The organism is Flavobacteriales bacterium TMED191 (assembly GCA_002171975.2).
Classification (GTDB): domain Bacteria; phylum Bacteroidota; class Bacteroidia; order Flavobacteriales; family TMED113.
The window spans coordinates 1-57671 of the sequence record NHIO02000022.1; the positions used below are offsets into that span (position 1 = coordinate 1).

Annotated in this window: 53 protein-coding genes (1 of these 53 running past the window's edge); 27 read left to right on the forward strand and 26 right to left on the reverse strand. The window is 28.3% G+C overall.

What is annotated here, in order from left to right:
- The 3 genes from CBD51_001740 to CBD51_001750 form a co-directional block, all read left to right on the forward strand.
- A partial coding sequence (locus CBD51_001740; GenBank protein ID RPG59977.1) for a gliding motility-associated C-terminal domain-containing protein occupies positions 1-899 on the forward strand: 899 nt, incomplete at its 5' end.
- 6 nt (positions 900-905) lie between these two features.
- On the forward strand, positions 906-1937 hold the full coding sequence (locus tag CBD51_001745; GenBank protein RPG59978.1) for a type IX secretion system membrane protein PorP/SprF: 1032 nt from the start codon (positions 906-908) through the stop codon (positions 1935-1937).
- Between the two features lie 13 nt (positions 1938-1950).
- Positions 1951-2649, forward strand: a complete 699-nt coding sequence (locus CBD51_001750) for a hypothetical protein (GenBank protein RPG59979.1) — start codon at positions 1951-1953, stop codon at positions 2647-2649.
- Here the strand turns inward: CBD51_001750 and CBD51_001755 are convergent.
- Positions 2646-3839, reverse strand: a complete 1194-nt coding sequence (locus CBD51_001755; GenBank protein RPG59980.1) for an ADP-forming succinate--CoA ligase subunit beta — start codon at positions 3837-3839, stop codon at positions 2646-2648. The genes CBD51_001750 and CBD51_001755 overlap by 4 nt on opposite strands.
- A gap of 73 nt (positions 3840-3912) precedes the next feature.
- Here CBD51_001755 and CBD51_001760 point away from each other — a divergent pair, with 73 nt between their 5' ends.
- The 4 genes from CBD51_001760 to CBD51_001775 all read left to right on the forward strand — a co-directional run bounded on the left by CBD51_001760 (position 3913) and on the right by CBD51_001775 (position 10397).
- A complete protein-coding gene (locus CBD51_001760) occupies positions 3913-6447 on the forward strand; it encodes a hypothetical protein (protein RPG59981.1) in 2535 nt (844 codons plus the stop codon).
- Complete coding sequence (locus CBD51_001765) at positions 6434-7087, forward strand: ABC transporter ATP-binding protein (protein ID RPG59982.1); 654 nt, start codon at positions 6434-6436, stop codon at positions 7085-7087. Before CBD51_001760 ends, CBD51_001765 begins: the two co-directional genes overlap by 14 nt.
- A 35-nt stretch (positions 7088-7122) precedes the next feature.
- Complete coding sequence (locus tag CBD51_001770) at positions 7123-9126, forward strand: hypothetical protein (GenBank protein RPG59983.1); 2004 nt, start codon at positions 7123-7125, stop codon at positions 9124-9126.
- Positions 9114-10397 (forward strand): dihydroorotase, encoded by a 1284-nt coding sequence (locus CBD51_001775; protein ID RPG59984.1) that lies wholly within the window; start codon positions 9114-9116, stop codon positions 10395-10397. Before CBD51_001770 ends, CBD51_001775 begins: the two co-directional genes overlap by 13 nt.
- On the opposite strand, the gene CBD51_001780 is transcribed toward CBD51_001775, so the two are convergent.
- Both CBD51_001780 and CBD51_001785 read right to left on the reverse strand, forming a co-directional pair.
- The gene (locus CBD51_001780; protein ID RPG59985.1) at positions 10394-11674 is read right to left on the reverse strand and encodes a hypothetical protein; all 1281 of its coding nucleotides are present in this window, start codon (positions 11672-11674) and stop codon (positions 10394-10396) included. The genes CBD51_001775 and CBD51_001780 overlap by 4 nt on opposite strands.
- 2 nt (positions 11675-11676) lie before the next feature.
- Complete coding sequence (locus CBD51_001785; GenBank protein RPG59986.1) at positions 11677-13224, reverse strand: hypothetical protein; 1548 nt, start codon at positions 13222-13224, stop codon at positions 11677-11679.
- Positions 13225-13330: 106 nt separating this feature from the next.
- Between CBD51_001785 and CBD51_001790 the strand changes: the two genes are divergently transcribed.
- Positions 13331-14137 (forward strand): 3-deoxy-8-phosphooctulonate synthase, encoded by an 807-nt coding sequence (locus tag CBD51_001790; protein ID RPG59987.1) that lies wholly within the window; start codon positions 13331-13333, stop codon positions 14135-14137.
- Here CBD51_001790 and CBD51_001795 read toward each other — a convergent pair.
- Positions 14134-14898: an MBL fold metallo-hydrolase gene (locus CBD51_001795; GenBank protein RPG60050.1), complete on the reverse strand. Its 765-nt coding sequence runs from the start codon at positions 14896-14898 to the stop codon at positions 14134-14136. The two genes, CBD51_001790 and CBD51_001795, sit on opposite strands and share 4 nt — an antisense overlap.
- Before the next feature lie 76 nt (positions 14899-14974).
- On the opposite strand from CBD51_001795, the gene CBD51_001800 reads away from it, so the two are divergent.
- Entirely contained in the window at positions 14975-16429 is a 1455-nt protein-coding gene (locus CBD51_001800; GenBank protein ID RPG59988.1) for a TonB-dependent receptor, read from the forward strand.
- On the opposite strand, the gene CBD51_001805 is transcribed toward CBD51_001800, so the two are convergent.
- Positions 16369-16851: a DoxX family protein gene (locus CBD51_001805; GenBank protein ID RPG59989.1), complete on the reverse strand. Its 483-nt coding sequence runs from the start codon at positions 16849-16851 to the stop codon at positions 16369-16371. The two genes, CBD51_001800 and CBD51_001805, sit on opposite strands and share 61 nt — an antisense overlap.
- Before the next feature lie 107 nt (positions 16852-16958).
- Between CBD51_001805 and CBD51_001810 the strand changes: the two genes are divergently transcribed.
- The 11 genes from CBD51_001810 (at position 16959) to CBD51_001860 (ending at position 26935) form a co-directional block, all read left to right on the forward strand.
- Complete coding sequence (locus tag CBD51_001810; protein ID RPG59990.1) at positions 16959-17753, forward strand: ParA family protein; 795 nt, start codon at positions 16959-16961, stop codon at positions 17751-17753.
- Entirely contained in the window at positions 17746-18594 is an 849-nt protein-coding gene (locus CBD51_001815) for a ParB/RepB/Spo0J family partition protein (GenBank protein ID RPG59991.1), read from the forward strand. The genes CBD51_001810 and CBD51_001815 overlap by 8 nt, the downstream gene beginning before the upstream one ends.
- Positions 18595-18604: 10 nt before the next feature.
- Positions 18605-19108 carry a hypothetical protein gene (locus tag CBD51_001820; protein RPG59992.1) on the forward strand — a complete coding sequence of 168 codons (504 nt, stop codon included), beginning with the start codon at positions 18605-18607 and terminating at the stop codon, positions 19106-19108.
- Positions 19109-19111: 3 nt separating this feature from the next.
- Complete coding sequence (dapB, locus tag CBD51_001825; protein ID RPG59993.1) at positions 19112-19792, forward strand: 4-hydroxy-tetrahydrodipicolinate reductase; 681 nt, start codon at positions 19112-19114, stop codon at positions 19790-19792.
- Between the two features lie 3 nt (positions 19793-19795).
- Entirely contained in the window at positions 19796-21475 is a 1680-nt protein-coding gene (lepB, locus tag CBD51_001830) for a signal peptidase I (protein ID RPG59994.1), read from the forward strand.
- Positions 21476-21478: 3 nt separating this feature from the next.
- A complete protein-coding gene (locus CBD51_001835; protein ID RPG59995.1) occupies positions 21479-22060 on the forward strand; it encodes a hypothetical protein in 582 nt (193 codons plus the stop codon).
- Positions 22061-22096: 36 nt separating this feature from the next.
- Entirely contained in the window at positions 22097-23722 is a 1626-nt protein-coding gene (locus tag CBD51_001840) for an acyl-CoA carboxylase subunit beta (protein ID RPG60051.1), read from the forward strand.
- Between the two features lie 58 nt (positions 23723-23780).
- A complete protein-coding gene (thrS, locus tag CBD51_001845; protein RPG59996.1) occupies positions 23781-25730 on the forward strand; it encodes a threonine--tRNA ligase in 1950 nt (649 codons plus the stop codon).
- A 63-nt stretch (positions 25731-25793) separates the two neighbouring features.
- Positions 25794-26312, forward strand: a complete 519-nt coding sequence (locus CBD51_001850; GenBank protein RPG59997.1) for a translation initiation factor IF-3 — start codon at positions 25794-25796, stop codon at positions 26310-26312.
- A gap of 11 nt (positions 26313-26323) precedes the next feature.
- Positions 26324-26521, forward strand: coding sequence for a 50S ribosomal protein L35 (locus tag CBD51_001855; GenBank protein RPG59998.1), 198 nt, complete (start codon positions 26324-26326; stop codon positions 26519-26521).
- Between the two features lie 66 nt (positions 26522-26587).
- On the forward strand, positions 26588-26935 hold the full coding sequence (locus tag CBD51_001860) for a 50S ribosomal protein L20 (protein ID RPG59999.1): 348 nt from the start codon (positions 26588-26590) through the stop codon (positions 26933-26935).
- Position 26936: 1 nt separating this feature from the next.
- Here CBD51_001860 and CBD51_001865 read toward each other — a convergent pair whose 3' ends face one another.
- The 6 genes from CBD51_001865 to CBD51_001890 are packed head-to-tail and all read right to left on the reverse strand — an operon-like array spanning position 26937 to position 30919.
- Entirely contained in the window at positions 26937-27914 is a 978-nt protein-coding gene (locus CBD51_001865) for a tetratricopeptide repeat protein (GenBank protein RPG60000.1), read from the reverse strand.
- Positions 27915-27920: 6 nt separating this feature from the next.
- Positions 27921-28913: a recombinase RecA gene (gene recA, locus CBD51_001870; protein RPG60001.1), complete on the reverse strand. Its 993-nt coding sequence runs from the start codon at positions 28911-28913 to the stop codon at positions 27921-27923.
- Positions 28906-29382, reverse strand: coding sequence for a thioredoxin-dependent thiol peroxidase (locus tag CBD51_001875; protein ID RPG60002.1), 477 nt, complete (start codon positions 29380-29382; stop codon positions 28906-28908). The genes recA and CBD51_001875 overlap by 8 nt, the downstream gene beginning before the upstream one ends.
- 50 nt (positions 29383-29432) lie before the next feature.
- On the reverse strand, positions 29433-30068 hold the full coding sequence (locus tag CBD51_001880; protein ID RPG60003.1) for an endonuclease III: 636 nt from the start codon (positions 30066-30068) through the stop codon (positions 29433-29435).
- A 25-nt stretch (positions 30069-30093) separates the two neighbouring features.
- A complete protein-coding gene (locus CBD51_001885) occupies positions 30094-30273 on the reverse strand; it encodes a hypothetical protein (protein ID RPG60004.1) in 180 nt (59 codons plus the stop codon).
- A 58-nt stretch (positions 30274-30331) separates the two neighbouring features.
- Positions 30332-30919 carry a sigma-70 family RNA polymerase sigma factor gene (locus CBD51_001890; protein RPG60005.1) on the reverse strand — a complete coding sequence of 196 codons (588 nt, stop codon included), beginning with the start codon at positions 30917-30919 and terminating at the stop codon, positions 30332-30334.
- A gap of 147 nt (positions 30920-31066) precedes the next feature.
- Here CBD51_001890 and CBD51_001895 point away from each other — a divergent pair, with 147 nt between their 5' ends.
- Positions 31067-31315, forward strand: a complete 249-nt coding sequence (locus CBD51_001895) for a hypothetical protein (GenBank protein ID RPG60006.1) — start codon at positions 31067-31069, stop codon at positions 31313-31315.
- 2 nt (positions 31316-31317) lie between these two features.
- A complete protein-coding gene (gene uvrA / locus CBD51_001900) occupies positions 31318-34050 on the forward strand; it encodes an excinuclease ABC subunit A (GenBank protein RPG60007.1) in 2733 nt (910 codons plus the stop codon).
- Here uvrA and CBD51_001905 read toward each other — a convergent pair.
- Both CBD51_001905 and truA read right to left on the reverse strand, forming a co-directional pair.
- Entirely contained in the window at positions 34040-35782 is a 1743-nt protein-coding gene (locus CBD51_001905) for an ABC transporter ATP-binding protein (protein ID RPG60008.1), read from the reverse strand. The genes uvrA and CBD51_001905 overlap by 11 nt on opposite strands.
- Entirely contained in the window at positions 35769-36527 is a 759-nt protein-coding gene (gene truA / locus CBD51_001910; GenBank protein RPG60009.1) for a tRNA pseudouridine(38-40) synthase TruA, read from the reverse strand. Before truA ends, CBD51_001905 begins: the two co-directional genes overlap by 14 nt.
- A gap of 59 nt (positions 36528-36586) precedes the next feature.
- Between truA and CBD51_001915 the strand changes: the two genes are divergently transcribed.
- Positions 36587-37093, forward strand: coding sequence for a metallophosphoesterase (locus CBD51_001915; protein RPG60010.1), 507 nt, complete (start codon positions 36587-36589; stop codon positions 37091-37093).
- Here CBD51_001915 and CBD51_001920 read toward each other — a convergent pair.
- Complete coding sequence (locus tag CBD51_001920; GenBank protein ID RPG60011.1) at positions 37085-37507, reverse strand: DUF4293 family protein; 423 nt, start codon at positions 37505-37507, stop codon at positions 37085-37087. The two genes, CBD51_001915 and CBD51_001920, sit on opposite strands and share 9 nt — an antisense overlap.
- 143 nt (positions 37508-37650) lie before the next feature.
- Between CBD51_001920 and CBD51_001925 the strand changes: the two genes are divergently transcribed.
- Positions 37651-39126: a transcription termination factor Rho gene (locus CBD51_001925; protein ID RPG60012.1), complete on the forward strand. Its 1476-nt coding sequence runs from the start codon at positions 37651-37653 to the stop codon at positions 39124-39126.
- On the opposite strand, the gene CBD51_001930 is transcribed toward CBD51_001925, so the two are convergent.
- The gene (locus CBD51_001930) at positions 39123-40466 is read right to left on the reverse strand and encodes a peptidoglycan synthetase (GenBank protein ID RPG60013.1); all 1344 of its coding nucleotides are present in this window, start codon (positions 40464-40466) and stop codon (positions 39123-39125) included. The two genes, CBD51_001925 and CBD51_001930, sit on opposite strands and share 4 nt — an antisense overlap.
- Before the next feature lie 45 nt (positions 40467-40511).
- Between CBD51_001930 and CBD51_001935 the strand changes: the two genes are divergently transcribed.
- Positions 40512-41348 carry an MBL fold metallo-hydrolase gene (locus CBD51_001935; protein ID RPG60014.1) on the forward strand — a complete coding sequence of 279 codons (837 nt, stop codon included), beginning with the start codon at positions 40512-40514 and terminating at the stop codon, positions 41346-41348.
- Here CBD51_001935 and CBD51_001940 read toward each other — a convergent pair whose 3' ends face one another.
- The 5 genes from CBD51_001940 to holA all read right to left on the reverse strand — a co-directional run bounded on the left by CBD51_001940 (position 41349) and on the right by holA (position 48577).
- Positions 41349-41708 carry a hypothetical protein gene (locus tag CBD51_001940; GenBank protein ID RPG60015.1) on the reverse strand — a complete coding sequence of 120 codons (360 nt, stop codon included), beginning with the start codon at positions 41706-41708 and terminating at the stop codon, positions 41349-41351. It lies immediately after the preceding gene.
- A 97-nt stretch (positions 41709-41805) separates the two neighbouring features.
- Positions 41806-43536 (reverse strand): membrane protein insertase YidC, encoded by a 1731-nt coding sequence (yidC, locus tag CBD51_001945; protein ID RPG60016.1) that lies wholly within the window; start codon positions 43534-43536, stop codon positions 41806-41808.
- 10 nt (positions 43537-43546) lie between these two features.
- Positions 43547-45142 (reverse strand): CTP synthase, encoded by a 1596-nt coding sequence (locus CBD51_001950; protein RPG60017.1) that lies wholly within the window; start codon positions 45140-45142, stop codon positions 43547-43549.
- 68 nt (positions 45143-45210) lie between these two features.
- A complete protein-coding gene (locus CBD51_001955) occupies positions 45211-47511 on the reverse strand; it encodes a TonB-dependent receptor (GenBank protein RPG60018.1) in 2301 nt (766 codons plus the stop codon).
- Between the two features lie 76 nt (positions 47512-47587).
- A complete protein-coding gene (gene holA / locus CBD51_001960) occupies positions 47588-48577 on the reverse strand; it encodes a DNA polymerase III subunit delta (protein ID RPG60019.1) in 990 nt (329 codons plus the stop codon).
- Positions 48578-48637: 60 nt separating this feature from the next.
- On the opposite strand from holA, the gene CBD51_001965 reads away from it, so the two are divergent.
- Complete coding sequence (locus tag CBD51_001965; protein ID RPG60020.1) at positions 48638-49051, forward strand: type I restriction enzyme HsdR N-terminal domain-containing protein; 414 nt, start codon at positions 48638-48640, stop codon at positions 49049-49051.
- Between the two features lie 50 nt (positions 49052-49101).
- On the opposite strand, the gene CBD51_001970 is transcribed toward CBD51_001965, so the two are convergent.
- Together CBD51_001970 and CBD51_001975 are read right to left on the reverse strand one after the other, a co-directional pair.
- Positions 49102-49704: a hypothetical protein gene (locus tag CBD51_001970; protein ID RPG60021.1), complete on the reverse strand. Its 603-nt coding sequence runs from the start codon at positions 49702-49704 to the stop codon at positions 49102-49104.
- 15 nt (positions 49705-49719) lie between these two features.
- Positions 49720-50205, reverse strand: a complete 486-nt coding sequence (locus CBD51_001975) for a DUF456 domain-containing protein (GenBank protein RPG60022.1) — start codon at positions 50203-50205, stop codon at positions 49720-49722.
- A 70-nt stretch (positions 50206-50275) separates the two neighbouring features.
- On the opposite strand from CBD51_001975, the gene CBD51_001980 reads away from it, so the two are divergent.
- Positions 50276-51616, forward strand: coding sequence for an adenylosuccinate lyase (locus CBD51_001980; GenBank protein ID RPG60023.1), 1341 nt, complete (start codon positions 50276-50278; stop codon positions 51614-51616).
- Here the strand turns inward: CBD51_001980 and CBD51_001985 are convergent.
- The 4 genes from CBD51_001985 to CBD51_002000 all read right to left on the reverse strand — a co-directional run.
- Positions 51613-52824: an L-2-hydroxyglutarate oxidase gene (locus CBD51_001985; protein RPG60024.1), complete on the reverse strand. Its 1212-nt coding sequence runs from the start codon at positions 52822-52824 to the stop codon at positions 51613-51615. The two genes, CBD51_001980 and CBD51_001985, sit on opposite strands and share 4 nt — an antisense overlap.
- 1 nt (position 52825) lies before the next feature.
- On the reverse strand, positions 52826-54112 hold the full coding sequence (locus tag CBD51_001990) for an MFS transporter (GenBank protein ID RPG60025.1): 1287 nt from the start codon (positions 54110-54112) through the stop codon (positions 52826-52828).
- Entirely contained in the window at positions 54105-54878 is a 774-nt protein-coding gene (locus tag CBD51_001995; protein ID RPG60026.1) for a hypothetical protein, read from the reverse strand. Before CBD51_001995 ends, CBD51_001990 begins: the two co-directional genes overlap by 8 nt.
- A gap of 85 nt (positions 54879-54963) precedes the next feature.
- On the reverse strand, positions 54964-57671 hold the 3' portion of the coding sequence (locus CBD51_002000; GenBank protein RPG60027.1) for a bifunctional aconitate hydratase 2/2-methylisocitrate dehydratase. The gene runs 91 nt beyond the window's last position; only the last 2708 of its 2799 coding nucleotides appear in the window; the start codon falls outside the window, past its right edge; the stop codon is at positions 54964-54966.

A 57671-nucleotide genomic window follows, 5' to 3' on the forward strand; every position in this document is an offset into this window, starting at 1 on the left:
TACCTCAAAACCTTACAATAACTAATATAGATAATAATTCAATTTACGCTTTAATTACAAATGTGTGCGGAGGTGAAAATGTAATTGATATCATTGCAGATTTTAACTGTATAGAAACAATAGAAGTTGAATTGTATCAACCAGAACTATTTGAATTAGAAATTGCATATAATGATGTAACTTGTCCTGAAGGCCAAGACGGCTCTATTGAAATCATTTTTAATGGAGGAACTGGAGAACCATCTTTTAATTGGACACTAAATAACACAACATATGCAACTACTGGAAATATTTCATCATTAAGTAGTGGAGAATACTACCTAAATATTACTGACCAAAATGAATGTATTTTTGATGCCATTGTTGACATTGAAGAACCACCACTATTTGATATTTCATGGGAAATTAATTCACCTGCATGTTCAAGCGAAAATGGTACAGTTAACTTTAATGTAGTAGGTGGACATATGGGCAATTATCAATTTTCATATCAAAATCAAATTTATGAATTCACCCAAACAGAATCTATAGATTTACCAAGCGGTGAACATATATTTACCTTTATTGATTCGGAAGGATGTGAATCCAATGATATAGTTATTAATATGAATCCGGTCTCTGAAGACTGTTTATTAATACCAAGTTTATTTACTCCTAATGGTGATGGTTTAAATGACATATGGGAAATTGGTGGAATTGAAAATTACCCTAATGCAATTATACATATTTATAATCGGTGGGGTCAGGTTATATTTAAATCAACTAGTAATTACAAGGGAAATGAGTGGGACGGCACCTATAATGAAACTCCCCTACCCTTTGCAGTTTATTATTACACTATAGATCCTATTAATGAAAATGGTAAAACATATAATGGAGGGGTTACAATCAAATATTAATTTTATATGAAAAAATATATTCCAATATTAGCAATTATTATCTGTCTAAGTTCTCAGACAATAACCAAAGGACAAACACTGCCTATATATAGTCAATATATGTTTAATGAGTATTTAATTAATGCTGCTTACGGAGGGACATATGCCTTTACTCCAATTATTATGAATCACCGAAATCAATGGACTGGATTTGGTGATGTCGCACCTAAAACATCATCTTTATCTGCGCATACAGCAATAGGACAAAAAAGTTCATTAGGAGGACTTATGATTTATGATCAAACTGGACCAATTACTAATACACAAGTACAAATGAGCTATGGATATCATGTGCTAATGAATAAAGAAAGTAATCTAATATTATCTATGGCCTTAAGTGGCACATTAAATATGATGCAATTTATTTATCAAGAAGGCATGACATATTCAGAATTAACTAGCGGAATAATAGATAATTCTAATCAAAATAATGAGTCTTCTAGTGCTGCTGATATGAATTTTGATTTAGTATTACTTCATGAGTACTTTGATTTTGGACTAAGTATTCGAAACCTATTAGCAGCAGAGCCAACAAGCAATACTTATCAAAATGAAATTTTACGAACAAAATATATCTTACTTCATGGTACATTTTTAGGAGTTAATAGTACAGAAAAATCCATAGGAATTATTCCCTCATTTGTCTTAAGAAAAATGGGTATTTTTCAATATAATTCACTATTTGAGATTGACTTAAATGTGAAAATAATTTATAGAAATAAGATTTGGAGCGGATTATCATACAGAACTCATGAAAATACTATAAGCACATCCTTAGGAATCAATACTGCAAAAGCATTTTTTGGATATACTTATGATATTGGTACGTCGACAAATTTAAGTGGATATCATAATGGAAGTCATAATATTGCAATAGGATTTAAAATATTTGGACAAAATAAAAGATCTGTCAGACAACAAAATCCTTTGCAATTAAATATAAATAGTAATTGGGAGCGTGTCAGACTTTCCGACATGAGAAATAAATCAGGAAAATAATCGTTTAAAAATTATGAATTATATTTTTGACATTGATGGTACATTAACTCCAAGCAGGTTGCCAATTGACCCTAATTTTTCTAATTTTTTCACAAACTGGATAAAACAAAAAAATGTTTATTTAGTAACTGGATCAGATAAAGAAAAAACAATTGAACAGATTGGTCTCAATATATGGAAAAATGTTAACAAAGTATATCAAAGCTGTGGCAATCAAGTTTGGAAAAAAGGACAACTAATTGAGGAACGATCATTTTCTCTAAATAAAAAAATGAAAAATAAATTAACATTTTTTTTAAATAACAGCAGATGGTTAGAGAAATTCGGAAATCACTTTGAACAAAGAGTTGGTTTAGTGAACTTTTCGATTATTGGAAGAAATTGCTCACAAAAAAAAAGAGAGGAATACTATTTTTGGGATGCTCAAAGTAAAGAAAGAGAAATGATATGTAACCAAATAATGGAACACTTTCCAAATATTGAAGCAGCTATTGGTGGACAAATCAGTATAGACATATATGAAAAAGGGAAAAATAAAGCGCAAGTACTTGATGAAATAAGTGGAGAAGTATTTTTTTTTGGTGACAAAATGGATGAAGGTGGAAATGATTATCCTATTGCTAAAAGACTTATANTAGAAAAAAGACCCCATAAATTATTTAAGGTTTCTGATCCCTTANAAACATGGAATATATTAAAGANTCTTAACTAANTNNTAATTACAGATTTCACTGCATCAGCTGCAGATTGTAATGAAATAGCTGAAATAAATTTTAAACCACTACTATCTATAATNTCCTTTGCTTCTATTGAGTTTGTGCCTTGTAGCCTAACAATAATTGGAACCTTAATTGANCCTATGTTATTNTATGCATCAACTACTCCCTGAGCTACTCGGTCGCATCGAACAATACCGCCAAAAATATTAACTAAAATAGCATCTACATTTTTATCTTCTAAAATAATTCTAAAGGCTGACTCTACTCTTTTAGCATCTGCAGTCCCACCTACATCCAAAAAGTTTGCAGGGTTGCCTCCAGATAATTTAATTATATCCATAGTAGCCATAGCTAAACCCGCTCCATTAACAACACACCCAACATTACCGTCTAATTTAACATAGCTTAAACCAAGAGAACTAGCTTTTAGTTCTGCAGGATCTTCTTCCATTTCGTCTCTATAAGTTGCAATATCTTTATGTCTAAAGAGAGCATTTTCATCAATAGTTACTTTTGCATCAACAGCTATAATTTGATTATCCGAAGCTTTAATCACTGGATTTATCTCGAAAAGAGAAGAATCTGATTCAACATATGCAGTATATAAATTTTCAAGAAACACACACATATTATCAAAGGCAGTATCTCTCATATTCAAATTAGTTGCTATTTTTTTACATTGTTCTAAAGTTAAACCCTTTTCAGGATTAACCTGTTCTGTAAATATTTTGTCTGGATGGTCTTCAGCAACTTTTTCAATCTCCATTCCTCCCTCAGTGGAATACATAATCATATTTTGACTCGTACTTCGATTCAATAGTACTGATATATATAGTTCCTCAATTTCATTTTCACCAGGGCTATAAACATCTTCACAAATTAAAACCTTATTAACAATTTTACCCTGTTTTGATGTTTGAGGCGTGATTAAATTCATACCAAGAATATCATTTGCATATTGTTCTACTTCTTGCATATTTTTAGCTAATTTAATACCACCCCCCTTGCCTCTACCTCCAGCGTGGATTTGGGCTTTAATTATAAAACAAGGTGTATTTGTTAGATTGTAAATTTTCTTTGCACTTGAAATAGATTCCTCAACAGTATGCGCTAAATAACCCCGTTGAACTCTAACAGAATGTTTAGATAAAATTTCTTTTCCTTGATATTCATGTAAATTCATAATTTATATTTTTTTGAATGTCAAAAATAATCTAATGTTTAAAAAAATAAAAACAAATCATTTACTAAAATGAATTATCTTTGAAAACGTGAGATATTTTTTAGCTTATATTCTTTTAATTCCTTGTTTTTTGTTTTCTCAAAAACAAAAAAAGGAATTATTTGCAAAAAGAATTAACTCCAATGTTATAATTGATGGGAAATTAAATGAATTTTTTTGGTCTGACATTCCTTTTGCTAGAAATTTTCAGATGATTGAACCTATTAATGGAAAACTTGAAAGATCAACACAAAAAACAGAAGTCAAATTTGCGTATGATGATTATGCTATATATATAGGAGCAGAACTACATGATAAAAATGCAGGATATGATGACCCTAATATCACTGGAATCATGCAAGAGTTAGGTCCTAGAGATCAAGAAGGTAAAAGTACTGATGTATTTGGTCTGTTTATAAATCCATTTAATGATGGAATTAATGAATTTGCATTTCTTGTTACTGCTGCTGGTGTCCAAATTGACAAAAGAATTATATTAACGACTAATGGATATATAGAAGATAAAAATTGGGATGCTGTTTGGGAAAGTGCCGTATCAATTCATAAAGATGGATGGCGTGTAGAAATCAAGATTCCATACTCAGCTATTAGATTTCCAAATATTGACAAACAAGTTTGGGGTCTTAATATTTATAGGGAACTGCGAAGATTGAGAGAAGAATACTCATGGAACTTTATTGATACAAGACAAGGGAAAATTGGTAATCAAAATGGTCTACTCAAAGGAATTGAATATATTAAGCCCCCCATTAGATTGTCATTTAACCCATATGTTTCATCTGTATTAGTACAAGAACCTATTACATCACTAAATAAAAATTATCAATATAATTTTAATTATAGTGGTGGGGTTGATTTAAAATATGGTTTTTCAATTCCAACATTTTCTAGAAAAAATATTAATCTCACATTAGATATGATATTGTTACCAGAATTTCAACAAGTAGAATTTGACCCCTTAGTTCTTAATATATCCCCCTATGAAATAAGATATGACGAGAAGAGGAATTTCTTTACTGAGGGTATAGACTTATTCCAAAAAGGTAATTTATTTTACTCTAGAAGAATAGGCGGAACCCCAATTACTAACCCAATTCTTGGTGACAATGAAATTATTTCTAGATTACCTGAAAACACAAGATTATTTAATGGAACAAAAATTTCAGGCAGATCAGAGGATGGATGGGGAATTGGTTTATTTAATGCAATTACAAGAAATACATATGCCCAAATTCAAGATACGTTATTAAATATTGAAAAAGAGCAATTAATCGAGCCAATAACAAATTATAATATGTTGGTATTGGATAAAAGCTTTAATCAAAGTTCATTTATATCTTTTATTAATACTAATGTCTCTCGTAAAATCCCATTTAGAAATGCCAATGTTTCCGCATTGGTAGGGTCTATAACTAATAAAAAACAAACACATACATATGATGCAAATATTAAAGGAAGCATTGTTGGACAAGCAGATGAAAAAAATACAGGATTTTCGACTCTATTAAATATTCAAAAAATAAACGGGAAAATTAAATACAATATTCGCAACTATATAGAAAGTGATGAGTATGACATTAATGACATGGGCTTTCTATATCAGAACAATGAAATAAATAACGAAGCTAACATTTCATATAATATATTTTCTCAGGATGAAAAAATTGCAAAAAAACTAAATATTAAAAAAGGCAACGTTGCTTTTGGTGTGGAACACAAAACACTATATAGGCCATATTTATATAATTCATTTATTATAAAAGCATCTTCTTTTGTGCTCAATAATAATCATTTTTTCATGTCTCTAAAGTCTAGATTTTTTCTCGAGGAACATGATTATTTTGAATCTAGAATTATCAATCAAGTATTTATTAAACCCCCAGCAATTAAAACAAGTTTCTCAACTTCTAGTAATTTTAATAAACCCATATCACTAAATAATAATTTTTCATTCAAATGGAGATTTAACAACAATTATAATATTTGGAAAGATTATAAAAATGCATTATTCTACTATAGAATTAATCCTAGATTTCGAATAAGTAATCATATATTTTTAGAATATATTTTAGCAATTGAAATAGAGCAAAATCAAATTGGCTGGATTGAAGAAGAAGATTCTAATCCAATATTTAGTCGAAGAAATCAAAATACGTATACAAATAAACTTGTTCTTAATTACACCCTCAACCCTCAAACCTACATAAAGTTAATTGCTAGACACTATTGGTCTACAATTGAAAATTTCTCATTTTATAGTATTAATGAGAGTGGATTATTATATCACAATGACTATAATAAAAATGAAGATATTAATTTTAACACATGGAACCTTGATCTTAATTTTTCATGGCAATACAAACCAGGATCCTTGTTGTCGATTGTTTGGCAGAACCAACTTACAAGTATAACGGATCAAAAAAATAGTATTTTTACACAAAATATTAATGATTTTTTTAAAACACCTACGACAAATATAGTTTCATTTAAACTTACTTATTATATAGATTACATTGAATTAATTAAACCAAGAAATGATAAAAATTAATAATTTATATAAATCTTTTGAAAAGAAGCCAGTATTGATTGACGTCAGTATAGAAATTCTTAAAAATGAAATTGTAGCAATACAAGGACCATCAGGAGCAGGTAAAACAACATTGCTAAAATCAATTGGGTTATTAGATAGTATTGACTCAGGAACTATACTATTTGAAAATCAAGAAATTCATCTTTTTAATGAAATACAACAATCTAAATTTCGAAACAAAGAAATTGGCTTTGTATTTCAATTTCATAATTTACTTCCAGAATTTTCATCTCTAGAAAATATTTGCATACCATATTTAATCCATAATAATAATTTCAAACATGCAGAACAAAAAGCAAAGAAATTAATGGAATCATTAAATATTTTACATAAAAAAAACTCAAAACCTAACGAACTCTCAGGAGGGGAACAACAACGAGTTGCAATTGCACGAGCCTTAATTAATTCACCAAACCTAATACTTGCAGATGAACCTACAGGTAATTTAGACTCAGCTCAATCTGAGGAGATGTTTAAATTATTTAAAAAGATCTCAAATAAATACTGTACAACTTTTTTGATTATTACTCATAATAATAAGTTAGCAAAAATGTGTGATCGTATTATAAACATAAAAGATGGACAGATTATCAAATAAAAATTCTAATTTAATTTTAACAAAATAATACAAAAATGGAATTTACTAAGCCAACTATTTTTTACTACCTAATTCTGTTGGCTATCCCAATTATTATTCATCTATTTAATTTCAGAAAACATAAAAAAATATTTTTCAGTAATAATTATTTTTTAAAACAAATTCAAACAAAAAGTCAATCAAAAAATAAAATTAAAAAATGGTTATTATTGCTTAATAGAATGGCAATTGTTTGCATGATAATCACTGCATTTTCTCTACCATTTTTAAAGCAAAATAGTAATCCACACGAAACAAAAAAGGTTGGACTATATGTCGACAACTCATTTAGCATGAATAAGGTAGATGAAAATAACAACAGTTTACTTGATTATGCTAAGAATAATGCCAAAAAAATAATTAATAATCTTATAGAGTCACAACAAGTACTAATTATTACAAATGATTTTGAAAAAAAACATCAAAAATGGTATTCAGCAAAAGAAGCACTTTCTCTGATTGATTCAATTAGTATTTCAGGAAATCCTAATAAATTAAATACTGTCATAAATAAATATGACCAAAATCTAGACTCTAGATTTAGCAACGAACTTTATTTATTATCCGATTTCCAGAAAAAAAAACAAATTCAAGCACCTGATTCCTTAAAAAATTTAACAATTAAAATTGGGTTACTTCAAAGCAACTTTAACGACTCAAATATCAGTATAGACTCTTGTTACTTCTCAACGCCATTTAGAAAAAATAATGAAATTGAAAACTTAAATGTAATATTTACAAATCATGGGAATGAAAATTTAATTACCAACGCACAATTATTCATTAATAAACAAAAAAAATCTACTCATAGTATTGATCTACCAGCAAAATCATCAATTACAAAAACCATCAACTATGTTAACCCTATAGATCAAAATAATATTCGTGGAAAAATTGTCATTGATGATCCCGTTATTCAATTTGATAATCAAATGTTCTTTTCATATTCTACAAATAATCAAATTCCTGTCCTAGCAATATTTGATGATAATATATCAAACTACTTAACCAATCTATTTTCTGACTCAATATTTAATTTTCAAAGCTATAATATCAATCAGATTGAATATAATTTACTTAATAATTTTAACTTAATAATTCTAGATGAATTAACAAATATCCCCTCTAGCTTAGCTTCAAGGCTACAACAATACATCAGTAATAAAAAAGCTATCTTCATTTTTCCTAATCAAAAAATTGATAAAAAATCCTATAATGATTTTTTTAAAAAAATAAATACTGATTTTCTTGACAAGTGGATTGAAAAAGAAAGATTAGTAGAGATAATTAATTATAATCATCCTCTTTTTCAATCAGTTTTTTNAAAAAATTCAAAAAATATTAACCTTCCAAAAATTCAAGGTTCATATTTAATGANAAAAAATAATTCCTCTCAAAAAAGAAGTATTCTGAATTTTAAAAAAGATTCACCTTTTCTTTCAGAGTATATATATAAATCAGGAAGAATCTTTCTGGNTGCAAGTGATTTGTCAAGCTACAATTCTAATTTCCCAGAACATGCATTATTTGTTCCTTGTTTGTATAATGCGTCAATAATAAATAATGAAAAAAATATATACAATACTATTAAAAATGAAAATATCATCGAAACTAATACTGTTAATACAAACAACACAATTAGACTAGAAAAAAATATGGAAATTGATTTGATTGGTAATATCATTAGCCCTAATCTTGTTCTTTTTTCTAATAAAATTAACACAGATGGATATTATAAATTAATAATTAATGATACAACCTACAAAACAATATCTTTTAATTACAATAGAAATGAAAGCACAACTAATTATTTTAATAAAAAAGAAATTAAAGAAACTTTCAAAGACCAATCTGTAGAATTCCTGAAAATGAAAAATAATCTCGTTCCTTTTAAGGACTTAGATAATAACAAAAAAAATACTACAAGTTTATTTTTTATAATATTAGCTATTATATTTTTAATAATTGAATTAATTTTGCTGAGGATATGGAAAATCTAAAACATATTGTNATTCGAAATGCAATTATTATTGATAAAAATTCCCCATATCATAAAAAGAAAAAAGATATTCTAATTGAAGATGGGGTCATTAAAAAAATTGATACTAAAATTTCNATTCAGAGCCCTTTTTTTGAGACAAAAATCAATAACTTACATATTTCTCCNGGCTGGTTCGATTTACACACAAGACTTGGTGAACCAGGTTACGAACAAAGAGAAACAATTGAAAGTGGGTTAAATGAAGCGGCAAAAGGTGGATTTACCGGAGTTTTAGTCATGCCTAGTACTAATCCGCCTATTCAAAGAAAAGCAGATATTCACTTCTTAACTAGAAAAGCACAAAATAATATAGTTGAACTATTTTCTTCAGNTTGTATTACAAAAGATTGCGCTCAACAAGAGATTACTGAAATGTTTGACATGCATAATAATGGAGCTCTTGCCTTTACTGATGATAAGAAAACTATTCAAAACTCTATGCTTATGAATATAGCATTAGAATATGTTAAAAATTTTGATGGGCTTATTATGACTACAAGTTCTGATATATACTTATCCAAAAATGGCCAAATCAATGAAAGTGAAATTAGCACACAAATGGGACTAAATCCAATACCTGAATTATCAGAAGATATAATGATTGATCGTGATTTAAATATTTTAAAATATACTCAGTCAAGACTACATCTTTCAACAATATCTAGCTATGAAGCAGTAAATAAAATTAAAAATGCAAAAAGAAGTAACCTAAATATCTCTTCTGATATAGCTGCATATAACCTACTGCTTACAGATTCATGGATTGATAATTTTGATTCTAATTTAAAAGTATTTCCACCATTAAGGAGCGAGAAAACTAGAAAAAAATTAATCAGTGGAATTCTTGACGGGACTATAGATGCAGTCTCATCTGATCATTCACCTATTGAAATTGAAAATAAACGATGTGAATTTGAAAGAGCAAAATTTGGTATCATCGGACTAGGTACAGTCTTTCCAATTTTAAATACTGTACTACACGACCAATTAGATTTATCTAAAATTGTTGAATTAATTTGTCATAATCCCCGAAAAATCCTTAAAACAAAGATACCTAAGATACAAGAAGGACAAGAAGCCAATATGACATTATTTGATCCAAAAAAAGAGTGGACTTATCATGATGATCATATTCATTCATTATCTAGCAACACACCATTAATTAATTATAAGTTTAAAGGCGAAGTATTAGGAATAATTAATCAAAAAAAAATACACCTAAATCATTAAAAAAGCATATATAACTCCCAGCCAAAACCCACCTGACTAATTTCTGAGATTGGAGTAAATAATTCAATAATATTATTTACAAATATGTTAGTATAATATCTATTGGCCCATTTTTTATTTAACGAAATAGAAAGATTAGCAAAGTTGTACTTGTTAATAGAATAGCTTGGTATAAATTTAAATTTTTGGTTAGGAAAAAATTTTAAATATGAAATTTTTGCAGAGCAAAACACAGACTTATATAATTTCTGAATACTGAAGTTAAAATTAATTTGATTTTCATTTACAAAATCATAAGTTAAACCTAAATTAGTGCTATACGGCATTAATCTAACTTTATTAGTATAATGGCTTTCTGTACTGAAAATATTTATTATCGTGTCTTGAAGATTCTCAAATTCTGTTGATAATACCTGGTCAAGTGAATAATCAATTCCATCAAAGTAAAAGGTGCCTTGAGATTTATTATTTTGCTCATTCCACAAAATTATTCCTAAATCATTTATATTGGCATACATACTAATTCTACTAGTATATTCATATTCTGCATATAAATCAACAGCAACACCTAAATTAGATAGTGTTTTATGATCGTGATTTATATCAAAAGAAAAATTTGAAATTAATTCAATATCAAAAGGATTTTGTTCTGAGTTAAAATTCTCGTCTAATAAAAATTGAGTACCACCTAGATCAAGATTCATAGAACCAAGACCTTTAATAAATTTAATCTTAGAATTAAGATATAAACTCTCATTTATTAGACTAGAATATCCAAAATAAAAAGACAAATAATTTAATGCACTTATATAATTTTTATCATCTAAAGTGAGATTTTGATTTAAATATTGATAATTACCATTTATAAGTAGTGACATCAGTTTATGAGAGAACATACAATCAACAAATAAACGATGATCTATTCCAAAAGAATAAATTTGATTACTACGTTTATATGTGTAGTATAATAGAGTATTTTTCATATCCATCAAATGTTGTGAAGCAATTTCAATATTATTGGCATATTGATCAAAATTAATACCTATAATATTTTGATTTGAAAAGATAAAAGACTTGAAACCGGGGTCAGAATTTATATTAAACTTAATTCCTATAAATGGGAATTCGACTAAATTTACAAATGATGTATCAGTTAATAAAGAATATTCTTTTAATGATTGACTAGTAACATAAGTACCAAGTATTGTTTGAGCAGATGTTTTACTTAAAAACAAACAAACAAATAAAAAACCAAATAAAATACTCCTACTTTTCATTTTTAATTTATGTTGATTTCTGTTTCCAAGCCAACCTTAAATAAACATTCATAATCAGAATAAATTTTCACATACTGATCTTTATTTTGAAAGCCATAACTACTGAGTGTTACATCAATAATTATTTTATTAGAGCCGAGTAAGTTATTTATTTCTGTATCTGATAAAGATAAAAAACCTGATGAAAGAACTGTTGAAACAACTTCTCCAAATTCATCAACAATAGCTGGATTAATAATATTATTAAAGCTATTATTAATATCTGTAAACTCAAGTGTGTCCAAATTGACTCCTGGATTTAATGAATCATGTAAAACTAAATTAAATTCTGTACCTAGTGGGAAGCCATTAACTAGATTATAATGTAGAAGCACTCTATTAATCTGTGACAAGTCGTAATTAATGCCATCAAAAACAATAGTGTCTTTTAAACTTAAATTAGCAGCATTTACACTTAATGGAAAATCAATATCAACACCTAGAAGTAAAGATTCTGAACTAGATATATCAGTGGAAGTAAAACTAAGACTAGCATAAGCTTCGTATGCAAGTAATTGAGGGGGTAATGCAATAATATCACCGATTTCATCTCTATAATATGTAATCGAACTTTCACTATTTGGTTGAATATCTAAATCAACTGTCAAACTCTCCTCTATACCATCCTGAGAATATGCAAATAAGTCACCATCAATACTGCCAGATAATCCATATGGGTTTTTAACCTTTAGAGTAAACTGTGGGTCCTCTAGAATAAGACCACTGTCAAAATCTTCAAATAATGCTAAATCAACATCGACTGTATCTCCACCTAAAGGAAGTGTGATATTATCGAAACCAACATCATTTATACTAAACGATACGTCAAAACCAGTTGCGGGAGTTAGTTGCACCATGTCTGCACCAACATTTTCAATTTGTAAAGTTTCTATTAAAAGAGTTATACTATTACTAGACTCAATAACAAGATCAGATAAATCAATACTAGAAGTATAGACTTCTCCAGGATTCAGTTCAAATATATCAACTTGCCATTCAATTTCTGGGGCTGGCATTATTTTGATTTCAACTGTTTCTATTGTAACAGGTAAATTATTTGTTATTGAAATTTCTAATTGACCAGAATTAAATACTGCATCACTAAACTCATCAAATTGAAAATCAAAGGGTTCCAAAATATCAGCATTAAATAAATTAAAGACGACACCTGGTATTTCTTGTGAATCTGGAAAAGGGACTTCAAGACCTGACGCATTTATTAATGCAGCAACTGTTGGATTACTTTGAGCATTTATAACAAGTTCTTCTAGCAAAATCAATGTATCAATATTAAGACCAGTAATATCTTGTATTAGGCTGGAAGGTAGAACATATATACTATCACTACGAAATGCTAAGTGTATTAAATTATTTTGATCATACTCTGTAGTACCTCTTTCAGGGATTAAATCCGCAATTGTAATAGTTGCATTAATAATAGGAGAAATCAATTCAGGAGACCAATCATTTAGTTCTAACTGATATTTTTTACATGAATAAAAACTTATCAAAAAACAAAAAACTATTATAATAAAATGTGATAGCCTACGCATAGGTTAAATAAAATTAATATCTTAACAAAGATGCAATAATTTAATTACAAATTATATTAATAAAATGATATCATTAGAAAAAACTCTTAATTCAAAAAAATTGTTTCTAATTGCTGGTCCTTGTGTTATTGAAAATGAAAAAATAACGTTTGAAATTGCCAACGAGATAAAACAAATTACTTCTGAACTAGATATTCCATTTATATTTAAAGCTTCATATAAGAAGGCTAACCGTTCTAAAATAAATTCATTTACAGGACCTGGAATAGAAGAGGGTTTAAAAATCCTTCAAAATATAAAAACTCAATTATCAGTACCAATTACTAGCGATGTACACAGTATAGGGGACATAATGAAAGCATCAAGTATTCTGGATATAATACAAATTCCTGCATTTTTATGTAGACAAACAGATTTGTTAATTACTGCTGCAAAAACCAATAAATATGTCAATGTTAAAAAAGGACCATTTCTTTCTGGAGAATCATGTAAATTTATTGTAGACAAAATCACCACTTTAAATAATAAAAAAATCATTTTAACTGAGAGGGGGAATTCATTTGGATATGAAAATTTAATTGTAGACATGAGAAATATTCCAATACTAAAAATGAATAATTGTCCGGTTGTAATTGATGCAACTCATGCCAACCAAAAACCGAATCAAACAAAAGGGGTTTCTGGAGGAACTCCTCAATTTATTGACACAATTGCATCTGCTGCAATAGCTGCAGGTGCAGATGGAATATTTATTGAAACACATCCTAATCCTAAAGAAGCTCTTTCTGATGGTTCTAACATGCTAAAGACTGATCAATTAAAATCTCTTTTAACAAAACTAATTGCAATTAAAAAAGCTATAAGCTTTTAACTACAAATAATTTCTAAATTATCAAAAGCTAAATAAACATTCTTTGGCAATTCTTTATTAACATGACTATGTAGTCCCATACCATGACCAATATGAGTTAAATAAGCCTTTTGAGGTTTTACTTCATCTATTAAATTTAATGACTCGTCTAAATTATAATGCGAAATATGCTTATCTTTTTGTAAGGAATTAATTATTAACACTTTTATCCCAAATAATTTTTCTTTTTCTCTTTCCTCGATGTAATTTGCATCTGTTATATAAGCTAAGTCTCCAATTCTATAACCAAAAACTGGTAACTTATAATGCATTACTCTAATTGGAGTTACCAAAATTTTCGAAACTAGAAAAGAACTATTTTTAATTACATTTAATTTAAACTTAGGCTTTCCAGGATAATCTTTAGTACCGAATAAATAGTGAAAATCTGATTTAATTTGATCAAAAACAAACTTCTCTGCAAATAAGGAAATTGGTTTTTTATTTTTATAGTATATAGGACGTAAATCATCTATACCCGCTGTATGATCTCTATGTTGATGAGTAAATAAAATAGCATCAACCGATTTACAATTAATTCTTAACATTTGATAGCGAAAGTCAGGACCAATATCAATTAAAATATTAAAACTATCAATTGAAATTAAAATAGAACTTCGCAACCTACTGTCCTTTGTATTATTTGACTTGCATACTTGACAAGTACATCCGAGCATCGGTACACCTTGAGAAGTTCCTGTTCCTAAAAATTTTACTTTAATTTGCATATAATAAATGAGATTTTTTTATTCTTTTTACACAAACTAACATAAATTTGTAATAATTAAACTTTTTTACATGGAAAATGTAATACTAAGTGCAGCACAAAAAGCATTAAATATAAATCTTGATGAGCATATTTATGGCACATTTTCTGAAATAGGTGCTGGACAAGAAGTTGTTAGGCATTTTTTTAGATCTGGTGGTGCATCTGGAACAATTGCAAAAGCAATGTCTGCATATGATATGGATGTCAGTGATGCTATTTATGGCAAAGAACAGTCTGGAAGATATGTTTGTAAATCAAGATTAAAAACAATGATTGATCGCGAATATCTTTTACTTAAAGAACGATTAGATAGAAAAAAACATCCTCACAAATCTTTCTTTTCATTTGCAAATACAATAACTACAACTAAATATGATGACCAACAACCCGGTCACGGTTGGATGGGAGTAAGATTTCAACTAAATGCAAATGAAAATCCAAATGATGTTATTATTCATATTCGACTACACGAGCATGAAGCAAGACAACAACAAGAAACAGTCGGAATCTTGGGTGTAAATCTAATGTATGCTTGCTTTTATTGTCATAATTCGCCAGAAAAATTTATTCAAAGTTTATATGACAATTTAACTCGGAAACAAGTAGAAATTGACATGGTACAAATGAACGGGGAAAATTTCAAAAATATCGATAATCGTCTTCTTAGTTTACTACTTGTGAAAAACAAAATGACAGAGGCTGTTATATTTGGTCCTGATGGCAACAATATGCAGCCCTCTGATGTACTATATAAGAAAAATATATTGACTCTGAGAGGCAGTTTTAGACCTGTCACAAAAGTCAATATTGACATGATTAAAAATGGATTTAATAAATTTGTTAAAGAAAATAAAGTTACAGAAGAAAATCTCCAAGTTTTATTTGAAATAACATTAAACAATTTAAAAGCTGAAGGTGGTATTAACGAAAAAGATTTTTTAGATCGTGTAGATGTTTTATGCTCAATAGGACAAACTGTTATGATTTCCAACTACCAACGGTATTATAAATTATTAGATTATTTTGGACGCTTCACTGATGAAAGACTAGGTGTGATTTTAGGAGTACCTAACTTAAAAGAAATTTTTGACGCAAAATTTTACAGACATTTAAATGGAGGTATATTAGAGGGAATAGGAAAAATGTTTAATCGAGATATTAAAGTATATGTTTATCCTTATAAGCCCGAAGAGCAAAGCGAACTACAAACAAGTGAAAACTTATCTATCCAACCGCGTATTAAACCACTATATGATTTCTTTGTATTTAATAAACGAATTATTGACCTAAAGGACTATAATAAAGATTATTTAAATATCTTTTCAAGACATATACTGAAAATGATTAGACAAGATAAAAAAGGATGGGAAAAAATGGTGCCAACATATGTTGACAATATAATAAAAGAAAATAATTTATTTGGCTACGATAATTGTAAATACAATACCGGAAAAGACAAGCCTATTAAGGCAATCAAGAAATAAATACCCAAATTAACAGCACCTATATAATCATTAGCTAATCTCTGGCCTAAAAACAAACTACACAATGTAATTAGAGTAAACCAAATAGCAACAAAATAATAATCTAAACCTAAAACAATAAAACCTGAATCAGGACCTACATTAATCAACATAAATAAAACTAGCACAAACAAAGCACCGGTAATACATTCTAATAATGTAATAAGGATTAATAATAATTTAACTTGTTTACTGAAAAAATTTTTCTTGAAATGATCTTTAAAGTAATTTAAATTTCCTGAAAATGATATAATTTTATCAATACCTGACTGTAAAAAAAGAATAGAAAAAAAAAGAGAAATGAAAAACAAAAAAAACCACTCATTAATATATTCTCCTAAATTCCCTAGAGCAAAAATTAAAAAGTAATTTAGATTGATCATATCTACAAATATAGCGTTTTCAACAATGTTGAAAAAATAATTGTTTTTATTTATCTAAAGAACTAAAAAATCATGATATTAGATATTAATAATTAAGATATTAATAAATGGGGAAAATCATATCTATTGTAAATCAAAAAGGAGGGGTTGGAAAAACTACAACTGCGGTAAATCTGGCAGCTAGCTTAGGAGTTTTAGAAAAAAAAATTCTTTTAATTGATGCGGACCCACAAGCAAATGCAACATCTGCAATTGGTATTGATATAACTACAAAAGAAGATCGAAAATCTATCTATGAAGTTATTGAAAACACCGTTCAAATAAAAAATACAATCATAAAAACTGACTCACCTAATTTATATATTATTCCATCGAATATTGATTTAGTTGGCGCGGAGATTGAATTAGTCAATCATCCAGAAAGAGAATATATGCTAAAGAAACAATTAAAATTAATACAAAATGATTATGATTTTATTATAATAGATTGTCCCCCATCGCTTGGATTAATAACAGTCAATTGTCTTAGCACATCAGACTCACTAATTATTCCTATTCAATGTGAATACTTTGCGCTTGAAGGACTAGGTAAATTAATGAATACTATTCGACAAATACAAAACCTACATAATCCAGATCTATCAATTGATGGTTTATTGCTAACAATGTATGATTCTCGACTAAGATTATCCAATAATGTAATCGAAGAAGTAAAAATGCATTTTGGAGAAATAGTATTTGATACTATTATACAAAGAAATGTAAGACTAAGTGAAGCAACAGGTTATGGAACTAGCATAATCAAATATGATGCAAATTGTAGAGGTGCAATAAATTACCTAAACCTAGCAAAAGAATTTATTAATAAACACTCATTAACTCTAGACACCAAACATGAATAATAAAAATCGACTTGGAAGAGGACTGGCTTCAATTTTTAATAATCAAAAAGACATAAGTACTACCAAAAAAATTAATATTGACTTAATTGAAAAAAATCCTTTTCAACCACGAACCAATTTTACTAAAATAGAAATTACTGAACTAGCTAATTCGATTAAAACATATGGTCTTATACAGCCTATTACCGTTAGACAAAATACACACAATAAATTTGAACTTATTTCTGGGGAAAGAAGATTAAGAGCAGCAAAATTAATTGGTTTAAAAGAAATCCCAGTTTTTATCAAAAATATTCAGAACAAGAATATGCTCGCTGTTGCACTTGTAGAAAATATACAACGTCAAAATCTAGACCCTATGGATATTGCATTAAGTCTAGAGCAATTGATAAAAAACTATAACTTAACCCATGATACATTAGGTAAGCGAATTGGTAAAAGCAGATCAACAATAAGTAATTATTTAAGATTATTAAAATTGGATCCGATTATTCAAGCTGGTGTGAGAGATAAAATGATCACTATGGGTCATGCAAAAGCAATTATGAATATTGAAAATCAAACTATACAGCTAGAAATCTATCAAACAATCATAAAAGATAATTTATCGGTAAGGGATGCTGAAAAAATCGTTAAAAACAATAAATTAACTGTTTCCAAAACACGTTTAACTGATGATAATTTATCAATTCATTATAAAAAGATTGAAAATAATCTATCAGATTTTTTTAATGAGGAAATTAAACTGAAAATTCTTAAAAACGGAAATGGAAAAATTGAAATACCTTTTAAATCAGAAAAAAAATTAGATGAAATTATTCAACTACTCTACTCTTCTTAAAGTTATTTTTTTGACCATAATCATTGTAAACAATCAATTAAGCATTGCGCAAAATGATTTAAATTTAGAAATAGAAAATAACTTCAAAAAAGCCACTCTACTATCTGCGGCTTGCCCTGGTTTAGGGCAAATTTATAACAAAAAAATATGGAAAGTACCAATTATATATACTGCTATGGGTGTAACTGCATATTTAATGAATAAACACAATAAAAATTATAAAAATTATAGAACCGCCTATTTAAATAGAATAGATAGTGATATAAATACAACTGATAATTTTGATAATTATAGCGATAATAATTTATTGACATTGAAAGATTACCATCAAAATTCACGTGATTTATCAGCACTATTGTTTTTACTATTATATGTACTAAATATTGTAGACGCTTCAGTTGACGCACATTTAACTAACTACAATATAAATAACAATTTATCACTATATTTAAACAGTATTGATTCAGAATCAAAATTAAATGGTTTAAATATTTCTGTTGCATATAAATTTTAAAATATGGTAATTGGCATTATTGGATATGGAAAAATGGGTAAAAAAATTGAAGAAATTTCAGTAGATTGGGGACATACTGTTGGAATGAAAATTAATAGTAAAAACCCTACGGACTTAAATAAAAGTTCTATTTCTGAAATTGATGTCGCAATTGAATTTTCACAACCGCAACATGCATTTAAAAATATTTCTCTTTGTCTTGAAAATAATGTTCCAGTAGTATCAGGAACTACTGGATGGCTGAATCACATGAAACAAATTCAATTATTTTGCAAAAAAAATAATGGAACTTTCTTTTATGCTGAAAACTTCAGTATAGGAGTAAATATTCTTCTAAAAACAACTGAACTATTAACACAATTAACAAAATCTAGAAATTATAAAATTGAATTAACAGAGACCCATCATAAATCTAAAAAAGATGCTCCAAGTGGGACGGCGTTAATGATTCAAAATATGACAAACAACTTAAATAATAAGCAAAAAACACCTATCGTATCTAAAAGAATCGGAAATGTAATCGGAGAACATAATCTAGAGTATTTATCTAAAGAAGATACAATTTCATTAAAACACACAGCACATAATAGAGACGGTTTTGCGAAAGGAGCTATATTAGCTGCAGAATACATAAGAGATAAAACTGGAGTATTTACAATGCAAGATTTAATTAATAAATTATAATTTATGTTTTTTATTTCCTTAATAATATATATTGTAATCATTTACCTAATTTATTTCAAGGACCATCAATTCAAAAATATTGCTATTGGTCTTGCTATACTTACTAGTCTATTTAGTTTTTTTATTTCTATACAACAAGTAAAACAATTTTTAATATTTTTAGTGATAATATATATAGGTTCAATATTCTTAAAATTAGGAGGCTTATTCTTATGGCGAATTGTTAAATCATTAGAATACCGTAAAAAATTTATTAGCTGTTTTGCATACATCACATTATATGTAATTGCATTATGGATCACAGTATCTGCAACTAATGCAAACTGGTTAAATTGGTTTTATTTTATAGTTTTTTTTATAATAGATTACTATTACTTTCAGTTTATTAATTGGCCCTATACTGAAAAAAAGGATCGTAAGATTTCAAAAAATGATGAATGGGAAGAAGCAATTACTTTTGCCATTATTGCTGCTACAATTATTCATGTTTTCTTTATTCAACCCTTTACTATTCCTACCTCTTCAATGGAGAAGAGCATGCTTGTGGGCGATTTTTTATTAGTAAGCAAAATGCATTATGGAGCAAATATCCCAAACACTCCACTTTTTCTGCCTTTTATGCATCAAAAAATACCCGGGACTATCAATACCCCCTCTTATTCTAAGCTAATACAATTAGGATATAATAGACTACCTGGATTTCAAACTATTAAAAATAATGATATTGTAGTTTTTAATTTTCCAGTAGACACAATAAATGAGGAGATTCCATTTGATAAAAAAATGAATTATGTTAAAAGGTGTGTCGGAATAGCTGGAGACACTCTCAGTATTATAAATAAAGATGTTTATATAAATAGCGAAAAACAAGTCCTATCGAAAAATATACAAACACAATTCCAATACTGGATTCGTCCAAATAATACTAATCAACTTATCCAGCCAAGTGTGACAAAAAAATTAGAAAACTTATTAATTGAAAATGACATAGAATCTTATGGAAGTTATGTGTCAAATAAAAATTACGTGGAATTCATAAAAGTAGATCAAAAAAAGAAAAGAGAATACAAAAATAGATTTTTAAAAAGTACCGGTGAATTTATTGTTTTTATTACCAAAGAAGAAAAAAAGGTGCTAGAAAATAAACTCCAGAAATGGTTTGCTTTTTATGAAAAAGAAAATACAAAAAATCTATTTCCAAAAAGTCTAAATAATAGCTGGACATCTAATAACTACGGTCCAATATATATTCCCAAAAAGGGTGATACAATAAATTTAAATGAAGAAAATATTCACTTTTACCAAAAAATTATTGAAGATTATGAAAATAATTTATTTGAAATAAAACAAAATCAATTCTTTATTAATGGAGAATTGACAAATAAATATGAATTTAAAATGAATTATTATTGGATGATGGGAGATAACAGACATAATTCTGAAGATTCAAGGGTCTGGGGGTTTGTTCCAGAAAATCATGTAGTTGGCAAACCAATATTCACATGGTTAAGTCTCAATTATAATGCTCTCAATAAGAAAGGTATTAAATCTAAAATAGGTGTAATTAGATGGGAAAAGTTATTTACTACAATGAGGAATCCCACTAAATCTTATGCAATACATTTTTTAGTATTTATTTTAATAATTAAACTGATAAATCGATATCGGGCTAGAAAAAACTAAAATATGTCTGTTGTGTTAAATTCATCTTATTTCCCAACAATTAACTATTTTAGGTCCTTAAAATCATTTCCTGGCTTATATATTGATATATATGAATATTACAAAAGACATAGTAATAGAAATAGGACAACTATATTAGGTTCTAATGGGACTATTTTGCTGACTGTTCCAATTAAAAGAAAATCAAAAGTAATAATGAGAGATATAAAAATTGCAAATCAGGATTGGCAAAGGAAACATATTATGAGTATTAAATCATCTTATGGATCTGCTCCTTTTTTCATACATTATTTTGATGACATCAAAAAACTAATAAATTCTAAATGTAATTATCTAGTAGATTTAAATAATCTAATTATTAATTACTGCATCAATCAATTGGAGTTGAAAAAAAAAGTTAACTACACCAAAACATATAAAAACAATTATTCCGATAATTATATTGACCTAAGAGAAAAAATAAATATCCCTAAACATTTAGAGACTTATGATCAAATTTTTGGAGAAAAGTTTATTTCTAACTTAAGTATTATTGATTTAATATTTAATTTAGGCCCGGATGCCAAAAAATACATAAATACTTAATTTCAATTATAGTATATTTAACATATGAAGAGAATAATTGACATTGCTTTTAATAAAAATGAAGATAATATGAAATTGCTAGTCTCAAGTATGAAACAAAAAAAACATATTATAGAGTTAGGTGGTGGTGAAATTAATATTAAAAAACAACATGAAAAAGGTAAATTAACTGCAAGAGAAAGGATTAAGAAAATTTTAGACTTAAATTCATTTTACATTGAAATTGGCAGTTTTGCTGCTAACGACCTCTATGAAGAATATGGTGGGTGTCCTGCAGCTGGTGTAATTGTTGTAATAGGTCTAATTAATGAAAAAAACTGCATTGTTGTAGCAAATGATGCAACTGTAAAATCCGGTGCTTGGTTTCCCATGACCGCAAAAAAAAATTTAAGAGCTCAAGAAATATGTATCAATAACAAGATACCAATTATCTATTTAGTAGATAGTGCCGGAGTTTTTTTACCGTTACAAGACCAAATATTTCCTGATAAAAATCATTTCGGAAGACAATTCAGAAATAATGCAAAAATATCTGCAAATGGTATAAGCCAAATATCTGCAATTATGGGTAGTTGTGTAGCAGGAGGTGCTTATTTACCTATAATGAGTGATGAAGCTTTAATCGTAGAAAAAACAGGAAGTGTATTCTTAGCTGGATCACACCTAGTTAAAGCTGCTATTGGAGAAAATATAGATAATGAAAAATTAGGAGGCGCAGATACACATTGTGATATTTCAGGAGTAACAGATTATAAATGCAAAAATGATGAAGAAGCTATACATTTAATTAGAGACCTGATAAAATCTACTAGAAATGGCTCCCTGACAGGTTTCTCTAGAATAGAATCCAAGGAACCAAAAAAAAGTTTAAATGATATATATGGTATTATACCAAAAGATCGTAGCCAACAATACGATATGAAAGAAATCATTGAAAGACTTGTTGACGACAGCTTTCTAAGAGAATATAAAGCAAGTTATGGAAAAACATTAATCTGTGCCTATGCTAGAATTGATGGATGGGCAGTAGGAATAATTGCTAACCAACGTTCAATAGTAAAGAATGGGAAAGGTGAAATGCAACTGGGTGGTGTAATCTATTCAGATTCCGCTGACAAAGCAGCAAGATTTATAATGAACTGTAATCAAAAAGGTATCCCATTATTATTTGTACAAGATGTAAATGGATTTATGGTTGGTTCTCGAGCAGAACATAATGGTATCATTAAAGACGGGGCGAAAATGGTAAATGCTATGGCAAATAGTGTAGTGCCAAAATTCACTGTAATCATAGGAAACTCCTTTGGGGCTGGAAATTATGCTATGTGTGGTAAGGCATATGATCCAAATTTAATTTTAGCATGGCCAACTGCACAAATTGCCGTCATGGGAGGTGAACAAGCTGCTAAGGTAATTTTAAAACTTGAAGAAAATAAATTAAAAAAAGATGGTAAAGCATTAAGTAAATTAGAAAAAGAAAAATTATTTAAATCAATCAATGAAAAATATCAAAATCAAATGACTCCTTATTATGCGGCATCCCGAATGTGGGTAGATGAAATTATCGATCCAAAAGAAACTAGACAATATATTTCAAAAGGGATTGAAATTTCAAATAATAAACCTATTGAAGAATTTAAAACAGGGATAATCCAAACATAAAATATAATCCGATTACTTAAAAAATAATTATCTTTAAATTCTTTTATATATAAAACATATGATAACTGTTGAATTTCCAGACAAAAGCATAAGAAAATTTACTCAAGGAACAACGTCCTTAGATATTGCAAAAAGTATAAGTGAAGGATTAGCCCGAAATGTACTTGCTGCAAAAATTAATGGGAAAGTAGTTGATGCAACAAAACCAATAAATTCTAAAGAAAAAATAAACCTTGAATTATTAACATGGCAGGATAAGGATGGAAAATCGACATTTTGGCACTCTAGTGCTCATTTATTAGCTGAAGCAATACAGTACTATTATCCTGATGCTAAATTTGCAATAGGTCCACCAATCGAAAATGGATTTTATTATGATATCGATTTTTCAAAAAACATGTCATTTTCTTCTGAAGATTTTCCAAAAATTGAAAGTAAAATAATCGAACTAGCAAAACAAAAAAACAACTTTACTTTTAGTCCAATTTCAAAAAAAGAAGCTCTAGATTTTTTTTCAAAAAGGGAAAACAATTATAAACTTGAATTAACTAAAAACTTATCAGATGGTGATATTACTTTTTATCAACAAGGTAATTTTACTGATTTATGTAAAGGACCACATATTCCGCACACGGGCTTTATAAAAGCTGTTAAATTAATCAATGTTGCGGGAGCATACTGGAGAGGGGACGAGACAAAGACACAATTGACAAGAATTTATGGCATTACATTTCCAAAGAAAAAAGAATTAGATGAATACTTAATAAACTACGAAGAAGCAAAAAAAAGAGACCACAGAAAAATTGGAAAAAACATGGGTCTTTTTATGTTTTCTCAAAAGGTTGGTCAAGGTTTACCACTATGGCTACCAAAAGGAGCATATTTAAGAGACAAACTAATCGACTTTATGAGAAACACTCAAGTAAATCATGGATATCAACCAGTTGTAACTCCTCACATTGGTTCAAAAGATTTGTATGTGTGTTCGGGGCACTATGATAAATATGGTGAAGACTCTTTTCAACCCATTAAAACTCCCAACCAAAATGAAGAGTTTTTTTTAAAACCTATGAATTGTCCACATCATTGTGAAATATATAAGGCACAACCAAGATCATATAAAGATTTACCAATTAGATTTGCAGAATTTGGTACGGTATATAGATATGAACAAAGTGGAGAATTACATGGATTAACTAGAGTGCGTGCATTTACACAAGATGACGCTCATATCTTTGTGTTACCTGAACAATTACAAGAAGAATTTGAGAATGTTATTGATCTTGTATTATATATTCTAAAAGCTATGAATCTAACTGAGTACGTAGCACAAATCTCTCTAAGAGATCCAAATAAAAAAGATAATTACATTGGGAGTGACCAAAACTGGGATTTATCTGAAAAAGCAATTATTGAAGCAACAAAAAATAAAAAATTAGAGACCATTGTAGAATATGGGGAAGCAGCTTTTTACGGACCAAAATTAGATTTTATGGTAAAGGATGCATTAGGAAGAAAATGGCAACTCGGCACGATTCAAGTAGATTATAATTTACCTGAAAGATTTGAATTAGAATATAAGGGTTCTGATGATAAAATGCATCGACCTGTAATGATTCATAGAGCACCATTTGGATCTCTTGAAAGATTTATTGCTCTTTTCATTGAACACACAGGAGGAAATTTTCCTGTTTGGTTAACGCCTGAACAAATAATTATATTACCAATCAGCCAAAAACATAACGAATACTGTGGAAAACTTTTAAATTCTCTAAAAAATTACGATATTCGCGGTCGCATAGATGATAGAAATGAAACTACCGGTAAAAAAATAAGAGATGCGGAGTTAAATAGAATACCATTTATGGTTATAATAGGTGACAATGAAATTGAGAAAAATTCATTATCTATAAGACAACATGGAGGTACCAATCTTGGTTCAATGAGTCAAAATAAATTTATTGATCTTATTAAAGCTAAAATTGAAACTGAATTGCAAAAAAATTAGTATAAATTAAAATAAAAAGTTATAGCATTAAGAAAAAGAAATAAAGGACGTAGACCCTGGAGAATAAAAAAAGAAAACCCCCATAAAATAAATAATTTTATTTTAGCTGAGACAATAAGATTAGTGGGCGATAATGTTGAAAATAAAGTTTGTTCAAAAGAAGAGGGACTAAATCTTGCCAAAGGACTAGGTTTAGATTTAGTAGAAATATCTGCCAAATCTGATACACCAGTTTGCAAAATAATTGATTACAGCAAGTTTCTTTACTCGCAAAAAAAGAAACAAAAGGAGATAAAGTCAAAAACTGCTAAAGTAGTAATGAAGGAGATTAGATTTGGTCCTAACACTGATACACATGATTATAATTTTAAACTAAATCATGCTAAGAAGTTTATTGATGATGGGTGTAAATTAAAGGCTTATGTTTTTTTCAAAGGGAGAGCAATTATCCATAAAGAACGTGGTGAAATTTTGCTATTAAAGTTGGCTCAAGATTTAGAAGAAAAAGCAAAAGTAGATCAATTACCAAAATTAGAAGGTAAAAGAATGATTATGCTAATATCGCCAATATTAAAAAAATAAAATATATAGTTATGCCAAAAATGAAAACAAATTCAAGTGCAAAAAAAAGATTTTCTGTGACTAGCTCGGGAAAAGTTAAAAGAAAGCACGCATTTAAAAGTCATATTTTAACTAAAAAAACTACTAAACAAAAACGTAGACTAACAAATACTGGCTTAGTAGATAAATCTGACTTGAAAAATGTAAAACAACAATTATCGATGAAATAAAAATATAACCATGTAATCAGTTTTAAGCATCTTCAATGATCACTGCTTACAAAAAAAATAAAAACTATGCCAAGATCTGTTAATTCTGTTGCTGCAAAAGCAAGACGAAAAAAAATAATAAAACAAGCTAAAGGTTACTTTGGGAGGAGAAAAAATGTATTTACAGTAGCCAAGAATGCTGTGGAAAAAGCATTATCGTATGCTTATAGAGATCGAAAAGTAAATAAAAGAAATTTTCGAGCTTTATGGATACAAAGAATAAACGCAGGGGTTCGAGAATACGGACTGTCTTATTCGGAGTTCATGGGCCTTCTTAAAAAAAAGGACATCAAAATTAACAGAAAAGTTTTAGCTGATTTAGCAATGAATCACAAAGAAATATTTAAATCTCTTGTTGAAGAGACAAAAAAATAAACTACCTACTACTTAAGCCCTCTATTGCGGGGATATATGAAGGATTAATCATTAGACAATTCTTCCAGTCCGATTGAGCCTGCTTATAATCGCCATTCAAAGTATATGCATAAGCTCGTGCATGATATGCAATTAAAAAAGAATTGTCAATCGAAATTGCAGAAGAAAAATGATTAATTGCTTGAGGGTAATTATTTAATTCAAGTTCGCAAAATCCCATATTATAGTATGTCTGCATAGAATTTGGGTTTAACTTAATTCCTTTATTATACAAATCCAATGCTAAACTGAATTGAGACATGTTTTGCTTATGTTTACCAAAGTTGTAATAAACTTGAGAATCACTAGGATATCTAGCAATAATTTCTTTGAAGTATTTTTCAGATAATTCGCTATCGAAAAATCTATTGGTACTTGTAGTGTCACTATAAATTAAAGATGTTAAATATAACACCTCCTTATCTACTGTATCTTCCTCTAAAAGATTGTTCAACAACCTAAGAGCTAAGTCATATTCTTTCATTTCTTTTAAATAAACAATAATTGAAGTAGATACAATACCATTTTGTAACTGAGCTAATGTATCAATCATTGACCTACAGCTCGTGTCTCTTACAGCGCATAACAAATTAGTCAATTTGATACGACATTCTATTTTATTTGGATCAACACTAAGACAGCGTTCCCATGATTTTTTTGAAATTCTTGTTTCATTGAGCTCAAAATAAATATCTCCTTTAATCAGTAAAACATTTATATCATTCTTAAAAACACTATAGGCTTGATCAATATCTGATTTTGCTGATTGTATATTATTATTATCTAAGTAAAATTTGGCTCGTTGACTTAATACTTTAAAATCTGATGAGTCTTTTTGAATTAAAAAAGAAAGAGAATCTAAGTAAGTGAGATTTGATGTGCTATTAGGCGAATTACATTGAGAAAATATAACTAAAAAAAAAATGATAATTAGCCGCATGTTAGTCTAGTCAAATTTTGATTTAATTTTTTCCTCTAATTCATTACATAATTCTGGATTATCTTTTAATAATTTTCTAACGGACTCTCTTCCCTGACCAAGTTTAGAACCATTATAACTAAACCAAGATCCACTTTTGTCAATTATACCATATTCGACCCCTAAATCAATCATTTCACCTGTTTTTGAAATTCCTTCACCATACATAATATCAAATTGAGCATTTCTAAAAGGGGGAGCAACTTTGTTCTTAACAATTTTTACTCTTGTCCTATTTCCAATAGTAATATCACCATCTTTGATTTGAGTACTTCTTCTAATGTCAATCCTTACAGATGAGTAAAATTTCAGAGCATTACCACCTGTAGTTGTCTCAGGATTACCAAACATAACACCAATTTTTTCTCTTAATTGATTTATAAAAACACAAATGCAACCTGACTTGCTAATAGTCCCAGTCATTTTTCGAAGAGCTTGAGACATTAAACGAGCTTGTAAACCTAATTTAGATTCACCCATTTCCCCTTCAATTTCACTTTTTGGAGTTAAAGCAGCAACTGAATCAATGACTAATATATCTATTGCAGCAGATCTAATTAAATTATCTGCAATTTCAAGAGCTTGCTCTCCACAATCAGGTTGGGATATTAGTAAATTATCAATATCAACACCCAGTTTTTGAGCATAGAAACGATCAAATGCATGTTCTGCATCAATAAAAGCGGCTATTCCACCTTTCTTTTGTGTTTCTGCAATTGCATGAAGAGTTAAAGTTGTCTTTCCAGACGATTCTGGACCATATATTTCAACAACACGACCTTTTGGTAATCCTCCAACTCCAAGAGCCAAATCTATACCTATTGAACCAGTAGATATAGCCTCTACATCTATAATGGGAGCATCACCTAACTTCATTATGGTTCCTTTACCATAAGTCTTATCAATTTTTTCCATTGTTAAAGCTAAAGCTTTCTTTTTTGCATCTAATTCTTTACTCATAACTATTGTTTTTGTAGGATTCTAATATTTGTTCAGCATGATTTTTAGTATTTACTTTTGTAAAAACTTTTTCAATTATTTGATTTTCGTTAATTATAAATGTAGTTCTATGAACACCATCATATTCTTTTCCCATAAATTTTTTCTTGCCATACACTCCATATTGTAAACATATGCTCTTGTCTTCGTCAGCAATCAAATCAAAAGCCAAATTAAATTTATTAATAAAATTAATATGCGACTTCGCACTATCAGGACTAATTCCTAAAACATCAAATCCTTGCTTTATTAATTCAGTGTAATTTTGAGTTAGATTGCACGATTCTGCTGTACAACCAGGCGTATTGTCTTTAGGATAAAAATATAGTATCAGTTTCTTTTTTTTAAAATCTACTAAAGATATAGAATTAGAATCTTGATTTAAACCAGTGAAATTTGGCGCTTGATCACCTTCTTTTAAATGTGTCATATTTATAACATTATAATAATATCAAATGTAATAAATCAATATAGATTTTTTTAATCAAAAAGTGTTTTTCTTCCAATAACTTTACAAATGGGACAAACATGTGGATTGTGCTTTCTAGCTGAGCAATATTCTCTTCCAAAATAAATCATTTGTAGATGTAATCTTCCCCATAATTTTTCTGGAAAAAAGCTTTTACAGTCATTTTCTGTTTGCATAACGTTTTTTCCACTACTTATGCCCCACCGATACGACAATCGATGAATATGTGTATCAATTGGAAAAGCTGAAAGACCAAATGCTTGGGTCATTACAACAGAAGCTGTTTTATGTCCAACACCAGGAAAACTTTCTAGCTCATTAAAAGTTCTTGGAACAACGGAATTATATTCTTTTACTAAAATCTCTGACAACTTACTAATTGCTTTTGATTTAGTAGGAGATAAACCACAAGGTTTGATAATAGCTTGAATTTCAGAAACAGATAATTTCATCATATCTGAAGGTGTGTTCGCTAATTTAAATAAATCAGGTGTTACTTTATTAACTCTTTCATCTGTACACTGCGCTGATAATAATACTGCAATAAGTAATGTATATGGATCATGATGAATAAGAGGAATATCAGGATTACTATATAAATCATCCAAAGTATCAATTATAAATGACAATTTTGATTTTCCTTTCATAGGTGAATTGAATACAATAAGTTAATCAATTTAACAAAATAACGTCATCATTAGAGTTAATATAAACAGCCTTAGAGTAGGCAATAATATTACTATTATTACGCTGATTCACTAACAAAGTCATTTCAATTTTTTTTATTTCTGTATCAAAAAATTCAGTTATTAAAGATTTATTTTTTTTAGTTAAATGAGTAGAATTATCCATAGGCAAAAGTTATTTAATAAAATAAAAACGAAGCATTGATGATAATTATTATAAATAACTAATCAAAAGACATTGCTACACCTTTTTTCTTTATAATCTTTCTAAGATTAATTAATGCATAGCGCATTCTTCCAAGAGCAGTATTAATACTAATATTGCAATTATCTGCTATTTCATTATAACTCATATTAGAATAATAACGCATTTTTAAAACTTCTTTTTGCTTAGATGGCAAATACTTAATTAAACTTCTAATATCTGACATAATTCTACTTTTAATCATTTCATCTTCCTTGCTCATAGAAGAATCCTTGATGACATTAAAGATATCAAATTCACTATTTGATCTTACAAATTTAGTTTTCCTAATTTTTCTAAAATAATCAATAGATAGATTATAAGCTATCCTCATAACCCAAGGAACAAACTTACCTTCTTCATTATAATTACCTTTCTTCAATGTATTTATTACCTTTAAAAAGGTTTCTTGAAAAATATCCTCTGCTAATGCTCTGTCCTTAACCTTGGAGATTATAAAGGAAATGATTTTAGACTTGTGACGATTGATTAAAGTGTTTAGTGAATTTTCAGAACCCTGAATATATGAACTAATTAAAAGTTCATCTTTTACCATATATTTTGACATATAATTTCTTATTTAGTTAATAAATTTAAATAAGTAGATATGTCTAATAGGCAAAATAATTTAATTATAAAGCAAATATACAAAATTTATTTTTTATAATATAGATGGTTCTTATTTACACAAATATTTTTAATAAATTTGACTTATATGATTTCAAAACTTTTAATAACTGGAAACTGTATTTTAATTGTTGCAATTATTGCTAATATTTTTGCGAAATTTATTAACGTAACCACGTGGTATGATTTTTATAATCAAATGATAGACATTGGAGTAAAAAACTCAACAAACACATTACAAGTATTTGATTTTTTATGGTTATTTTTAGTATACCCAATAATTCTTAGTGCTGGCTTTTTAATTGGGGAAAAATTATATTGTTTCATGACATCATAAAAATGAACAAGAAGGATAAAATTATCATTAAGGGTGCGCGACTAAATAATCTAAAAAATATATCAGTTTCTATCCCAAAGAATAAACTTATTGTAGTTACAGGTTTATCCGGATCTGGAAAGTCGTCATTTGCATATGACACTATATATGCAGAAGCACAAAGAAGATACATAGAAAGTCTATCATCATACGCAAGACAATTTTTAAATAATCATCAAAAACCTGAGTTTGACACAATTAAGGGCTTATCACCTGCTATAGCTTTAGAGCATAAGACAAGTACAAATAATCCAAGATCTACAGTGGGAACGTCAACAGAAATTTATCATTATTTGACTCTTTTATTCGAAAGACTAGGAAGAGTAATATCGCCAGCTAGTAAACAAGAAGTAAAACCAATTCAATTCGAGGACTTTAAACAATTTATATTTAAACAAAAAACTAATACTAAATTTATTATATCCAGTCCTATTCCTGTTAGGAAAATTGCTTATTTAAAAGAAGAAGGTTACTCTCAAATGATATTAAATAAAAAAATCATTGAACTTAATGAAACTTCTGAGGATATAAATAATGTCAATTTAGTGATTGATAAATTGATTGTTGAAAAAATTGATGATTTCGAATTTATATTAAAAGAGGCATTTAATAAAGCTATGAACATAGGTAATGGTTACTTATTTGTGTACAACCAAGATTTAGAATTATTGAAATCATTTAATGACAAAATGATTGAAGACAATATACAATTTGAATCCCCAAGTCAAGAATTATTTAACTTCAATAATCCTTATGGAGCATGTACAAATTGTAATGGCCATGGCGATGTAATGGATATTGATATTGACAAAGTAATACCAGATAAACAAAAAAGCTTATATGACAATGCTATACACCCATGGATTAGTAGTGGAATGGGCAAATGGAAAAATACTCTTATTGAAAATTTGAAAAAATATAACTTTCCTATCTACAAAAAATACAAAGAACTTTCCTTAAAAGAAAAAAAAATTATATGGGATGGAAATAAGGATATACAAGGAATATCAGATTTTTTCAATTTTTTAAAGCGAAAATCTTATAAGATTCAATATCGTGTCATGCTTTCTAAATACAGAGGACTATCTAGTTGTAAACAATGTAAAGGAAGTCGATTAAATATTGCAACACAATATATATATGTAAACAATAAAAATATTCATCATTTAGTAAATCTGCCAATTAAAGAATTATTGAAATTTATCAAAAAAATTAATGTCAATAATCATGATGGAAAAATTATAACGAAAATAAAAGAAGAAATTACTAAAAGATCTGAATCATTGATTAGATTAGGTCTAGGTTATTTAACATTGAATCGAAAATCCAGTTCACTTTCAGGCGGAGAAAGTCAGAGAATAAATATTGCCAAATCTATTGGAAGTGTATTAGTTGGATCAATATATGTATTAGATGAGCCTAGTCTAGGTCTACACTCACGAGACACAAAAAATCTACTACATACACTAAGAGAATTAAAAGATTTAGGTAATACATTAATAGTCGTCGAACATGATAAGGATATTATTCAAGCAGCTGATTATATTATAGATATCGGTCCACTTGCTGGATCTAAGGGTGGGAATATTATGTATGCAGGACCTTTTCATTCAAAAAAAAGTAATAGTATAACTTTACAATATATAAATCGTGAAAAACAAATTACAAGATTTTCTAATCAAAGGAAACCTGTAAATTTTATAAAAATAAATGGTATTAAAAAAAATAATTTAAAAAATATAAATGTAGAAATACCAACTAAATTATTTACAGCCATTACAGGAGTCAGTGGCTCTGGAAAAAGCACACTAATTAAAGATATTTTTTTACCTGCAGTTAAACGAAAATTAAAAGACTTTTCATATGCAAAACCAGAATGTAATTCAATTGAAATGGCGCTATATGAAGATATTGAAGAAATAAACTATGTTGATCAAAATTCAATTAAAAAATCCTCTAAATCCACCGCTATAACATATATTAACTCATATGATAGTATACGATTATTATTTGCTTCGCAATCAAAATCAAAACTATTTAATTTTAGTGCAAAGCATTTTTCATTTAATGTAGATGGTGGACGTTGTAACAATTGTAAGGGACAAGGCTATGTGAACATTGAAATGCAATTTTTAGCTGATATTAAAATTAATTGTGAAGTTTGTAATGGCACAAGGTTCCAAGAAGATATACTAAAAGTTAAATTTTGCAACAAAAATATTAATCAATTATTAAATTTAACTATTGATGAAGGCTATGATTTTTTCAATCAAAATCAACAAACAACAATTGCTAAAAAAATGCAACCTTTAATAGAAGTGGGTTTAGGTTACTTAAAAATGGGACAAGCTATTAATTCGATGAGTTCTGGAGAACTACAAAGACTAAAACTAGGACATTTCTTGTCTAAACAAAACAAAAAATCCATTTTAATTTTCGATGAACCATCAAAGGGATTACATTTTCATGATATCAATATTTTAATTAAAGCACTTGATAAATTAGTTGATAATGGAAACACTGTAATTGTTGTTGAACATAACCTAGATATTATTAAAAATGTTGACTGGATCATTGACATGGGGCCAGAAGCAGGTGACAAAGGAGGTCAAGTTATTTTTAATGGTACTCCGAAAAATTTAATCAAAAAAAACTCTCATACTGGAATGGCATTAAAAAAAGAAATCAATCATTGATAAATTGCTGATAATAATAATTGGCATATTTACCATTTATCTTCATTAATTCATCATGACTACCTGACTCTATTATATAGCCTTTTTCTAAAACAATTATTTTATCAACATGTTGAATTGTTGACAATCTATGAGCAATAATAACAGATGTTCTATTATGTGTAAGAGTTTTAATTGATTTTTGAATCAAAGATTCTGTGATAGGATCCAAAGAGGAGGTTGCTTCATCTAAGATAAGATATGATGGATTTAAAAGGTAAGTTCTTAGAAAAGAAATTAATTGTTTTTCTCCTTCTGACAGTCCAGCACCTCTTTCACCAATTATATAATCATATTTTTTGGGAAATTTATTTATAAATTCTTTTAAACCTATTTTTTTAACCGCATCATAAACCTCTTTATTTGAAATATTATTAAAAAATTTAATATTGTTCATTAAAGTATCTGCTAAAAAAAAAGTGTCTTGTAACACCACACCAATATTATTTCTTAATACTGAAACTGGGATTTCATTTATATTATTATTATTTATAGATATAACACCTTCGTCAATTTCATACCATTTCATAATAAGATTAATAATTGTTGTTTTTCCTGAACCAGTAGGTCCAATAATCGCCAGTGTTTTATTAGTGTCAATTGAAAAACTAATTTTATTAAGTACGTCCTCCCCTTTTTTATAAGAAAAAACTACATTATTAAAACTAATACTACTTGAAGGAATTCTTTTAGGAGATGATGATGAATTATTAAAAATAACTTGATTTGGCAATTCAATCACTTCAAAAACTCTAGCTGCTGCTATAACACCCATTTGCAAAACATTAAATCTATCTGCAATGGCTCTTAAGGGTCTAAATAACATGTTAACAAATAATATAAATGCAATAATTTCACCAACGGTAACTGTACCTTCAGACAGTATATTTAAAGCTCCATACCAAACTATAAGTCCCATGGCAATTGCAGAACAAACATCTACAATTGGTAAAAAAATTGAAAAATATAAAACTGTTTTTACATGTGAATCTCGGTGCTTAATATTCAAAGACTTAAACTTTTTAAAAGTTTCACTCTCTTGAGAAAAAACTTGAACAATAGACATGCCAACAAGATGCTCATATACAAATACATTAATCTTAGAAAGATATTTTCTTACATCAATAAAAGCATATTTCATATAATTCTGAAAAAGAATTGTGGCTATAATTAAAAAAGGAAAACATATTAGACTTATTAATGTTAACCGCCAGCTAATGAAGAACATAAAAGAAAGCACCAATAGCATTTTAAAAATGTCCCCAAAAATAACCAAAAGACCCTGTGAGAAAACCGCAGATATAGCTTCCATATCAGACACCACTCTTGTTATAAGCTGTCCTGTTGGAGAGGTGTCAAAATATCTTACAGGTAATTTAATTATTTTAGAAAACGCCTGTAATCTTAACTCCTTAATAATTGTTTGTGCTATATAATTTGAACGATAAATAAATATAAATTGAAGAAAAGCCTCAACCAATATACATAAGAAAATGACAATTACTATTTTTAAAAAACCTTGTGAATTATTATATACAATATAATTGTCAAATGCATGCTGAATTAATATAGGTCGAAGAGTTGATATTATACCAAATAAAACAGACACAAAAATAGTAAACACAAACAGTGTTTTATAAGGTTTTACGTAATGAATAAGCTTAAATAATAATTTTAAATCAAATGATTTCAAGAGAGAAATTTTTTGGATATCTGATATTTACTAAATAGAGACCTTGTGCAGGCACAGATATACCTGCTTGTTTTCGATCACCACTTTTTATTATGTCAATAAATTGATTTAAATTAATTTTTTCAAGTCCTAAGTCAATTAATGTACCAACAATACATCTGACCATATTATATAAATATCTGTCAGATTCAATAGAAAAACTAATTATTTCCTTTTTTTTATTCCATTCAGCAGATTTAACACAACATATTGTATTTTCCTTATTAGATTTCGAAAATGAACTGAAATTATTTTCACCTATTAAAATTGAGGATGCTTGATTCATAATATCTAAATTTAGCCTCTTAAAAAAAAAATATGCTCTATTGATCAAAAAAGGGTTTTTTTCTGTACAAATTAAATATTCATAACTTCTAGAAACCGCAGAAAATCGTGCATGAAAATTTTTTGAAATGGGCTTAATATAATGAATTACAATTTTATCTGACAAAAACCTATTCAATTTATAAGTTAATTCAGTGATGTTGAATAACTCATTAAAATCAAAATGTGCAAAAAAATTGGATGCATGGACACCTGCGTCAGTTCTTCCAACTCCAACTATGAGTTCAATATTTTGGTTTAGAAGTATTTTTAAGCCACTCATTATATCACCTTGTATAGTTCTTGAATTTTCTTGAATTTGCCAACCTCCATAATTGGTACCAAGATATGAGAGGTGAATGACATATCTATTTTGATTCATTTAATGATAATTTTTTTATAAAAATAATGATAAATTAGACAAGCAAATATAAATAGAAAATGAAAAAAATTGGAATTATTTCAGATACTCATGGGTTTATAAATCAACAAATTATCAATGTTTTCAAAGATTGCGATGAAATTTGGCATGCAGGGGACATTGGTTTTAATGATGAAATAGAGAATTTTATTAAAAGAAATCACGTAAAAGCAGTTTATGGAAATATTGACGGACAAAAGATACGTTCTATTTATCCAAAAACAATAAAATTTAAATGTGAAAACGTCAAGATATTAATGACCCATATTGGAGGATATCCTGGAAAATATAGTCACGAAATTGAGAGCGAAATTCAATTATTTAATCCTGACTTATATATTTGTGGTCATTCTCATATATTAAAAATAATGTTTGATAAAAAAAATCAACTAATACATATTAATCCAGGATCAGCAGGTAAAGAGGGTTTTCATAAAAAAAGAACTGTTGTATTACTAAGAGTTCAAAATTCAAAAATCTTTGATGTCCGTGTAGTTGAACTAGGTCCAAAAACAAAATTAGCGTAGTCTATCAATCGAATCAAGCAAATCATTATCACGCTTGATAGATTTAATAGCCAGATAATAAGAAATTTTGCCTGCCAAAAAAAATGGCAGAAAAAATAAATTAAAGGAACAAACGTTAGTGGAGTAATTTAAATTATGTGAAATATGGCTAAAAGTATTATATAAATTATACAATATAATACATGTACAAAAAAAAGATAACAGATAAACTAGCTTAATCTGCCTTATTTTATTTTTAAATGAAAAAACTGTGAGGATAGATAACAATAAAAAAAAACAAATACTCAGATAATGATTTAAAACGAAGATTGAATTTAATACATCTTCACAATGAAAAAAAGGAATTTTAATAAATGCAACTAGTAAGGATATTGTTCCAATTATAAGATAAACAGTTTGAATTCGTTGAATCATATATATTTTTTTTGCAATATATATAATTATTTAAAAGATTGTTGTATAATTGCAGTGCTATTATCCTAATAAGCCTCAATTGAAATTTCCCTTTTAAAAAATCTTTGGTAATTAAATTAGTCGGCAATTAAACCCCTTTTTATATGTATGATATATTAGAACTTAAAAAGAAAAAATTAGAAAACTTGCAAGAAATTGCAGGAGAATTAGAAATATCTGAAATTAAAAATTACAAAAAATTGGATTTGATTTATCAAATTTTAGATAAACAAGCTACATCTCCTAACAATAAAAATGAAAAAGTAATTAAACCACTACCAAAAATAAATAAAAGCAAAAAACAACGAGTGATAAAAAAAGACAACAACTCGTCTACAACGAGTAGTAAAGATCATAAAAGTTCAAAAGATTATGATAAACAAAAAAAAGAACACTCGGACAAACATCGTTCTAAAAATTTTGAAGACAAACATAATAAGGTTAAAAAAGAAATTGATTATAATTTTGAATCTGAAGTTATTGGGGAGGGTGTGCTAGAAAAAATGCCTGATGGATACGGGTTTCTAAGATCTTCGGATTATAATTATTTAAATTCACCTGATGATATATATGTATCCCAATCTCAAATAAAATTATTTGGTCTAAAAACTGGGGACACAGTAACTGGAGAAATTAGACCACCTAAAGAAGGTGAAAAGTTTTTCCCTCTTGTAAAAGTCATAAAAATCAACAATCTAGAGCCTAGTATTGTTAGAGATCGTGTTGCTTTTGAGCATAAGACACCTTTATTCCCAGAAGAAAAATTTAAAATTGTTGAAAAAAACTCTACAATATCAACAAGACTAATTGACCTATTTTCACCTATTGGAAAAGGGCAAAGAGGACTTATAGTGGCACAACCTAAGACTGGAAAAACTGTATTGTTAAAAGAAGTAGCTAATGCAATAGCAGCTAATCATCCAGAAGTATATCAACTTGTTCTTTTGATTGATGAACGACCTGAAGAAGTTACTGATATGGCTAGAACGGTTGCTGGAGAGGTGATTGCATCAACATTTGATGAGCCAGCTGAAAGACACGTAAGAGTAGCAAATATTGTGTTAGAAAAAGCAAAAAGAATGGTTGAATGTGGTCATGATGTAGTTATTTTACTAGATTCAATTACAAGACTTGCACGTGCATACAATACTGTAGCGCCTGCCTCTGGAAAAATTTTATCTGGAGGGATAGATGCAAATGCATTACACAAACCTAAACGATTTTTTGGATCAGCAAGAAATATTGAAAATGGTGGTTCACTAACAATAATTGCAACCGCATTAGTAGAAACAGGCTCTAAAATGGATGAGGTTATTTTTGAAGAATTTAAAGGGACTGGAAATATGGAAATGCAACTAGATAGAAGTATTTCTAATAGAAGGATTTACCCTGCAATTGATCTAATTAGCTCAGGAACAAGAAGAGAAGATCTATTAATTAGCAAGGAGAAATTACAAAGAATGTGGATTTTAAGAAAGCATCTTGCAGATATGAAACCTATTGAAGCAATGGAATTTATTAAAGATCGACTTGAAGGCACACTCAATAATGAAGAATTCTTAATCTCGATGAACAGTTAATTACTTAAAGCAGTAATTAAATCTAATCCTGAAAAAGTCCCAGAACTCATTAATAATAAATTATTATTACAGGGAGTAAATTCTAACAATAATGACTTAAGTTTTTCCTTATTATTTATAAAGGTAATACGATTATGTTTTAAGGAAGAAAATACTAAAGAACTATTAATACTAGTTATGCCTTTTAATTTTTGCTTAATAGGATCTATATATATCCATACTTCATCTGAATTAGAAAATGCATTTTCATAATAACTTAAAAAGTCTGAATTTAAACTGCTAAAAGTATGTAGTTCATAACAAGAAATTAAATATCTATTTGGGTAAAGAGTTTTGACAGCATTAACGGTTGCTAGAACCTTTGAAGGGGAATGTGCAAAATCTCTATAAACACAGCTATTATTTATGTATTTCTTAATTAAATTTAATCTATTATCTGCTCCCTCGAAACTTTTTATTGAATGATAAAATACTTTTTCGGAAATTCCTAGATTTAAACATACTAATTTAGCAGCCTCTAAATTTTGCAAATTATGATTTCCAAATATTTTTAATGGAATTATTTCATCATTAAACTTAATACAAAATTTATCGTCCTTCAAAATATATTCAAGTTGGGAATAAGATTTTGAATACTCATTATGTTTTAGATAATTTGATAAAAAACTATCATTTTTATGATAATAAATATCACCTTTTGATTTTGTTACAGAATTAATCAAACTTTTGAAAGCGTCTTCATAAGCTTGAACAGTTGGAAATACATTAATGTGATCCCATGCAACACCTGAAATCACTAAAACATGTGGATTATAGTGAGTAAATTTTGGTCTACGATCCAATGGGGAAGATAAATACTCATCCCCCTCTATAATAATTAAATTATTGTTTTTTAAACATACTAAATTACTAAAAGATTTAATTTTTGCTCCAAGCAAATAATCTGCTTCTATATTATTAATATTTAAAACATGAAGAATCATCGAAGTAATTGTTGTTTTACCATGACTACCCGAAATTACTATTCTAGTTTTATTTTTAGAATACTGACTGATAAATTCTGGAAATGATAATATCTTGATATTAATTCTTTGTGCTTTTAATAATTCAGGATTATTTAATTTCGCGTGCATGCCAATAATAACTAAATCCAAATTGTCTGTGATCAAAGAATCATTCCAACCTTCATGTTTTGGAAGTAGTCCATACTCATTTAAATTTGACCTAGCAGGATCATAAATTATATCATCTGAACCTGTTACATGGTGACCATTTTTAAATAACTCAATAGCTAAACTATGCATAATTGCCCCTCCTATCGCAATAAAATGTATTCTCATGAAAAAAAATTAATAAATAATTATATATTACAATATACTATGTTTATGAAAATACATGTTATAAATACTGGGAACTTTAAACTTGATGGAGGAGCTATGTTTGGTGTAGTACCAAAAACAATTTGGTCAAAAACAAATCCAGCGGACAACAATAACATGTGCTCTTGGGCCATGAGATGTTTATTATTAGAATATGATGATAAAAAAATACTAATTGATACAGGTATTGGAAATAAACAAAGTGAAAAATTCTTTAAGCACTTTTATCTACACGGCTTTGATAACCTCACAAATTCTTTAAATCAGATAAATATCAGCCCTGAAGAAATTACACATGTATTTTTTACCCACCTGCATTTTGATCACTGTGGAGGAGCAATTATAAAAAAAAATAACTCTTTAGAACTTTTATTTAAAAATGCTATTCACCTTACAAATAAAACTCATTGGGAATTAGCAAACAATCCTAACTCAAGGGAGAAAGCTTCTTTCTTAAAAGAAAACTTTTCCTTAATTAAGGAAATGGGACAATTACAATTTATTGAAGAAGGACAATTATTTGACAATATATTTGTTGAATTTTTTAATGGTCATACTATGGGTCAAATGCTCCCTTTTATTACTTATAAGGAAAGAAAAATTGTTTTCGTTGCTGATTTGATTCCTTCTATTGGACACATTCCCCTTCCTTATGTTATGGGCTATGATACCCAACCCTTGGTTACATTACAAGAAAAATTGCAATTTCTAAATGAAGCATTTGAAAATAACTATATTTTATTTTTAGAACATGACTATGAATATGAAGCATGTACAATAAAATATAAACTCAATAAATTTGAAGTAGGTAAAGCAGGTACGTTAAAAGAATTTTTAATTTAATTAACTGCAATCCTCCCAGGTTTTAACAGAATCAACAATTAAATCTAATTCTTTGTATAAGTTTTTTAATTTCTTAGGTGCATTAAGCCTATCAGTGACTCTATGTTTTTTTTCATTAATAGAAACCTCTATAATAACAGATGGAATATCAGTAATTTTTGAGATATAGGCTTCATCTAAATCAAAAAATTGTATTCTATCTAATAATAATTTCAAACTCATTATTTTTTTATTATCAATTTTAGATTTAAAACAGCCAATATTTTGTACAAATAAAATACCATTATATTCAATTAAACCTGATTCATAAATAACAATTTCATATTGAGGACACTCTCCGTAGCATGGAGTACGTTTCATAAAAATTAAGGGGGTGGATTCACTCGAGATTTGACTAGGAAATAAACATGATACACTAAAAGAAATAAAAAGAAAAAAAAACCATTTATTCATCAAACTATCTATTTTGATTTTTTTTAGCCATTTCTTCTAATTTCTGTTGAAATTTAGATTTTTTTAAAGGTTTCTTTTTATTAGCCTGCAACATAGCATAGAGTTTTTTATCATCAATACTTCTTCGAATAATAGCTTGCTGTCCAAATGTGATAAGATTAGCAAGAAAATAATAATAACTCAAAGCAGCCGAATAATTATTCATTACAAATAAAAATATAAGAGGCATCATATACATTACATATTTCATCTGTGGCATTTGTGAATTAGAAGAAAGTTGATTTGAATACATCATCTGAAGAACAGTAGCTCCAGTCATTAATAATGCAAATAAACTAATATGGTCACCATATAAGGGAATACTAAAACCAAGATCAAGAATAGAATCATATGTTGACAAATCATCTGCCCATAAAAAAGACTGTTGTCTTAACTCAATTGAAGCAGGAAAAAACCTAAATAAAGCAATCAAAATTGGCATTTGAAAAAGCAACGGCAAACATCCTCCGAGTGGATTAACTCCAGTTTTTCGATACAAATTCATTTGAGCTTGTTGCTTTTGCATAGGATCCTTTATTTTTTCATTTATTGCATCAATTTCAGGTTTTAAAACTCGCATTTTTGCCATTGATAGATAAGAGCTTTTTGTTGGAAGAAATAAAAGGAACTTAATAGTAAATGCTATAATCAAAATAATTAAACCATAATTTAATCCCATGTTATCTAAAAAATTAAACATTGGAATGACTAAAAAACGATTGACCCAACCAAACACAAATTTTCCTAATGGAACCAATGTCTCAAAACCTTTGTTAAATGATTTAAGCAAAGAATATTTATTAGGCAAGAAATAAAAATTAAATGAGTAATCATTATTCGAATTATCATATTCAATTTTAAATTCTGATGATAATTTTTTAATATACAAGTCTGAATCAGGTGTATATGTGTCAAGAGTTGCTTGTCTAAAAATATTATCCGAAGAGATTATAGTTGAAAAAAACTGTTGTCTATGAGCTACCCAATACGGATTTTCAATAGTTTTTTTAGAATCCTTCATTAAAGACATTTGTTTAGAATTGGTTTCATTTAATGAATAATTAATTGTAGTTGTATTACGTTCATTATCGAAATTTTTTTCTAACTGAGAAATATTTTGAGTAAATAAAAGTGTATTGGGTTCAATATATGTATTACCATTTTCTGTAATAACATTGAATTTTAAATTATAACTGTTTGGAACTAGTTCATAAATAAATTTAATCGTATTACTAAATTGGTCTTTATGAATAAAAACTAATTTATTATTTTCCTCAATCACCTTATTAAAAATAATTTGATTGCTGTTAAGTACTTTATCCTTAATAAAAAAGGAAAAGTTAAAATCTAAATCTTTAACTAATTTCAAATCTAATGAATCATAAGTGAAGTAATCTTTGAGTGTCACCTCATCGATACAAGCACCATGATTAGAGAATTTGAGAGACAAAAGATTATTAGATAATAAATAAAAGCTAGTATCAAAATTGTTATTTGTAATCAATTCATTCTGACTAACTAATGGCTTATTGATAATTAATTCTTGATCTAAACTAACATTGCTTTGTACGTCTTGTTCATTAATTTGAGTTGATGAATTGGATTGAGATACTTGATTGATATTAAACCACATAAGTAGCCCAAAAATTAAAAACATACCAATAAAAAAATTAAAATCTAAACCTTTTTGTTCCATAATTAAATTTCTAAGAAAGTGATTTAATAAAAGACACAAATAACGGATGGGGATTAATAAATGAGCTCTGATATTCCGGATGAAATTGTACTCCTACAAACCATGGATGATCATTTAATTCTATTACCTCAACCAAATTTAAGTCCTTGTTAAGACCTGCAAAAACCATCCCGTGGTCTAAAAACATTTGTTTATAATCATTGTTAAATTCATACCTATGACGATGTCTTTCATTAATAAAATCTGTTTTATAAGAGTTATAAGAATTAGAATCTTTATGAAGATAACATTTATAACCTCCTAACCTCATGGTGCCCCCCTTATTTACAATTTGAGTTTGATTTTTCATTAAATCAATAACAGGATTATTAGTCTTATTATTCATCTCAGTAGAATCAGCGTCCTTTAAACCACAGACATTACGCGCAAACTCAATGACTGCAACTTGCATTCCTAAACAAATGCCTAAAAAAGGAATGCCCTGTTCACGAATAAATTTAACAGCTAAAATTTTTCCTTCAACTCCTCTAATACCAAACCCAGGAGCTACAATAACTCCAGAACAACCATTTAATTTTTCCTTAATATTTTGAGGATTTAGTTTTTCTGAATGAATCCACTTAATTTCGATGCTCTGGTCTAACAAAGCACTTGCATGAATTAAGGATTCATAAATAGATTTATAAGAATCCTTTAACTCGACATACTTACCTATAATAGCAACTATATTTTTGTTTTTAGGATTTTTTAATTTTTTTAATCTTTGGCTCCATAGAAGGTTGTCAATTTTTTTTAAACTTTTAAATCCTAATTTACCAGCAACAACATGGTCTAAGTTCTGGTTGAGCATAAGTAAAGGAACTTCATATATAGTAGATGCATTAACAGCTTCTATTACACATTCATAATTGACGTTGCAAAATAATGCAATTTTATTTTTTACCTGCTCAGTAATACTAACTTCTGTTCTACAAACAATTATATCAGGCTGCACTCCAGACTGTAACATAGTTTTAACAGAATGCTGAGTTGGTTTTGTTTTAATTTCACCTGTTGAACTTAAAAATGGTAATAAAGTAAGATGTACAACACAAACATCATTCTTGCGCTCAAATTTTAATTGTCTTAAAGCTTCTATATAGGGCAATGACTCTATATCTCCAACAGTCCCTCCAATTTCAACAATAATTATTTGGAATTTTTTTTTAGTTTCTAGTAAAAGAATACGGCTTTTAATCTCATCAGTGATGTGAGGAATGATTTGTACAGTTTTACCCAAGAAATCTCCTTTTCTCTCACGTTCTATTACATTTTGATAAATACTACCAGTTGTAACATTATTTAACTGAGACATTGGTATATCTAAAAATCTTTCATAGTGACCAAGATCCAAATCTGTTTCTGCTCCATCAGCTGTAACATAGCACTCACCATGTTCATATGGATTTAAAGTTCCTGGGTCAACATTGAGATATGGATCAAGTTTTATAATTGTAGTTTTATATCCTCTAGATTGAAATAAATTCCCTAAGGAAGATGCAATTATTCCTTTCCCTAAAGAAGATGTAACTCCACCAGTAACAAAAATTAGTTTAGATCTAGACATTCGAGAAATGTTTCACGAATTTAACAAAACTACATCAAATAATAAGCCTAATAGCTATTAAATATTAATTAAAATTTCCAACTTAGACCAATACTGGGAATAATTGGAAGTTGATCTACACGAATTGCATTAACTCTATCAAAATAAAAAATATTGTTTCTATTATAACAATTAGTTACTCCAAGAGTAATTTCTAAAATATTGAATTTAGAGAAATTATATGTTTTTTTAATAGACATGTCTAGTCTATGGTAATCTGGTAATCTGCCGGAATTTAGGTCAGAATATAAAATACCTAATTCTCCATTTGAAACATTAATATCTGTATCTAGTTCATTATATAAATTTAATTCCTCATAATAAGCTTGAGTTTTAGTAAATGGGAAACCTGAACCATAATTCCACCTTAAACTAAACTCCCAAGTTTTTGCCTTGTCAACTAAATATGAGAAAACAAAATTAAAATTATGTCTCCGATCATAATGTGGACTATAAACTTGTAATTCATCCTCTCTTTCAATAATTCCATATGAATATACCGACCAAATATTTAGTCTGTTATCCACATATTTTAATAACACATCAAATCCTGAGGCAATACCTTTTTCAACAATAAAATCTTTTTTTAAAAAATCAGGTTGATTTTCAAATTCAGGAGTATCATCAAAAACCTGATTTTTATTTTCAGAAATTAACTGGCTAAAGTCTTTAATATAACCCTCAATATTGATATCTATGTAAGCTCCTAAATCATACTCTAAACCTAATATGTAATGCGTTGATCTTTGTAAAGAGGACTGAACTTCATTACCATTAAAATATTCCGGCAAACTATTTGTACTAGATAAAAAGCCTGAAAATAAATTAACTACATCTCTCTCACTTGAAGTAGACATTAAATTCTGTGAAAATTTACCAAACGAACTTTTTAAGCGAAAATTTTCATTAACATTATATTTCAATCCTAATCTGGGTTCAAGAGATGTTTCACCAAGAGAAGTATAGTTTTGTAATCTGAGACTAGGCTCCATAATAAACCTATTATTATCATTAAACTTATAGTGAAAATACCCTGCAAATTCTGTAGAGTGATCTCTTTCCTCAATAAGAGCAGCTATTGCATTTCTAAAATATAATTCTGTTGTATAACCAAGAACTTCAACACCATACTTCAATTCATGTTTTTGAGAAATAAAATACAGGAAATTTAAACCAACATTAAATCCGTCAATATTACTATTATTTACAGGTTCTCCAACATCCTGTTGAGATATGTCGTATTTTGAGTAAGATAATTTACCCTCAATTAACATTTTAGCAGATGATGGAACAAGAACAATATTAGAACCAAAGCCATATGTATTCCATCCTAAATTTGTTAAATCTACATAATTAACATTATCATTAAAACCAAAACCATATAAATTAAATTTACTTCCATTCTTGCTAAAAAATGAAAACTTGCCATAAAAATCTGAAAATGAATATGGTAAGCCAACAGTGTCAACATATGAATAAAAGTACTTTGATGTTTTATCTAAGTATGAACTTTTTGCACTAAATAAAAACGAATTAGAAAAAGTACTAGAGTCAGTACTAAACATTGGCCCCTCAAGTAAAAATTTACTTCCAAAAGTATTCATTGACAACTTACCTGTAAGTCTTTTTTTATTACCGTCACGCGTTTTGATATCCATAACAGATGATATACGACCGCCATATTGTGCTCCAAAACCACCAGTATATACATCAGCTTTTTTAATTATATCAGTATCAAACACCGAAAAGAAACCTATAGAGTGAAATGGACTATAAATTGTCATACCATCTAACAAAACTTTATTATGTATTGGTGCGCCTCCTCTTATATACAATTGTCCACCTTGATCCCCTGTAAAAATTACACCTGGCAGCACTTGTAAAAACTGTGCTATATCTGGCTCTCCGCCAATACTTGGTAATTTATTGATAGATTTACTAGTTAATTTTATTACGCCAGTGTTAACCTGTTTTTTTTGCTCCTCTCTTTCTGCATTAACTGTTACATTTTGTAATGTTATAGATTGTTCTGTTAAAAAAAATTTGGTCGTAATTAGTAAATTATCTGTACTAATTATAACAATCTGCTCCGAGTCATTGTAACCAATAAAACTAGCTTTAAGTGTATAATTTCCAGGTTGAACATTAGGAATTATAAAATAACCATTATCGTCTGAAACCACCCCTAAATCTGTTCCCTCTAATACAATATTTGCAAAAATAATAGGTTCTTCAGATTCTTTTTCATAAACAAAACCCCTAATAGTTCCTGTTTGAGCATAAAACATGATTGGAACCAATAAAAAATAAAAAAAAGAAATACGAGTCATAACTATAACTTAGTAACATCGCCAAATATATAACCTTTTAGAAAACAAATAATATATATATATATTTATATATAAATTAAACTAGAATTCTAAACATTAAATCCTTTATAAAACTATAATCAAAACTGCCTTTTATTCCTTTACTTTTTAAATCTGCATTATGTAATAAGGAAATAATTCTAATGCAATCTTGAAAGGAATAATTTTTACAACCTATTTTATAGACATTAATGAAGAAAGGATGAACTTTAATTTTACCAGCAAGTTCCTTATCTGAATGAATCTGTGTAGAGTGGAGAATAATAAGCTTTGAGTAAAAAGAAAATAAAAGGCCAATAATGAGAGGCAGAGGAAACTGTTTTTGATTACTAATAAAATAATTTACTATTGATATAACCTTATTACTATCTTTTGAGGAAAGTGCATTTTGTAATTCGAATGTATTATAATGCCGATGAACTCCTATATGCCGTCGAACATTTTCTGCAGATATTACTCCGTCTGTTATTATATTAGATAACTTATTAATCGCATTGGTAATTTTGGATAAATCATTTCCTAAAAAATCAACTAACAATGCTTCTGCAGAATTTTCAATCTTTATATGCTTTTCTTCTAAATTATATTGAATCCAACGAGATATTTGTTGAGCATATAGTAACTTACTTTCTATTAAAATGCCATTTTTTTGAGCAAGCTTAACCCATTTCTTCCTTTTGTCTATATTTTTACTCTTATAACATATAACAAATATAGTACTGTGAATAGGACAATCTAAATAATTTGACAACTCTGAAATATTCCCGAGTTTTTGTGCTTCCTTTAATATAATTAATTGTCTGTCACCAGTCATTGGAAAAGATTTAAGTGAAGAGATTAAAGAAAACACATCTGTTTGTTTACCATAAAAAATTTTTTCATTAAAAATTTTTTCAGATTCAGGAATTACATACTTAGTAAAAAAACTTGTAATCTTGTCAATAAAAAAATCTTCTTCTCCATATAATAAATAAGTAGATGATATTTCATTATTCTTAATTGTATTTAAAACCTTTTCAATATTCATGCTAGTCTCATACTTTTTTAAATTAAAAATAATTAAATTAAGATTGAATTTATTTCAAATATGAAATTAAAAATAATAAATAACAAAGAATATATATTTGATCCTGTTCGGAAAAAATATGTTTTAAATCAACCTGAGGAATGGGTACGGCAAAACACAATACAATTCCTTAATCTAAAAAAAGGCTATCCAATATCATTAATGTCTATAGAAAAAAAAATGTCACTAAATAAACTAACAAAGAGATGCGATATTATTTGCTATAATTCAACTGGAAAAGCCTTGTTATTAGTAGAATGTAAGGCTCCAAAAGTAAAACTGAAAACAAATGATTTAAATCAAAGTATTAATTACCAAAAAACAATTAATGCGCAAAACATATTAATAACAAATGGCAAAACTCACTATTGTTTTTCATTAAGTAAAGGTCAGCCAAAATTTATTAATGAAATCCCTGAATACAATAACAAATAACTTTATATAAGAAACAAATATTAAAAGACCATAGAGTAAGTAGCTCATTATCACCAAACATCTAATTTATCTGAATTTCTAATAAGAGATAGATATAAATATGCGGTACTTAATTGTATTACTGGGATTGAAATTAATAATCCTACAAAAAAAGACAAAATTCCTATTATAACAATAATAAACATTGCGCTTAAAAATCCAATTAAAGCAAATTCACGACCTTTAGTTAAATACCAACTCTTCTTAATCGCCTCATCAAAACCTATATTATTATCGATAATTAAGTATTGCGCAAACATTAGCCTGACCATAATATAAAATCCAGGTATAATAAATAAAACTAGACCTAATAAAGTGAAGACAGAGACCAGTATTGAAGTAGCGAAATAATGTAAAAACTTCATACTACTAACTGCTAATAAATCATTAAATGATATAACTTCATTTCTCATATATCTGATTGACATTAATGTAATAGCAGCTGAAAAATAATAACTTAACAACGTGAATAAACCTGCTAATGGCATAATATTTCCAGAAAGACTTAAGGCAACAATAAACAACGTAACTAATATCCAAAAAAAACTGTTTTCTCGAAATTTGCTCCAGGCCTTAATAATTATATTTTCAATTGAAAAATCAAAATGAGACATAAAATTAAAATGTGTTTATAACAAATATATCAATTTCCGAACTACCCATATCAGAACATACATAGAATAAATAATTTTAATTAATGTACCAAACATAAAGCCAATAAATGAACCAAATGCAATCTTTAATGCATGTATTTTATCCTTTTTATCAATCAAAGAACCTAAAAAAGCGCCTAAGAATGGACCTATAACTAGTCCGATTGGGGGTAAAAAAAAGCCAATTAAACAACCAATGATTGTACCATATACTGCATTTTTTTTACCACCAAATTTTTTTACTCCAAAATACTGGCTTAAATAATCTAGAAAAAAAACTATAACAGTAATTAAGAAATATAAAATTAATTGACTATATGTAATATTAAAATCAGTAAAAAAATGCAATACTAAAAGTCCAAAGAAAGTAAAAATTGGACCAGGAATGATTGGAAAAATAGAGCCTAAAAGACCAAAGAACAATAATAGAAAAACAATACAAAATATTAAAACCTCCATCATGAAAATAAAGATACTATATAAAATTATTATAATTATCTTTTTATTAAATTAGCTAACAATATGATTTTTTATGAAAAGTAGCATTTACAATATTTCACCAATAGATGGTAGATACACCAAACTAACTGAAGATTTAAAAAAATATTTTTCTGAAGCAGCTCTTATAAAATATCGTGTTTTTATTGAAGTTGAATACTTTCTACAATTGAGCAGCATTAAAATAGAACAACTTAGAGGAATTTCAAAAAATCAGTTACAAGATATTTCTAAAATAGCTACTGAAATTTCTGAAAAAGATATTCTTGAAATTAAAAGAATTGAAAAAATTACAAATCACGATGTGAAGGCAGTAGAATATTTTATAAAGAAAAAGTTTGACAAAATAAATCTGTCCAAATACAAAGAATTTATTCATTTTGGATTAACATCTCAAGATATAAACAATACTGCATCTCCTCTATTATTAATGGATGCATTAAATGGATGTTTTTATCCAGAACTTAATATTTTAGTTAAAAAGCTTAATGAATTAAGTGTTAGTTGGAAAGATATCTCAATGCTTGCAAGAACTCATGGTCAACCAGCATCTCCTACAAAATTAGGAAAAGAAGTTAAAGTATTTAAAGTGAGATTGGAAGAACAAATAAATCTACTAAAAAAAACTCCAAACTCTGGAAAATTTGGTGGAGCAACCGGAAATATGAATGCACACTACGCTTCTTATCCTAAAATAAATTGGCATAAATTTGCCAAAAATTTTTTAAAAAGCATTAATCTAAAAAGATCATATCCTACTACACAAATTGAGCATTACGATAATTTAGCAGCACAATTTGATACAATAAAGCGTATTAACACAATACTTATTGATTTTAGCAGAGATATTTGGATGTATATTTCTATGCAGTATTTTAATCAAAAAACTAAAAAAAATGAAGTCGGATCATCTGCAATGCCACATAAAATAAATCCAATCGACTTTGAAAATGCTGAAGGCAATTTAGGCCTTGCTAACTCAATACTTACTCATTTATCTGAAAAACTTCCTATTTCAAGATTGCAAAGGGATTTATCAGACTCAACTGTTATGAGAAATATCGGTGTACCTTTGGCACATAGTATCATATCATATAAAGCAATCCTAAGGGGTTTAGATAAACTTACAGTAAACCAAAAAAAAATAAATACCGAGTTAGATGAAAACTGGGGAATACTAGCAGAAGCAATACAAACAATATTAAGAAAAGAAGGTGTAGAAAAACCTTACGAACTACTTAAAAATCTTACGAGAAATAATAAAAAAATCAATCAAGATGTTATCATAAATTTTATAGATAATTTGAAAATTACAGATAATCTTAAAAAGGATTTGAAAAAACTAACTCCGTTCAATTACACAGGGAGATCCTAATGATATTTTTTTTGAAATTCTAGAGCAACTCTTTCTCCAATAGAAAGACATGCAGTTGCAGCTGGTGAAGGAGCATTTAAAACATGAATACTTTTTTTTGTATTTATAATTTGAAAATCTTCAATAATTTCTCCATCCTTGCCTAATGCCATTGCTCTTACACCGGATCGACCAGCAGAAATATCAGACATCTTTAATGAAGGTATAAGTTGTTGAAGATGTTTGAGAAAAATTCTTTTTGAAGATGCTTTTACCATTTCGTTTAAACCAAATTTCCAATGATTAAAAAATAATTTCCAAGTTCCTATATAACCTAAAGAGTCAAATGTATCTTTAAAACTAAATGACATTTTATTATAACCCTCACGTTTAAATGTAAAAACTGCATTTGGACCACATTCAATTTCTCCATTAATCATTCTAGTAAAATGAACTCCTAAGAATGGAAATTCAGGGTTAGGAACAGGATAAACTATATTATTAACTTTATGTTTAGCATGATCCTTTAATGTGAAATAATCCCCTCTAAAACCCACGATTTTAAAATCTAATTTTAAACCATCTTCAATTGCTAATCGATCAGAAAACAAGCCTCCACAAGAGATAATTTGATCACATCTAAAATTATAATCATTCGTGTATATTGTTGAATAAGTAGAAGAATGTGAAATTTTTAAAACTTCTGAATTAGTAAAAACATTGCTTTGAGGATTAATTTCCTTTATTAAAGATGCAAGTTTATTAGCTACAGACCTATAATCAATAATGCCAGTTTCTGGCACCCAAATTGCTGAAATTCCTCTGACGTAGGGCTCAATTTCTTTAATTTTTTTTGCATTAACAATTTCCAAGTTTTCTAGCCCATTATCTCTCCCTTTTTTTAATAAGCCAGGTAATGCCATCGATTCTCTTTCATTAGTTGCAACAACTAGCTTACCACAAACCTCATGTTCAATATGATGATTTTTTGCAAAATCTACTAACTCACGTCTGCCAGAAACACAGTTTTTAGCTCTGTAGGAGCCTTGCTTATAATATAAACCAGAATGTAATACTCCTGAATTCCTGCCACTTTGATGTAAAGCTAATTCCTGTTCTTTTTCAAGTATAAGAATTTTTACTTGAGGCATTTTCTTTTGTATTTTATATGCACTAGCTAATCCAACTAGACCACCACCAATAACAATTAAATCATATTTTTCGCCCATATTAATCATTCAATAATAACGGTTTAAATATTAAGATACCAACTAAAAAAAATACAACTATGATTACTAGTCCAGCTTGTTGAGTACCAAATGCACTTGTTAAAAGACCAAAAAATAAAGGGCCTAAAAATGCTGTTGCCTTTCCAGAAAATGCATAGAACCCAAAAAATTCATTTTTCTTATCTTCGGGTGTTAGTCTTGCCATCAAAGAACGACTTCCAGCTTGATTGGGGCCTTGCATTAAACCAATAAAAACACCTGCAATCCAAAATAATGTTTTTGGTGTAATTAAATGATTAAAGTTAGTTAAAAATGGGGCGAGAAAAGCCAATAGGGTAGAGAATAATAAAGTCCATAAAGTAATCATCAACATCTTTTTAACTCCTATCTTATCCTCCAAATGACCAAATAAAAAAGAACCTATACAAGCTGAAATATTTAAAACAATCCCTAAAATTAATATTTCGTTAAAACTAAACTGCAAAGTACCTGCCGCATAAATACCTCCAAACGCAAAAATTGTAATTAATGCATCATTATAAAATAATCTAGCAATCAAAAATCGAACAATTTTTTTATGTTCACGTACATTACGAAAAGAAGAAATAATTGAATCAAAAGATTGCTTAAAATATTTATGCAAACCCTTATTTGGTTTAACGTCTTTTAAAAAAACAAATGTTGGAATACTAAAAAGAAAGAACCAAGCTGCTACCAACAGATTAATTAATCTAATATTCGACACATTAGATGGGTCAAAGAAAACAAGAGATACACCTAATGAAATTAATCCACCTACAAATCCAAGCCCCCATGCATATCCAGATATTTTTCCCATATTTTTATTATTTGCAAGATCTGATAAATAAGAATTGCAGAATACAGTTCCAAACTCGAAACCAATATTAGCAATTACAAATACAATTAAAGCAATAATTGCAACATCAAAATCTAAACCTAGAATATTAAAGTTTTGATTAGGCTCAAAAAAATATAAGCATACCGTTGATACTATACATAAATAAGTAGAAATTATTAAAAAAATTTTTCTATAACCTCCAGAATCAGCAAGAGCCCCTAAGAATGGAGATGTTAATGCTACAAAAATAGCTGTTATTGAAATACCTAGTGACCATAAAGAAGTACCAACTTGATTATTTTCAGCTAGAGATTCAGTAAAAAAGGCGCTAAAAATAAATGTAACTATTAATGTTGTAAATGGTTGGTTAGCAAAATCATATAACGACCACGCAATTATTTCCTTATTTTTTTTTAATTTTTTAATCATACTTTAACTCAAAATCATCGTATTTGGTTAAGTTATTAAAATCTATAATAGACTCTAAATCCTTAACATATAACTCTCTTCTAGCAGAATACATAATAAGTTCTTGAATTAAATCAAATAATGAAAGATCCTTTAGCCTACTTGATCGGAACGTTTCATATGCGTATCCTTTAGCTAAAGTACGTAAGTAATGTGAAATCGATTCAGAAATATTATTATACTTCTTAACATATACAAGTGAAGAATTATTTGCCTCCAATTTATTTATGTCATTAATACTCGTGTGAATACCAAATAAATTATTCCCTTCTAAAAAAAATCTCGAAGTACCCCATCCAGATTCAATTGCAGCTTGTGCAATAATTATAGAGTTGGGTTGTTCTTTTAAACATAATAATAAAGCCTCATATGTTTCACAATTACAATAATTAAATAAGGACTTTATTGTATCATTAATATGATCCTTATCGAATTTATCAAGAACATAATTATAACCCTTTTTGATTTTTTCTTTTTCAATTAAAATAGCTGGCAATATAAAATCGATAAACTTTGATTTTTTATCACTAATAATTAAATCCGAAAAATCTATTGAATTGATGTAGATGTACGGAGCTACGTCACCATTATTAACACAAGCTATATCTGTAATAGTATTATTTTCTATAAATATACTATTAACAGAATTATCAAATACTGACTGAGATATGAGAGGAAATGACAAATACAACATCAACCATAAAAAATTATCAATTTGTATGTACATATATGTATATTAAATAAAAAAATAAATTAAAATCAGTATAACTAAATTCCAGAATAGATTTTGAAAAAAATCATAAATAAATAATTTAATATGACAATAAATGCCCTGGCTGTGATGTCATTGACTTAATTGGCGGAGCGAATCTAGTAAGTTTTATTCCTTTAGTAGCCTTCTTATATTCTTCAAGTGTTGGCGTTCTTCCTAGTATTGCAGATAAAACAACTACCGGCGTAGATGCTAATAATGACTCACCCTTCTTTCTATCAGAGTCTTTAACTACCCTTCCTTGGAATAAACGTGTGGATGTTGACATTACGCTATCTCCCTTTTCCGCTTTTTCTTGATTCCCCATACACAAATTACAACCTGGACGTTCAAGGTATAATATATTCTCATATTCTGTACGAGCAGTAGCCTTTGGATTTAAATCATTAAACTCAAAGCCAGAATATTTCTTAAGAATTTCCCAATCACCCTCTTCTTTTAGTTCGTCAATAATATTATATGTAGGAGCAGTAACTACTAACGGGGCATTGAATTCTACCTTACCTAAATTTTCTTCTAGATTTTTAAGCATCTTTGCAACAATCTTAATATCACCTTTGTGAACCATACAAGAACCTACAAAACCTAAATCAATGTGTTTTTGACCTTTATAGAAAGAGAGAGCACGAATTGTATCATGTGTATAACGTTTAGATACATCATCATTGTTCACATCGGGATCAGCAATCATTGGTTCCTCAATAATATCTAAATTGACTTCAAAACTTGCATAATATTTTGCATTTTTATCGGGTGTTAGTGGGGACTTTGCACCTGATTTAATTTGATCAATTCTTTGATTAGCTTTATTAATTAAACCTTGAAGAACCTGAGTACCATTATCCATACCCTTATCAATCATTGTCTGAATACGATTTTTTGAAATTTTTAAGGATTCAATAAGTTTATCATCTTGAGAAATACAGATTGAGGCCTTTGCTTTCATTTCTGCTGTCCAATCTGTAAAAGTAAATGCTTGGTCTGCTAAAAGAGTTCCAATATGTACCTCAATAATTCTACCTTGAAATACATTTTCTCCGTTAAATTTTTTGAGCATCTGACTTTGAGTTGCATGTACAACATCTCTGAAATCCATATGATTTTGCATTGTTCCTTTAAAAGTAACTTTAACAGATTCAGGTATTAGCATAGAAGCTTCACCAGTTGCCAATGCTAATGCAACTGTACCAGAATCAGCACCGAAAGCAACCCCTTTAGACATTCTAGTATGCGAATCTCCTCCAATAATTATAGACCAATCGTCAATAGTTAAGTCATTTAAAACTTTATGAATAACATCCGTCATTGGAGGATATTTGTGTTCCGGATGGCGTGCTGTGATAAGCCCAAAATCATTCATAAAATTCATAAGTTTAGGTATATTTTCTTGAGACTTCTTATCCCATACTGAAGCCGTATGACAACCCGACTGATAACCAGCATGGACAATAGGAGAAATGACAGTTGCAGCCATCATTTCTAATTCTTGAGTCGTCATTAATCCTGTTGTGTCCTGAGAACCTACAATATCTACTTTTACTCGAACATAAGAACCTGCATGTAGAACAGGAAGAGAGTTACCAACAACATTTTTATTAAAAATTTTCTCAACCGCGGTAAGTCCCTGGTTCTTTACGCAAATTTCTTTAGATGGAGCAAAAACAGGCATAAGTTCTTTTTTAAGCACTCCTGTTGCAAATGCTTGTAATTTTTTACCAAACACAATTGCATAAGACCCACCTGCTCTCATAAACTCTATTTTTTGAGGAGTGAAGGATGATGAAACATCGATTAATTCCTTTTCATCTTTATAAAGTTTTTTTGTTTTTGTATTAATAGTCAAAACAGTTCCNGTATCTACAGAGTAGATTTTTTCTAAAACAGGTTCATCATTGTGATCAATTATAAGGTTACCGTTAGTATCATACTTTTTTTCCCAGTTTTTTAAATCTATCCCAATTCCACCAGTTACTCCGACAGTTGTTAAAAATATAGGAGATATACCATTTGTTCCAGCAACTACAGGAGCTAAATTAATAAATGGGATATATGGACTTGCTTGTTTACCAATCCATAGTGCAACATTATTTACACCTGACATCCTTGAAGAACCTACACCCATAGTGCCCTTCTCTGCAACTAACATTATTCTTTTATCAGGGTGTTTTGCTTGCAATTTAAGTAATTCTTTTTGTTGTTTTTTATTATGTTCAAACATACATTGACCATGTAATTGCCGATCAGACCTTGAGTGAGCATCCCCACCAGGGGACAATAAATCTGTTGAAATATCTCCGATGCCAGCAACAAACGTAACGAGCTTGATTTCTTCAGGAATGTCTGGTAATTTTGTAAAAAATTCAGCTTTAGCATAACTCTCAATAAGTTCTCTAGCAATCGCATTACCCGAATTAAAGGCTTTCTCAATTCGATTTGTATCAGCATCATAAAGAAAAACTTGGCTTTTTAAAACATTAGCAGCTGCCTTAGCTTGCGTAATATCCTCTCCTAAAGCTAAATCTAATAAAACTTCTACAGATGGACCTCCTTTCATATGAGATAATAGTTCTAAAGCAAATGCTGGAGAGATCTCATCTAATTCTAGATGATTAGTAATAATTTGCTTTAAAAATTTTGCTTTAATTGAAGCAGCACTAGTAGTACCTGGTAGAACATTATAAATAAGGAAATTTATAGAGTCTTCTCTGTATTTATGACTTGAATCAGTAATTTGTGAAATTATTTCAC

What these genes read in the sequence shown, in the direction of transcription:
- CBD51_001745 (RPG59978.1), top strand. Translation starts at nt 906, where the DNA reads ATGAAAAAATATATTCCAATATTAGCAATTATTATCTGTCTAAGTTCT.
- CBD51_001935 (RPG60014.1), top strand. Translation starts at nt 40,512, where the DNA reads ATGAAAATACATGTTATAAATACTGGGAACTTTAAACTTGATGGAGGA.
- CBD51_001875 (RPG60002.1), bottom strand. Translation starts at nt 29,382, where the DNA reads ATGACACATTTAAAAGAAGGTGATCAAGCGCCAAATTTCACTGGTTTA.
- CBD51_001980 (RPG60023.1), top strand. Translation starts at nt 50,276, where the DNA reads ATGAAAAGTAGCATTTACAATATTTCACCAATAGATGGTAGATACACC.
- yidC (RPG60016.1), bottom strand. Translation starts at nt 43,536, where the DNA reads ATGGAACAAAAAGGTTTAGATTTTAATTTTTTTATTGGTATGTTTTTA.
- CBD51_001975 (RPG60022.1), bottom strand. Translation starts at nt 50,205, where the DNA reads ATGATGGAGGTTTTAATATTTTGTATTGTTTTTCTATTATTGTTCTTT.
- truA (RPG60009.1), bottom strand. Translation starts at nt 36,527, where the DNA reads ATGAATCAAAATAGATATGTCATTCACCTCTCATATCTTGGTACCAAT.
- CBD51_001855 (RPG59998.1), top strand. Translation starts at nt 26,324, where the DNA reads ATGCCAAAAATGAAAACAAATTCAAGTGCAAAAAAAAGATTTTCTGTG.
- CBD51_001805 (RPG59989.1), bottom strand. Translation starts at nt 16,851, where the DNA reads ATGATCAATCTAAATTACTTTTTAATTTTTGCTCTAGGGAATTTAGGA.
- CBD51_001895 (RPG60006.1), top strand. Translation starts at nt 31,067, where the DNA reads ATGATTTCAAAACTTTTAATAACTGGAAACTGTATTTTAATTGTTGCA.
- recA (RPG60001.1), bottom strand. Translation starts at nt 28,913, where the DNA reads ATGAGTAAAGAATTAGATGCAAAAAAGAAAGCTTTAGCTTTAACAATG.
- dapB (RPG59993.1), top strand. Translation starts at nt 19,112, where the DNA reads ATGGTAATTGGCATTATTGGATATGGAAAAATGGGTAAAAAAATTGAA.
- CBD51_001965 (RPG60020.1), top strand. Translation starts at nt 48,638, where the DNA reads ATGAAATTAAAAATAATAAATAACAAAGAATATATATTTGATCCTGTT.
- CBD51_001780 (RPG59985.1), bottom strand. Translation starts at nt 11,674, where the DNA reads ATGAAAAGTAGGAGTATTTTATTTGGTTTTTTATTTGTTTGTTTGTTT.
- CBD51_001890 (RPG60005.1), bottom strand. Translation starts at nt 30,919, where the DNA reads ATGTCAAAATATATGGTAAAAGATGAACTTTTAATTAGTTCATATATT.
- CBD51_001800 (RPG59988.1), top strand. Translation starts at nt 14,975, where the DNA reads ATGGAAAATGTAATACTAAGTGCAGCACAAAAAGCATTAAATATAAAT.
- CBD51_001790 (RPG59987.1), top strand. Translation starts at nt 13,331, where the DNA reads ATGATATCATTAGAAAAAACTCTTAATTCAAAAAAATTGTTTCTAATT.
- uvrA (RPG60007.1), top strand. Translation starts at nt 31,318, where the DNA reads ATGAACAAGAAGGATAAAATTATCATTAAGGGTGCGCGACTAAATAAT.
- CBD51_001930 (RPG60013.1), bottom strand. Translation starts at nt 40,466, where the DNA reads ATGAGAATACATTTTATTGCGATAGGAGGGGCAATTATGCATAGTTTA.
- CBD51_001915 (RPG60010.1), top strand. Translation starts at nt 36,587, where the DNA reads ATGAAAAAAATTGGAATTATTTCAGATACTCATGGGTTTATAAATCAA.
- thrS (RPG59996.1), top strand. Translation starts at nt 23,781, where the DNA reads ATGATAACTGTTGAATTTCCAGACAAAAGCATAAGAAAATTTACTCAA.
- CBD51_001950 (RPG60017.1), bottom strand. Translation starts at nt 45,142, where the DNA reads ATGTCTAGATCTAAACTAATTTTTGTTACTGGTGGAGTTACATCTTCT.
- lepB (RPG59994.1), top strand. Translation starts at nt 19,796, where the DNA reads ATGTTTTTTATTTCCTTAATAATATATATTGTAATCATTTACCTAATT.
- CBD51_001860 (RPG59999.1), top strand. Translation starts at nt 26,588, where the DNA reads ATGCCAAGATCTGTTAATTCTGTTGCTGCAAAAGCAAGACGAAAAAAA.
- CBD51_001815 (RPG59991.1), top strand. Translation starts at nt 17,746, where the DNA reads ATGAATAATAAAAATCGACTTGGAAGAGGACTGGCTTCAATTTTTAAT.
- CBD51_001970 (RPG60021.1), bottom strand. Translation starts at nt 49,704, where the DNA reads ATGTCTCATTTTGATTTTTCAATTGAAAATATAATTATTAAGGCCTGG.
- CBD51_001835 (RPG59995.1), top strand. Translation starts at nt 21,479, where the DNA reads ATGTCTGTTGTGTTAAATTCATCTTATTTCCCAACAATTAACTATTTT.
- CBD51_001955 (RPG60018.1), bottom strand. Translation starts at nt 47,511, where the DNA reads ATGACTCGTATTTCTTTTTTTTATTTTTTATTGGTTCCAATCATGTTT.
- CBD51_001990 (RPG60025.1), bottom strand. Translation starts at nt 54,112, where the DNA reads ATGATTAAAAAATTAAAAAAAAATAAGGAAATAATTGCGTGGTCGTTA.
- CBD51_001810 (RPG59990.1), top strand. Translation starts at nt 16,959, where the DNA reads ATGGGGAAAATCATATCTATTGTAAATCAAAAAGGAGGGGTTGGAAAA.
- CBD51_001865 (RPG60000.1), bottom strand. Translation starts at nt 27,914, where the DNA reads ATGCGGCTAATTATCATTTTTTTTTTAGTTATATTTTCTCAATGTAAT.
- CBD51_001995 (RPG60026.1), bottom strand. Translation starts at nt 54,878, where the DNA reads ATGTACATACAAATTGATAATTTTTTATGGTTGATGTTGTATTTGTCA.
- CBD51_001880 (RPG60003.1), bottom strand. Translation starts at nt 30,068, where the DNA reads ATGAAAGGAAAATCAAAATTGTCATTTATAATTGATACTTTGGATGAT.
- CBD51_001920 (RPG60011.1), bottom strand. Translation starts at nt 37,507, where the DNA reads ATGATTCAACGAATTCAAACTGTTTATCTTATAATTGGAACAATATCC.
- CBD51_001885 (RPG60004.1), bottom strand. Translation starts at nt 30,273, where the DNA reads ATGGATAATTCTACTCATTTAACTAAAAAAAATAAATCTTTAATAACT.
- CBD51_001765 (RPG59982.1), top strand. Translation starts at nt 6,434, where the DNA reads ATGATAAAAATTAATAATTTATATAAATCTTTTGAAAAGAAGCCAGTA.
- holA (RPG60019.1), bottom strand. Translation starts at nt 48,577, where the DNA reads ATGAATATTGAAAAGGTTTTAAATACAATTAAGAATAATGAAATATCA.
- CBD51_001985 (RPG60024.1), bottom strand. Translation starts at nt 52,824, where the DNA reads ATGGGCGAAAAATATGATTTAATTGTTATTGGTGGTGGTCTAGTTGGA.
- CBD51_001940 (RPG60015.1), bottom strand. Translation starts at nt 41,708, where the DNA reads ATGAAACGTACTCCATGCTACGGAGAGTGTCCTCAATATGAAATTGTT.
- CBD51_001925 (RPG60012.1), top strand. Translation starts at nt 37,651, where the DNA reads ATGTATGATATATTAGAACTTAAAAAGAAAAAATTAGAAAACTTGCAA.